This window comes from Paraburkholderia agricolaris, assembly GCF_009455635.1.
GTDB lineage: Bacteria > Pseudomonadota > Gammaproteobacteria > Burkholderiales > Burkholderiaceae > Paraburkholderia > Paraburkholderia agricolaris.
This window is the reverse complement of the sequence record NZ_QPER01000002.1, coordinates 1,543,623-1,600,368: the sequence shown is the minus strand read 5'-3', so window position 1 is coordinate 1,600,368 and position 56,746 is coordinate 1,543,623. Positions and strand designations below refer to the sequence as shown.

Here is a 56,746-nt window from a genome sequence, read left to right as displayed (position 1 = left end):
GAGCCCACCGCCCATTGCATAACCGTTGATCGCCGCGATCACCACCGGCCGCGCGTTCTGCAAGGTTTCGAACGCCGTGCCGAAGCGCGTCGCCGCTGTGCGTGCGATCTCGCGATTGCCGTCGGCGAACGTGTTCAGATCGGCGCCCGCGCTGAAGAACTTGGGGCCGTCGCCGGTTATCACGATGGCCCGCACGCGCGCTTCGCCGTTCAGACGCTCGACGGTCTGCTGCAACATCAGCAAGCCATCCGGCGTGAATGCGTTCGCGGGTGGCCGCTTGAGCGTCAGCAGCGCGACGGCGCCGTCGTGGGCGTAGTCGAGTTCGATCATGACGCGTCCCTGCTCTTACCGTCTTTGCCGTCTTTGCTGTCGTCGCGGTAGAGCTTGATCACCGCGGAAAAGTCCAGCCGTCCCGCGCCCTTCGTGCTCATCGTCTGATAAAGCTGTTGCGCCAACGCGCCGAGATACACCGGTTGACGCGCGAATTTCGCGGCGTCGGTGGCAAGCCCCAGGTCCTTGAGCATCAGATCGGTGCCGAAGCCGCCGGTATAACCGCGCGTGGACGGCGCGGTTTCGATCACGCCGGGCATCGGGTTATAGGTGTCCGAACTCCAGCAGCGGCCCGTCGAGGTATTGATGATGCCACCCAGCACCTTCGTGTCGATGCCGAGCGCCTCGCCCAGCGACATCGCCTCGGCCACGCCGGCCATGGTGATGCCGAGCACGAGGTTGTTGCAGATCTTCGCGACCTGGCCGGTGCCCGTGTCGCCGCAATGCACGATGTTCTTGCCCATCGCCGACAACACCGGCTTGACCTGCTCATACGCGCTCGCGCTGCCGCCCACCATGAAGGTCAGCGTGCCCGCTGCCGCGCCGCCGGTGCCGCCCGAAACGGGCGCATCGACGAAGGTGTTGCCGCGTTGCGCGGCCAGTTCGGCAAACGCCTTCACGCTGGCCGGGTCGATGGTGCTCGAATCGATGATCGGCACGCCTTTCGCGATACCGGCGAGCACGCCGTCATCCGCGCTCAGCACGCTACGCACGTGCGCGGCCGCGGGCAGCATCGTAATCACAGATTCGACGTCGGTCACCGCCGCTTTCGGCGAAGCTGCCGCGCTGGCGCCCGCTTCGACGAGCGCCTGCACCGCTTGCGCGTTGAGGTCGAATACCTTGACCGTGTGACCCGCCTTGAGCAGGTTGAGCGCCATCGGCGCGCCCATGTTGCCGAGTCCGATAAAGCCTATTTTCATGGTGTTATCTCCACTAGACTGAATGGCTCAGCGCAAACTGATGGTCGTGTTGACGCCGTCGTTGACGGTGTTGTCGTCGAACCAGCGCGCGGTGACGGTTTTGGTCTGCGTGTAGAACTGCACGACCTGTTTGCCGTACGGCCCGAGGTCGCCGAGTTTCGAGCCGCGCGAGCCGGTAAAGCTGAAGAACGGCACCGGCACCGGAATCGGAATGTTGATGCCGACCTGGCCGATATCGATCTCGCTCTGGAATTTGCGCGCCGCCGCGCCGCTTTGCGTGAAGAGACCCACGCCGTTGCCGAACGGATTGCGGTTAACGAGCGCGATCGCGTCGTCGAGCGTCGCGGCATTCAGCACCACCAGCACCGGACCGAAAATTTCCTGGCGGTAGATCTCCATGTCGGTGGTGACATCGGTGAAGACCGTCGGGCCGATAAAGTTGCCTTGATCATAGCCCGGCACCTTAACGTCGCGGCCGTCGAGCGCGAGCGTCGCGCCCTCTTTCACACCCTGTTCGATCAGGCCGAGAATGCGCTGCTTCGCGGTGCGCGACACCACCGGGCCGATGTCCGTATTCGGCTCGCTACCCGCGTTGACCTTCAGCGTCTTCGCCTTCGCGACGAGATCGGGCAGCCATTGCTGCGCCGCGCCGACCAGCACGACCACCGAAGTCGCCATGCAACGCTGTCCCGCCGCGCCAAACCCTGCGCCGGCCAGCGCGTTCAAGGTCTGCTCGCGATTTGCATCGGGCAGCACCACCGCGTGGTTCTTCGCGCCCATCATCGATTGCACGCGTTTGCCGTGTTCGCTGCCAAGGCGATAAACATGCGTGCCCACCGCTGTCGAACCGACGAAGGAAATCGCTTTCACCAGATCGTGCGTGCAGAGTGCGTCGACTACGTCCTTGCCGCCGTGCACCACATTCAGCACGCCCTTCGGCACGCCGGCTTCAAGCGCCAGTTCGACCAGTTGCATCGTCGACAACGGATCCTGCTCGGAAGGCTTCAGCACGAATGTATTGCCGCAGACGATCGCCATCGGGAACATCCACAACGGGATCATCGCGGGGAAATTGAACGGCGTGATGCCGGCGCATACGCCGATCGGCTGGCGCAACGTGTAGGTATCCACACCGCCTGCGACGTTCTCGGCGAATTCGCCCTGCTGCAAGGTGCCGATCGAGCAGGCGTGCTCGACCACTTCAAGCCCGCGGAAGATATCGCCTTCCGCGTCGGGAATCGTCTTGCCCTGCTCGGCGCTCAAAGTCTTCGCGATACGCGGCGAGTGCTCGCGAATCAGCGCCTGGAACTTCAGCATGATGCGCATGCGCGCGCCGACCGGCGTGTCCTTCCACGTCCTGAACGCGGTGTGCGCCGACTGGATCGCTTCGTTCACTTCATTCGCTGTGGCGAACGGCACGCGGGCGAGCACCTCTTGCGTGGCCGGATTGACGATATCGCGCCACTCGGTGGTTTTGGATTCGACGAACTCGCCGTTGATCAGCAGCTTGACGGTGGGGACCTGGTTCGAAGCAATTGTGTTCATGCTGGAACTCCTGTGCAGTGGCCGTATCGCTGGCCGTATCGGTGGCCCTGTAAGGGCCAAACTGTGACTGGGAACAAAAAATCAACGCAGATCCGGGAAATCCTCTTCCCAGTACTCGCCGGGCAGGCGCGCGGGCTCGCTTTCGCGCTCCATTTCGCGGCGTCGCAATTCGACGCGGCGGATCTTGCCGGAGATGGTTTTCGGTAACTCGCTGAATTGCAGACGGCGAATCCGCTTGTACGGCGCAAGCTTTTCGCGTGAGAACGCGAACACCGCGCGCGCGAGTTCGGGGCCGGCTTCATAGCCCTGACGCACGGTAACGAACGCTTTGGGCACGGACAGGCGCAGCGCGTCGGCACTCGGCACCACGGCGGCTTCGCCGATCGCTTCGTGCTCGATCAGCACGCTTTCGAGTTCGAACGGGCTGAGCCGGTAGTCGGACGATTTGAAGACGTCATCGGCGCGGCCGACGTACACGTAGTAACCGTCATCGCGGCGCAACGCGACGTCGGACGTATGGTAGAAACCGTTGCGCATGGCTTGCGCGGTGGCGTTGGCGTTGTTCGCATAACCGGTCATCAAACCGAGCGGACGTTCGGCGAGCGGCAGCGAGATTTCACCTTCAGTGACGGGCTGATCGTCGGCATCGAGGAGTTCGATCCGGTAGCCCGGCAGCGGCCGGCCCATCGATCCCGACACCACTGGCTGACCCGGCGGGTTGCCGATCTGGCAGGTGGTTTCGGTCTGGCCGAAACCGTCGCGAATCGTGATTCCCCACGCATGCCTGACGCGTTCGATGATCTCCGGATTCAACGGCTCGCCCGCGCCGACGATCTCGCGCAGCTTCACCGGATAGTCGGTGAGATGTTCCTGCACCAGCATGCGCCAGACCGTGGGCGGCGCGCACAGCGTGGTGACGTTGAAACGCACCAGCACGTCGAGCGTGTCTTTCGGCACGAAGCGCGGAAAGTTGTAGACGAACACACAGGCCTGCGCATTCCACGGTGCGTAGAAGCAACTCCACGCGTGCTTGGCCCAGCCCGGCGAACTGATGTTCCAGTGGATGTCGTTCGGCTGCAGACCGATCCAGTACATCGTCGACAGATGGCCGATCGGGTAACTCTGGTGCGTGTGCTCGACCAGCTTCGGTTTGGAGGTGGTGCCCGACGTGAAGTACAGCAGCAGCGGATCGGTGGAGCGCGTGACGCCTTCCGGCGTGAATTGCGGCGATGCATCATAGGCGGCGGCAACGTCGATCCAGCCGTCGCGCGGCGTACCGACCGAGATGCGGGTAAGCGGCACGTCGAGTGCATCGAACTTGGCAAGTTCCGCGCTATCGACCACCACGAACTGCGCGCCGCCGATCTGCACGCGATCGCGCACGTCGTCGGCGGAAAGCTGGGTGGTGGCCGGCAACACGATCGCGCCGAGCTTCATGGCTGCAAGCATCACGTCCCACAGTTCGACGCGATTCGGCAGCATCAGCAACAGGCGGTCGCCGCGCCCCACGCCGAGACCGCGCAGGAAGTTCGCCATGCGCGACGAGCGTTCCGACATTTGCGCGTAGGAGAGCCGCAAGCCGTTACTGGCCAGATCGTCGACGATCCATAGCGCCGGGTTGTCGTTGTCTCGCGCGATCACGTCGAAGTAGTCGAGCGCCCAGTTGAACTCGCCTGGCGCCGGCCACGCGAATTCGCGGTAAGCGCGGTCGTAGTCGGTTCGATGGCGCAATAACAGGTCACGCGCTTCGAGAAAACCCTTCGCTACAGTCATCGTCGTCTCCATTGTCGACCGGCGTCAGCGCTTTGGCGCCTCGTCCGATCCCATGCTGATGGCGCGCTATGCGCTCTGCTTTTAGCTTCTGCTTTTTGCCCTGCTTTCAGGCTATTTTGCGCTCAAACGCCGTTTGCTTCGCGTTTAAACCTGGCGCGCGATAACCATCCGCTGCACTTCGCTGGTTCCTTCGTAAATCTGCGTGATGCGGGCGTCGCGATAGTGGCGTTCCACGGCGTAGTCCTCGAGATAGCCATACCCGCCATGAATCTGGATCGCCTTCGAGCACACATCCTCGGCGATTTCCGACGCGAACAGCTTGGCCTGCGATGCCTCCGACAAACACGGCAAACCTTCCGTGCGCAGCCGCGCCGCATGGTGCACGAGCAGACGCGCGGCGTTCAGGCGCGTGGTCATGTCGGCGAGCATGTTGGCGATAGTCTGGTGGTCCTTCAGCGCCTTGCCGAACTGGACACGTTCGCTCGCGTAGCGGCGCGCGGCGTCGAACGCGGCACGCGCGATGCCGACCGCCTGCGCCGCGATACCGATACGGCCGCCCTCTAGATTCGACAACGCGATGCGCAGGCCTTCGCCCGGTTCACCGAGCAGATTGGCCTCGGGCACCGCGCAATCGTCGAGCGAGATGGGGCAGGTATCCGAAGCGCGAATCCCGAGCTTGTGTTCGGGCTTGCCGACGTTGAAGCCCGGCGTATCGGTCGGCACGATGAAGGCCGACAAGCCACGCTTGCCGCGCTCAGGATCGGTGACGGCAAACACGATCGCAACGTTGGCGCGCGACCCGTTGGTCACGAACTGCTTGTTACCGTTGAGCACCCATTTGCCGTCGCTGAGCACGGCGCGGGTGCGCAGATTGTTCGCCTCGGAGCCGGCTTGCGGCTCGGTCAGGCAGAACGCGCCGATGGTGCGTCCACTGGCCAGGTCCTTCAGATAGCGGTTCTTTTGCGCGTCGGTGCCGAAGTTCAGGATCGGCCCGCAGCCGACCGAGTTGTGCACGCTCATCAGCGTGGCGCAGGAGGCGCAGCCCGCGGCGATCTCTTCGATCGCGAGCGCATAGGCCACGTAGTCGGTATAGGAGCCGCCCCACTCGGACGGCACGATCATGCCGAGAAAACCCAGCTCGCCCATTTGTGCCACCACTTCCGCCGGCAGCAAGGCGTCCCGATCCCATTGGGCGGCGTGCGGCGCGAGGCGCTCAGTGGCGAAGTCGCGCGCGGCGTCGCGGATCATCCGCTGCTCTTCGGTGTAGAAGCTATCCATGGTTCGATCCTGTTATGTGCATCGAGTCGCGGCGGCGAGGCTGGCTCGCCGGGGTGTCTCCGGGCAATGCGTCCCGCGATCGATTCAGATCAAGTGTAGGCAAGCCGCTGGACAGGTTCGATGCTCAGCCCGATCATTCTGTTTGAGCGCATTTGCCATGCCGGTATCATGAAAGGCCGGATCAGGCCAACTTTTCAAGGGTTTAGCGGATCGTTCCAAGGAAAATGTTGAGCGCGTTTGCCAGACAGCCATGAGAAACATGAAGAACTTCAAGAACGATAGAGGCACGATTTCCGTCAGCCTGGTCGAAGAGGCCCTGGCGCTGGCGCGGGCACGCGGCTTCGACGCCCTGCCGCTCGCCGAAGCCGCCGGCATTGCGGCCACCATGCTGGCGTCGCCGAAAAGCCGGGTTTCGTCGGCGCAGTACGGCGCGTTGTGGGCCGGCATCGCCCGCGCGCTGGACGACGAATTCTTCGGCCAGGACTCGCACCGCATGAAAAGCGGCAGTTTCATCGCGATGACGCAGATGGCGCTAAGCGCGCGCAACGGCGCGCAAGCGCTCAAGCGGGCGGTCGGCTTCATGCAGCTCGTGCTGGACGATCTAGGCGCACGGATCGAGACGAACGCGCAGCGGGTGCGGCTGCGCTATGTCGAACGCGAAGGCGCGAAGCCACCCGCCATGTTCGCTTACGCGACCTACTTTATCCTCGTCTACGGTCTGTTGTGCTGGCTGGTCGGGCGGCGCATTCCGCTTATCGAAGCGCGTTTTCGCTGCGCCGAGCCGCCTGCCGCGCACGAGTACCGTCTGATGTTCTGCGACGACATGGCGTTCGATCAGGCCGAGTCGTACGTCGACCTCTCGACGGCGTTTCTCGAGCTGCCGGTGATCCAGACCAGCAAATCGGCGAAGCCCTTTCTGCGCGATGCGCCCGGCAGCTTCATCGTCAAGTACCGCAATCCCGGCTCGCTCACCGCGCGGGTGCGCAAAATGCTGCGCGCGCTGCCGATGGCCGGCTGGCCCGCCGCCGACCAGATGGCGCTGCGCCTGAATGTCGCCGAAGCGACGATGCGGCGCCATCTGAAGCAGGAAGGCTATACGTATCAGTCGATCAAGGACGACTTGCGGCGCGACATCGCAATCGGCGAGCTGCAGGACAGTGGGCGCACGATTGCCGACATCGCCACCGCCGTGGGTTTTGCCGAACCGAGCGCGTTTCATCGCGCGTTTCGCAAGTGGACCGGCATGCGGCCAGGCGACTACCGGCCGGCGCATGCGGATTTCACGCGCCGCACGGAATCGGACTAAGCTGTAAGGAGCAGGCCAGCCTTTTTGGGGTAGCGGCCCGCGCCGTCGATACCCATCGGCATGGCGCGGCAGCCGTCAGCGATGAGCACGTATCCACGTCTCCCGTTCCGGCAGTCTGGTCCGCGCGCCGCGCTTATCCGTGGTGGCGTCGCGGGCCGGTTGATGCGCGGCATGACCGCGTTTGGCGCCCTGTTGGCGCTCGGCTTCGCGTTGTGCGAAAACGCACCGCCGGCCTCGGCCGCCCAGGCCAGCATCGCGCCTGATAGCGTGGTCGTAATTCCGGTGAATGGCGCAATCAGTCCGGCCAGTGCCGACTTCATTGTGCGCAGCCTGCAGCGCGCCGCCGACGAGCGCGCGCAACTCGCCGTGCTGCAACTGGATACCCCCGGCGGGCTGGATACGTCGATGCGGCAGATCATCAAGGCGATTCTCGCCTCGCCCGTGCCGGTCGCCACCTTTATCGCCCCGAGTGGCGCGCGCGCCGCGAGCGCGGGCACCTATATCGTCTACGCCAGCCATATTGCCGCGATGGCGCCCGGCACCAACCTCGGCGCGGCGACGCCGATCGAAATGGGCATCGGCGGGGCGGAACCGCCGGCGGGCGGCGGTATGCCTGGTCTGCCCGGCGGCGGCGCAGGCGCCGGCGCACCAAAAAGCGGACCCGGCGCCGCTGCCTCAACCGGCCCGGCAAACTCCGCTAGCGCGGCCACGCCGGCCAGCGCCGCCCTGCCGCTCGACACCCAATCCACCGAGTTACGCAAGCAGGTCCACGACGCGGCCGCCTACATCCGCGGCCTCGCCCAGTTGCGCGGCCGCAACGCCGTTTGGGCCGAACGCGCCGTGCGTGAGGCCGTCAGCCTGTCGGCCGGCGAGGCGCTCGCGCAGCACGTGGTCGATCTGAATGCGCGCGACATTCCGGACCTGCTACGCCAGGTGAACGGCCGCACGATCGGCACGAGCCACGGCGACGTCAGGCTCAACACTGCCAACGCGCCGGTCGTCACGCTCGAAGCCGACTGGCGCAGCCAGTTCCTTGCGGTCATCACCGATCCGAATGTCGCGCTGGTGCTGCTGATGATCGGCATGTACGGCCTCTTCTTCGAGTTCGCCAATCCGGGCTTCGTGCTGCCGGGCGTGGTCGGCGCCATCAGTCTGCTGATGGGGCTGTTCGCGATGCAGATGCTGCCGATCAACTATGTTGGGCTCGGCCTGATCTTTCTCGGCATCGCCTTCCTGATCGGCGAGGCGTTTCTGCCGACCTTCGGCTCGCTCGGCTTCGGCGGGGTGATCGCGTTCGTGATCGGCGCGCTGATGCTGATCGACACCGATGTGCCCGGCTACGGCATTCCGCTGCCGCTGATCGCGGCGGTGGTCGTGTTCAGCGTCGCGTTTGTGTTCGGCGTGTCGAGGCTCGCGTTGCGGGCACGACGCCGGCCCGTGGTGACCGGCTCCGAAGGGCTGATCGGCAGTCTTGGCGTCGTGCTCGACGGTGGCCTGCTGCCTGGAGACACAAGCACAGAAGCAAGCGCGAATGCGGAGGCAAACGCCACCGCGGGCGGCACGCTGGCCGGCTGGGCGCAGGTGCAAGGTGAACGCTGGCGGGTGTCCAGCACGGCCCCGGTCGCGGCCGGTCAAGCGGTGCGCGTCACGGCACGGCGCGGACTGACGCTGACCGTGGTGCCCGCGGAAGCACAACAACAAGGAGAACACACATGATCGGTTTCACATTTGGCTTCAGCAGCATTCTGATTCTGCTGGTGGCGATACTGATTGCATCGTCGGTACGGATTTTTCGCGAGTACGAGCGCGGCGTGGTGTTCATGCTCGGGCGCTTCTGGAAGGTCAAAGGGCCGGGGCTCGTGCTGATCATCCCGATCGTGCAGCAGGCGGTGCGGATGGATTTGCGTACCGTCGTGTTCGACGTGCCGCCGCAAGACGTCATTACGCGCGACAACGTGTCGGTGAAGGTCAATGCGGTGGTGTATTTCCGCATCGTCGATCCTGAGAAGGCGGTAATTCAGGTCGCGCGTTATTTCGAGGCGACCAGCCAGTTGTCGCAGACCACGCTGCGCGCGGTGCTTGGCAAGCACGAGCTCGACGATCTGCTGGCGGCTCGCGAGCAATTGAACGCCGACATCCAGAAGGTACTCGATGCCCAGACCGATGCGTGGGGTATCAAGGTATCGATCGTCGAGATCAAACATGTGGACATCAACGAAACGATGATCCGCGCGATTGCCCGTCAGGCCGAAGCGGAGCGCGAACGGCGCGCCAAGGTGATTCATGCGGAAGGCGAACTGCAGGCCTCGCAGCATCTGCTGGAGGCGGCGCAGACGCTCTCACGGCAACCACAGGCCATGCAGTTGCGTTATCTGCAAACCCTCACGACGATTGCCGCCGACAAGAATTCAACGATCGTCTTTCCACTGCCGATCGATCTGCTGAGCGCGGTGCTGGACCGCTTCAGCAAGCCTTCGCCCCCCTGAGACGAGGGGCACGCGGCTTCAATCCGGGCCGCTTTGGAGCGCCGGATGAAACGGTGCATTACGTTCAACCGGCTTAATCGAAATGCTTACGAAAATTAAAATACGGGGGTCGTTTTAACCGCTCCATAGGAGCCAATCATGAAAATCGTTTCTTTAGTTGGACTCGGCGCGCTGCTGGCCGCCGTTGGCATGAGCACCGCGTTTGCGCAAACTTCACGGCCTTACGACCCGTCGGCGCCGCTCACGCGTGCTCAGGTGAAAGCCGATCTGGCCGATTGGCGCGCCGCCGGCTACGATCCGCTCGACTGGATCGACTATCCGGACAACGCGCAGCGCGCCGGCCGCATTGTCGCCGCGCGTCGCGCGCAGCGGCAAGGCGCAAGCATGGCCCAGTAATCGGTCTCGCCCCAGCCTTCAAACGGCAAGCCGGCCGCCCGCGACCGCAACGGTTGCAGGCGATGCCGGCGCGGTGTGCCTTACGCCTTACCTCTGCGCAGATGACGGATCTGGCGCAGATGGCGTATCTGTAAGGCATGCCTCTGCCGTCGCCCTCCTCGCAAAACCCTCCCTCCCCGCCGTAACGCCGCAAGGCTGTTTGCCACCCCGCGCCGCGCCACTCCGCGCACCGGCAAGGTATCATCACGCCCCTTCGGCGAAACCTGCCGTCATGCAATCTGGGCGGCACCGCCAATCATGATTACAATCCGCCGGTAGGCCTGGCTGCGTGGCGCATCGGAGATCAGAGCCGTGTCGGGCGGTGCAGTCGCCATGCGCGGGACCTGCTCATCTGCTGCGCATAGCCCGTATCAACCACAAGAAACGCTTTTTGAACAACGAGAGACCCGCCACATGGACTCCATAAAACGATACTTTGGCTTCGACGCCGCCGGCACGGACCTGCGCACTGAAGTGCTTGCAGGGCTGACGACCTTCCTGACGATGGCCTACATCATCTTCGTCAACCCGGCGATTCTCGGCGACGCCGGCATGCCGAAGGACGCCGTTTTCGTCGCGACCTGCATCGTCGCCGCGCTGGCCTCGCTGATCATGGGCCTCTACGCGAACTACCCCATCGCGCTCGCACCCGGCATGGGCCTGAATGCGTACTTCGCGTACACCGTCGTGAAAGGCATGGGTTTCACCTGGCAAGCCGCGCTCGGCGCGGTGTTCATCTCCGGCTGCCTGTTCCTGATCGTCACGCTGTTTCGCGTGCGTGAAGTGATCGTCAACGGCATTCCACATTCGATACGGATTGCCATCACCGGCGGTATCGGCCTGTTTCTCGCGATCATTTCGCTGAAAACGGCTGGCGTGGTGGTCGGCAATCCGGCCACCCTCGTCACGCTCGGCGATCTGCACAACCCGCATGTGATCCTCGCGGTGATCGGCTTCTTCGCGATCGTCACACTCGACTTTCTGCGGGTGCGCGGTGCGATCCTGATCGGCATTGTCGGCGTGACGGTGCTGAGCTTTTTCTTCGGTGGCAACCAGTTCCACGGCATCGTCTCCGCGCCGCCGTCCATTTCGCCGACACTGTTCCAGCTCGACATTCGCGGCGCGCTCTCTACTGGCGTGCTGAACGTGATCCTGGTGTTCTTCCTGGTCGAACTGTTCGATGCAACCGGCACCCTGATGGGCGTGGCCAATCGCGCCGGACTGCTGGTCGAAGGCAAGATGTTCCGGCTGAACCGCGCCCTGCTTGCCGACAGCACGGCGATTCTGGCCGGCTCGATGCTGGGCACGTCGTCGACCACGGCGTATATCGAAAGCGCGTCGGGCGTACAGGCCGGCGGCCGCACCGGTGTGACGGCGATCACCGTCGCCGTGCTGTTCCTCGCGGCGCTGTTTTTCGCGCCGCTCGCGGCCGTGGTGCCCGGCTACGCGACGGCGCCCGCACTGCTATACGTGTCGTGCCTGATGTTGCGCGAAATGCTCGACCTGCCGTGGGACGACGCCACCGAAGTCGTGCCGGCCGCGCTCACCGCGCTGCTGATGCCGTTCACCTATTCGATCGCCAATGGCGTCGCGTTCGGTTTCATCTCGTATGCCGGCCTGAAACTGCTGACCGGGCAGGCACGCAAAGTGAAGCTGGTGGTGTGGATCATCGCGGCGATTTTCCTGTTCCGCTATTTCTACCTCGGCAGCGAATAAGCGCGCCGGCTTCTCGCGCGCAAGCCGGGAACCCGCTCGAGATAAAAAAACAAGACATGGCATGGCAGTGCGCAATGCGATGCCGTGCCATGCCATGCCTTTCCATGCCGCTCCCGGCTGAAAGCACGGCGGTAGCGCCACGGTGTTTGGCCACGGTTCGGTCTGGATCAACAATCGTTTTCCTGAAGGCGCCCGTTCGGCTCTGGCACCCTTTATCATCCGATGATTGATAAAAACCAACGAATCTGGTCACAGGAGTTCCCTGCATGTCCTACCACCGCGCCTCGGACCGTTATACGACGCCCGCGATCTTCTTTCATTGGGCGATTTTTCTGCTGGTCGCGCTCGCCTATCTGGCAATCGAAATTCGTGGGCCAAAAGGGTCGGACAGCCGGGCTTTCTGGAGCAGCGTGCACTTCTGGGCCGGCACCCTGGTGCTGGGGTTAGCGGTTCTGCGCCTGCTGTGGCGGCTTTGGGCCGGCGCACCCGCGGAACTCACCGGCAACCGGCTGCTCGCGTTTCTGGCGCGCGCCGCGCATCTCGCCCTATATGCTTTTATCTTCGCGCAGCCGCTGCTCGGCATCCTGATGATCAATGCCGGTGGGCATCCGGTCACGCTCGCCTGGATCAACGTCAACTACACGCTGATCGGCGCGGATCCGGTTGCGCGGCCATTGCTCAAGACCGCGCATGTGTGGCTCGGCAACGCGTTTTATTGGGTGATCGGATTACACGCGCTGGCGGCGATTGCACACCATGTCGTGTTCAAGGACCAGACGCTGCGGCGAATGGTTTAAGCCGGCGCCGGGTCCTTGGCGCAAGCGCTCAGTTGCGCCAGTTCGCTTCATAGAAGCGCACGTAACCGCTTCTCAGCACCAGACATTGCGCCCGCGTTTCCGATAGCAGACGTCTCGTCGCTGCTTCGATCCGGGCCCGGTGCGCGTCGAATGCGCCGACCATGTCTTCCAGACGCGGCGAGGCGGCGCCAAAGTGGTCTTCCAGCGCCTCGGCTGTGATCATGCATTCCACCCTTTGCCCATCGACCATTGCCGGAAACGCCAAGGTAAGTTCGCGACCTGAATATTCAGGGGTTTCGTTCGGGAATAGGATCTGCATGGGGTTCACCTGAAAGGTTGGGTGCTGCGCATGAATCGATCGGTACTGCGCACGCTGGTTGAGTCTGGTCGCACTTGCAGCGCTTTTCCCCCTGGTCGGATGCCGGTAGTGCGGGTCCGTCACCTCACGGTTGCGAGCGCGCCGTACTTCGCGCCTCGCGGAGGTGATTGGATTCACTGTAGACGAGTTCGGGCGCTGCGCAAGTTTTCCTTTTTGTTTGCTTGATTTTGGTGCCTGACGTGCTGTTTTGAGGCACCGCCCCCTATCGTGTGAACTGGTTTTTCCTGCTGCGAGGGCTTTCGCTCCGCTCCCGTTTCGTCCTGTAATATCGATGTTCAGCCGCAAGCACGCATCCACCCCGTATGCTGCACTGCGCAACGCAATGGCGGGCAACGCACCTGCCGGGTCCGATAACCGGAGACATGCTTTGACTCATCGTCCTGCCACGCCACCCGCCGTCGGTCGTCCAGATGTCATCGCGCAGGCTCACGCCCGCTCGCTCGAAGTCGGCTTGCGGGCGTCGGAAACGCCGGACTTTCAGCCGCTGCGCCGCGTCGCGCTGCGTGAGCTTGTCGATCGCAATCAGTCGCTCTATACGCACGCGCTCCCCGTCATGGAGACCCTGCACGCGCAGATCGTCGACACGCAAAGCATGGTGCTGCTTACCGACAATCACGGCGTGATTCTCCACAGTCTCGGCGACAGCGACTTCGTTGAAAAAGCCAATCGCGTCGCGCTGTGCCCGGGCGTGTCATGGGCCGAAGCGGATCGCGGCACAAACGCGATCGGCACCGCGCTCGTCGACGGGCAGCCAACCGTCGTGCATGCCGGCGAGCATTTCCTGCACGCGAACCGGATCCTGACCTGTTCGTGCGCGCCGATCGCGGATCCGTTCGGGCGCACCATCGGCGCGCTCGATGTCAGCGGCGACACGCGCGGCTTCCACAAGCACACGCTTGCGCTCGTGCGGATGTCGGCGCAGATGATCGAAAATCACCTGTTCTCCAATCAGTTCGCCGACGCCATTCGTGTCCACTTTCACGCACGCGCCGAATTCATCGGTACGCTGTACGAAGGACTTGCCGCCTTTGCGCCGGACGGCACGTTCCTGTCCGCGAATCGCAGCGCGCTGTTTCAATTCGGCCAGCCACTCGCCGGCCTGCAAAGACAGCGCTTCGATGCGCTGTTCGGTACCGCCTTCGCCCAGCTGCTGCAACAGATCGCCCGGGCGCCCGGCGAAAGCGTCGAGTTGACCTTGCCAAGCGGTGTGCGGGTGGTCGCACGCGGTGAATTTGCCGCGCCACGTTATGTGGCTTCGGCGGAAGCCCTGCCTGACGCGGCGCGTGCAACCGCTTCCAACGGCGCACGTGCTGCGGGACGACCTTACGAAGCTACGCCACCCGCACCGCCCGCCACACTCGAAACGCTCGATACCGGTGACACCCAAGTCTCCACCATCCTGCGACGAGTCGCCAAGCTGCGCGGCCGCGATATTCCGATTCTCGTGCTCGGCAAAACCGGCACCGGCAAGGAATGGCTCGCCCGCGCGATCCATCACGATTCGCCCCGACGCTGCGCACCCTTCGTTGCGTTGAATTGCGCATCCTTGCCCGATACGTTGATCGAAGCGGAACTGTTCGGCTATGAGGACGGCGCGTTCACTGGCGCAAAGAAACGCGGCAGCGTCGGCAAGATCGTGCAGGCCGACGGCGGCACGCTTTTTCTCGACGAAATCGGCGATATGCCGCTCGCCCAGCAAGTGCGCCTGATGCGCGTCCTGCAGGAGCGCAACGTCGTGCCGCTCGGTGGCACGCGGGCGATTCCGGTCGATCTGCGCATCGTCTGCGCGACTCACCGCAATCTGCGCGAAATGATTGAAGCCGGCACTTTCCGCGAAGACCTGTATTACCGGATCAACGGCCTCGTCGTCACCCTGCCGGCGCTGAGCGAGCGCAGCGATCTGGCAGTGCTCGTCGAGCGCATGCTGGCCTTGCAACCGGATGGCGAGCGTTTGCCGCGGCGCGTATCCGATGAGGTTCTGGAGCGGTTTGCGCAATGCCGCTGGCCCGGCAATCTGCGGCAACTGGCTAACGTGCTGCGCACCGCAAGCATCATGGCCGAAGGCGCGGAGCAGATCGAACTGGAAGATTTGCCGGAGGATTTTCTGCAGGATTGCAGGGATTTGGCAGCCGACGTCCGCGGTCAGCCGTTGGTGTCACGCTCAGGCCACTCCGGCAATGCTAACGGGGGTGATGGGCGTGAACGACAGGCCGCACCCATGAATGCGTCGCCCGCCCGGATGGAAGACTGGCAGGCCACCTTGATCGCGCAAACGCTCGAGCGGCTGGACGGCAATGTGTCGGCTGCCGCGCGCGAGTTGGGACTGGCGCGAAATACGGTGTATCGGTATCTGCGGCGCGGAAACACGACGCATTGACCCGGCGACGCTGAGGCATGGACGCCCGGCAGCGTACTGCAAGCGCGTAGCGTGTAAAGTGTGGCGCAATCTGTCACCCGCTCACACGATGTCCGACTCCACCCGCCCGCCTCTCGTTCGCGTCGAGCCGCTCGGCCAAAGCTTCGAAGCGCCCGATTCGCTCACGATCCTCGAAGCCGCCGGCTTTGCGAATCTCCGCCTGCCGCGCTCGTGCCGTAATGGCACGTGCCGCACCTGCATTTGCAAAATGACGGCAGGACGCGTGCGCTACACGATCGAGTGGCCCGGCCTCAGCCGGGAAGAAAAAGCAGAAGGCTACGTCCTGCCGTGCGTGGCGATTGCGGAAACCGACGTGGTGCTCGAAGTGCCGGATGCGGTCGAGTTACAGGCGCGCGGCGAATAAGCTCGCAGCCGGCCTCAACGGCCGTTGCCCATCGCGCGGGCGATTTTCTTGTCGGTGTTGTACTGGCTCAACGCATACACCGACCAGATCGCGGCCGGAATCCAGCCGATCAACGTGATCTGCAAGATCAGGCAGATGATGCCGGCAAACGGCCGGCCAATCGTGAAGAACTGAAACCACGGCAGAATGATGGCAAGCAATAAACGCATTCAGATTTCCTGTTTGTAATGACCTGGCGGCACACGCTGCTTCGGCAGAGATCGCACGTGCGATCGCCTGAGCGAGCCCGTCTAGTTGATCGGCGCGAAACGCGGCACCTTGGCGCCGTCGATTTCGACCAGCTCGAAAAATACCGAAGCCGGACGCGTCCAGATCGTACCATTGCTGGCTTTGTACACGATCATCGTGACCGTTGGGTCGGACTCCAGCGTGGCCTCGCAAATCAGTTCGTAAATACCGCCTTTGTAGTGTCGATAACGCACCATTCAACTGCTCCTGTTCCGGTCGACGGAATGTATGTAGACGACCCGGCGTTCTCCGAAACAGAGCACGCGGTCTTGTTGCGGCCGTTATTCTAAACCCGTGCCGAGGCGTGAAAAATCGCTGATTGATACTGATGCGTCAAGCGATCGACAGTCGCGATGCGCGCTCAAAGAAACCAGCGGTATTCCCGCGCGTTCACGTCGTTCATAAAATCCAGGTGATCCTGTCGTTTGTTCTCGCAGTAGACCATGACGAACTCTTCGCCCATTCCCGCGCGCACCACCGGATGATCCTGCATCGCGGCGACCGCCGTGAGCATGTCCTTCGGGAAGTCGATCCCGCTCGCGCGGTCTTCATTGAGCGGCGCGATGGGCTCGCGCCCGGCGTCCAGTCCGTGCTCCATGCTGGTGAGTATCGCGGCCAGCACAAGGTACGGGTTCGCATCGGCGCCCGCCACACGATGTTCGATGCGCAGGTTGCGATCGTCCGATTCGGGAATGCGAATACAGGCGTCGCGGTCTTCAAAACCCCAACTGCCCCGGCTCGCGGCATTCGCCTTCCAGCCATAGCGGCGAAACGCGTTGTGATTGGCGGCAAAGACCGGCATGCAATGCGGCAACAGCGCGAGGCACCCGGCCACAGCGTGGCGTAACGGGCGCTGGCCGTCCGCCGCCAGCAGGTTGTTGCCGGCCTCATCGTAGAGACTCACGTGCACGTGCATGCCGCTGCCTGGCGCCTGCAAATAAGGCTTGCTCATGAAACTGGCGCGGTAGCCGTGTTTCATCGCCACGCCGCGCGTGCTGCGGCAGAACAGGGCGGCCCAGTCCGCGGCGCGCAGGCCATCGTCGTTGTGGGCAAAGTTGATCTCGAACTGCCCCGGTCCCAGTTCAGCCGTGATTACAGTAGCGTCCACGCCCTGCTCGCGTGTGACTTCGACCATTTCATCGAGCACCCCGGAAAAGCGCGACAGCCGCTCGATATGCATGTTCGGCTGGTCGTCCCTGTCGTCACAGAAGGGATCGCGCGGGAACTGCGGCAGACCGTCGGCGAGCCGGGCGTCGAACAGGTAAAACTCCAGTTCGAAGGCCACGACCGGGCGAATGCCACGCCGCTCGAAGCGTTTCAGCACGCGCGCAAGAACCTCGCGCGGTTCGAACACGATGGGCGCGTGAGTGCCGTCCGAGCTGATCAACATCTGCCCCAACAACTGACTTTCCCATCGCACGGGTTTGAGGGTGCCGGCAATCAGGCGGCGCACCGCATCCGGGTCGCCGTCGTTGAAGCAATAGTCGCCAATCGGGTACAGGCCGCCCTGCACACCCAGCAGAATGCAGTTCTGCGGCAATTTCAGCAGACTGCCTCCCGCGACCTTCTCGAGCATCTCCACGGGGTACCGCTTGCCGTAAAAGTGCCCGGGGATATCCAGGCAAATGAGGTCGACGTAGCGCACCTCGGGATAGGCCGCGCGGAAGGCTCTCACTTCGCTAAGCAGATCAGCGCTGGGGGACGTCATGGTGTTGTCCTTCTCACGCGCAAGCGCGAGGGTTGAGATTCAGTGCAAAGTTGCGATGGATCGGCGCGGGCAAGTCAGTGCCGTGATGGGGCGTTAAGTTCGCCGTGGTCGCTTATCACGTTCATTGACGATGCCAGTAATTAGCAATCCAGATTTTTGTTCCGCGTCAGGTCCGATGCTTCATCCAGAGGTCCGCCGGAATACTAGGTGAACACCCAAAGCACCCGTGTCGGTTGATCGGAGAGGTTGGCGTAGCGGAACCGGGCGTGCGCCGGCACCTGGAAGCCGTCGTTAGGACCCAGGGTCACGGGCTGCGCCTCGTCGTCCAGCCAGATGGTCAACTCGCCCTCGAGGACGAAGCCACCTTGCTCGTCGCTGTCGTTCAAAGGTTTATCGCCGCTGCTGGCGCCGGGCGCCAGGTGGCTTTCCAGCATCGAAAAGGCCGCCGACATGTTCGGCGACACCAGCACGTCGGTCACGCCCTCGGCGTAATAGAGGGTGCGGCGTTCATCGGGCCGGGTCACCCAAGGCAGCGCTCGCGGCTTGCTCAGGTTATAGAAATACGTGGTAGGTACGCCAAGCGCTTCACCGATGGCGGTCAAATCGCCAACGGTCGGACGCGAGAGACCACGCTCGATTTGCGAGAGGAAACCCACTGAGCGGCCGATCTTTTCCGCCAATGCGCCCAACGTCACTTTCTTATGCTTGCGCAGGTCGCGAATGAGTATCGCGAGACCTTCGATTTCTTCCTGCTTGTTCATCTTCCATCCCCTCTCTCAGGCTCTCTCAGATTCTGTCGCGCAGACGGTACCAGGTCTTACCCATGACCTCCAGCGGCGCCGCCAGCAACGCGCCGCCGGGAAACGGCGGATTGTCGATGGACCGATACAGATCCAGCAGATTGTCGTCGCCGAGGATCGCGTCGGCAACGGCCCGTGCCGCGGCGAGCGTGGGAAGCACGCCGTGCCCCGAATAGCCTTGCAACCAGTAGCGCTCGCCTTGCCGGCCGATATCGGGTGTGCGTTTCATGCTGATATCGATATGTCCGCCCCAGGCAAACTCCAGCTCCACCCCACGCAATTGCGGGAACGCCCGTTCGAGGTAAGGCCGGGTGGCCGCGGCAATATCCTTGGGAATGCCGCCCGCGTACGTGCAGCCGCCACCGAATAGCAGACGGTTGTCAGGACTGAGGCGAAAGTAATCGGGAACGAACTGGTTGTCGATCACGCAACTGTTGCGCGGCAGCAGCGAACGGGCCAGATCCGCTTGCAACGGCGCCGTGGCCACCTGGTAGGTACCGACCGGCAACATGCGCCTCGCCAGTTGCCGGTCGAGGCGGTCGATATACGCGTTGCAGGCGAGTACCAGTATGTCGGCACGCACCGCGCCCTTGTCGGTGCGCGCCACATAGCCGCCGAGCCCGCCCGGCGTCTCGCCGTAATCCAGCACGCGGCTCTGTTCGAAGATACGTCCACCGGCCTGTTCGATCGCCGCCGCCAGACCCTGGGCCAGCTTTAGCGGATTCAGGTGGCCCGCCTCGGGATCGTAGAGCGCCGCCTGGTAGCGCCCGCTCGCAATCCACGCCGGCATCTCCTCACGAGGAATGAAGCGCATCCGGTCGTAGCCCCACTTCTCCTCGGCCTCCCGCTGCGCCTGCTGCAGCAGCGCAACGCGGCGCGGCAGCACCGCCGCCCACAGACTGCCGGCGCGATAGTCCGCATCGAAGCCATGCCGCTGCGGCAACTCCCGTATTTCTGCGGCGGCCCAGCACATGCTGTCCCATAGCCGACGGGTACGTTTCAGCCCCAGCGCCGCTTCCAGCGGCGGCATATCGCAGGACCAGCCGAGCAGCGCCTGACCGCCATTGCGCCCGGAAGCCGCCCACGCCACCCGGCTTGCCTCCAGCAAGGTCACACGCTTGCCCGCCAGAGCGAGGCGTAGCGCCGTATGCAAGCCGCTGAAACCTGCGCCGACGATAAGTACGTCGCAGTCCAGGCGCTCTTCCAGAGCCGGGCGCAGCGGAATCGGGCCAGGATAAGTGCGCGCGTAGTAGCTCGCGACGTGCTCGGCGGACTGGTGGAACATCTGCGCTGCTCCGTGAAAAAATAACCAAATAATTTCATGAAAAAATAGCATCTATTTTTCACGAAGGCAAGCGGAGGGTGCAACCACCGTATTGCGCCGGACCATCCGGGAGCACGATGAAGCGCGTCACACGGCGTCGATTTCAGGCGTCGATTGGAAGCAGCGTGAGGTGCGAGGGTGCATACGCGACGTCACGTTGATATCCTGCATCCGGTGCAGGGTCCCTTCGTGATGGATCTGCCCGACGAGATTCCGGCCGGCAACCGCTTATTTCAACGGTGGGCGTTTCAGCCAGATGGTCCACGGATAAACAGTGAGGACAAAAATGACTCTCGCGATCGCAAGCGCCATCTCGGACGCAGACGCGCCCAACTATCTCGTCAAAGTCGATGCAGGCACACACAGCCTGCTCGGTGATGAAGGGCCGCGAGAAGGCGGCCAGGATAGCGGCCCGGCGCCCTTCGAATTCGTGCTCTCGGGTCTCGCGGCATGCACGGCCGCCACGCTGCGGATGTACATGCAGAGAAAGGCCTGGCCGGGCGGCCGGATCAAGGTCGACACGGAATTGCACGTCGAGCGCGACGGCGGCCAATTCATTCGGCGCACCGTTTCGGTAGAGGGCCCTCTCGACGATAGCCAGCGCAACCGCCTCGCCGAGATCTGCGAGAAAACGCCGGTCACCCTGTTCATCAAACGGGGCACCCGGATCGACACGACCGTGCAGTGACCGTCAGCCGCCCTCTTTCATCTGCTTCAGAATCTTATAGACGGTGGCGCGTCCCATCGTCAGCACGGCGGCCACATAGTTCGCGGAACTGCGGCCGCGAAACGCGCCCTGCGCGTGCAGCGCCTCGACGATTTCCCGCTTGTGTTCGCGCGTGAGCGCATTGATGCCGATTTGCCGCTCGCGCAGCCAGGTGTGCAGGAACGTGTTGATGCGGTCCTGCCAGTCGTCGCGAAACAGTTCCTCCGCGGGCGCGGCTGTCAGATTGCCGCCTTTGATGAACAGATCGAGCGTGGAGCGCACATCTTCGAACACCGCGATGTTGAAGTTGACGCACAGCATGCCGGCCGGCTTGCCGTCGTCGTCGAACAGGATATTGCTGACGCAGCGCATACGCCGGCCGTCCCAATTCAGCTTCTCGTACGGCCCGATCGTCCGGCCCCGTGCCGCATAGTGGACTTCATCGAGTACCGACGGGCCGCCGATTTCGAGCTTCGACAGGTTGTTCACGAGATACGCGATAGTCTGATCGCGCAGGTCGTGAATCACGACTTCGGCACACGGGTAGAACAGCGCCGCGATACCGTCCGCGATGGATGCGTAGCGCTCCAGCAGCAGATCTTTCACAGGAGAGACGGTTGTCTTGCGCATTGATAAATCGCAGTGTTCGAGGGATGCGGCGCCGCTTGTGCTCCGAAGAGCCAGGCAAGGCGCCGGGGTTATGGCCGTCAGGCGAGGCAAGCACAACGCTGCCCGGCAGCGAGGCGCAATAACATGCAATAACGCGCCATTGTAACGACCCCACTCGACGACCGCGACCGCCACGGCATGAGGACGGCGCCGCGCAGTTTTATTGCGGGGCCGCATCGCGCGCAGCGCTTTGCGTGGCGCTCAACCAGACGACGTACACAGGTTTCAGTTGTTGCATCCGCACCGAACGATTTTTGTCCGCGTGGCCAGCGCTTTTTTTTCGTGCGATAAAAGAATCCACTCTTTCACGGAGCAACAGATGGCCACGCTCGAAGCGTTTCGTGCCGTGCTCGATGACGAAGGCACGCCGGAAATCATTCGCAATCACATCATCGATTCCCTGCAATACACGCTGCGCAATCACGGGCAGATTTTTACGTCGAAGGAAGTCGAATGGCTGGCCGGCTGGGACGACGCACGCATTCCGCTCGCCGCTTCACGCGAGTTGCAGAAGCGCGTCGCCGAAACCACCCGCTGAGGCCCGCCTGCACCATCACGGCGCCGCCTCGGGCGCGGCGCACCGGTCAGCGGCCGGCGCGCCGTTCGCAGCAGCCTTTTCTTGTCCAACGCCCCGCCGGTTGGGCGGTTTGCCCGCGCACGGAACTTTTTGCTATCCAATTAGCCCCATTTAGTGCATCATATTGGAATAGCTGTATTCCGCATCCGTAACACCGGCCGTATCAAGCACAGTTTCAATTGGCGTCTCCGCACCACCCCCGACTGTTCGACCGCCGCCTGTCGGCGATCCCGTCACTCCGGCAATGCGCCGCCTGCATTCGCCGTCGCGAGTTGTGCAGCTGAGTGGTTCAGCTTTTACGCGCCCGATGTCTGCGCGACATCAGCGTGTTTCTTCTCCATCGAATCCGCGATTTTGCGCGGCCGCGCTCATGCCCTTGCCATCGGGCCTGTGCCAACCCTTTTTTCCATGGCGGCGCGCCCCAAGGTGCAGCGCTGCCGGGCCTGTTGTGCCACGCGTAACACGCGTGACACGGGGGCCACGTAATACAGGACACGTGCTTCATGAATTCAGCTGTCAAGACGTACAAGGGTTACGAAATTCACCCGCTCGTCTATCCGCGCCGCCCGGCGGACGGTCAAACGAGCCGCAATCCGGACGCAGGCTACGACGCGTCGGTGCGCATCTGCCGCGTAGGCGCCAATCCGGCGGCCGACGGGCGTGTGTTCCGTCTGCAGTATCTGTTTCCGTTCGACGGCACGGGCAAGGCGCGCATTGCGTGCATGGCCCACGCCGAGCAATTGATCGACGGCCGTGTAGACGGCCAGTCCGTCGCCGATCTTTGAGCGGTACTATCAGCGAATCTGCTGGTGCCGCAGCAGCTGGCCTGAAAGCCAACTGTCAACCGTATCAGATGTTGCGCCAGGCTTAACTGCGTGGCCAACACCCACTTATCCCATCGACCAGGAGTTATGCATGGCGAAAGAAGAACTGCTTGAACTTGACGGTATCGTCGACGAAGTACTTCCGGATAGTCGTTACCGCGTGACGCTCGACAACGGCGTCGTGGTTGGCGCTTACGCATCCGGACGCATGCGCAAGAATCACATCCGTATTCTCGCGGGCGACCGCGTGACGCTGGAACTGTCGGTTTACGATCTGACCAAAGGCCGGATCAATTTCCGTCACAAAGACGAGCGCGCCACCGGTGGCGGCGGCGCACGCAATACGCAATTCCGTCGCCGTTAAGGCTGGCGGCACGCTGACCGTTCAACGACCTGCTTCGTGGTCGGTCAAGGCGTGGTGAACTGTTGTTGTCTGGTTGTTCGCGAAGCCTTTCGCGCGCCTTCTCCGGCTTGAATCATTGACTCGAGCCCGAGCGGCGCGCCTCGGCGCCGCACGCGTTACGCCCTCTTTACCTGCGCTTTCCAGCGCTGCCGTGCGCTTCCCTGCGCTTTCTGTGCTTTCCTACGCCCCGAACACCGCAACGAGATCCTCTCCGGCGGCGCTCCTGCGCACCTGCTCGACCACCCGCTCTTCCAGTTCCGACAGATGCTCGCGCATCGCCGCGAGTGCCGCATGCAGGTCTCCCGCATCGAGCGCTTCGATAATCTGCATATGCTCGTCCGCCGAGCAGGTCGAACCCTTCGACGGATCGAACAACGCCTTGTATAGCTCGGTCTTCGCGACGAGTTGCCCGACGAGACCAAGCAATTCCGTACCGCCCGCGAGTTCGGTCAGCAACACATGAAACTGGCCCGCGAGCCGCACGGATTCCTCGACCGCGCCCGCTCGTGACGCCTTCTCCTCGCCACGCACATGCGCGCGCAGGCGGCGCTTGTGAGCCGCACTCAAACTCCCGGATAAAGCCGCAACTATGCCGGCCTCGACGATCTGCCGGGCGCGATACACCTGCCGAATATCTTCTTCCGACGGCGACGGCACAAACGCGCCGCGATTCGCCTCGAGCACCAGCTTGCCCTCGAAACCCAGCCGCGCGAGCACCTTGCGCAACGCGCCACGCGTGCAACCAAACGCGGCAGCGAGATCGCGCTCGACCAGTTGCGCACCCGGCCGCAAACGGCCTTGCAATAGCGCCGCCGTAATCGACGCGTAAATGCGCTCTTCGATCGTGACCGGATCGTCTTCGATCACGGTGTGAGGAGGCGTTTCTGCAGCGGCAGACGAGGCACTTCGGGAACGTGGGGCCATGAATTCAGTAACGGAAATGGAGCGATGTCGCCGGGCATTGTAGCGATGGCGCACGACCAGCGCCATGTGTTCACGGCGCGGCTACACGGTAGCCTATACCGGGAATCACAAAAAATGGTTAACCATTTAATGATACTATTGTTGACCAAAAAAGTTTCGGATGAATTTTTCGCTCCCTTCGACACGCTGTTCCAGCCATGCCGCCAAGGTCGCGCAGCTTTTTTGCGCCTACCGGCAGCGTCCACCTCTCGCCTCCAGGTCCATTGTGAATTCGCACTCCAGCGCCACTTCAGCCCGTACCGACGCCACCCCTGCATCCCACGCGCTGACGTGGCGTGATGCCTTGTGGCTGGGCGTGATCGTGGTGATCGGCATCAACTTGCGACCCTTGCTGACGTCGATCAGCCCATTGATGACGACGATCCGCGCGGCAACCGGCCTGAGCTTCTACGGCGCGTCATTGCTGACGAGCCTGCCGGTTGTCGCGATGGGCATCGGCGCATTCGGTGCCGGTGCGCTGACCCGTACGATCGGCGAGACGCGCGGCGTCGCGCTCGGTTTGCTGGCGATCGGCCTGGCTTGCGGCGCGCGCTGGGCAACGGCAGCAAGCGGCGCCGGCCTGTTGTTGACGGCTGCGCTGGCGGGCGTCGGTGTCGCGGCGATTCAGGCTCTGCTGCCTGCGGTCATGAAGCAGCGCTTCCATACGCGGGTGCCGTTGGCAATGGGTGTCTTCTCGGCATCGATCATGGGTGGCGGCGGACTGGGGGCGCGCCTGAGTCCATGGGTGAGCAACGCAACGGGATCGTGGCATGCGGGGCTCGCGGTATGGGCTATTCCTGCGCTGATCGCAGTGATCTGCTGGTTGGGTCTGAATCTTCGGTCTTCGGCCGGCGTTGCAGCACAGCCCGCTGTCACGCGCCCCGTGGCGCCTCTTTTGTGGCGCAAACGGCGCGCGTGGACACTTGGCCTTTACTTTGGCATCGTCAACGGTGGGTACACGACGCTCGTCGCGTGGTTGCCCGCGTTTTATCAGCAGCGTGGCGTGAGTGTCACGGATAGCGGCTCGTTGCTTGCCAGCATGACGATGTTTCAGGCAGCAGCAGCTTTATTGCTTCCGCTGGCCGCAGCGCCATTCCGGGACCGGCGGCCGTGGCTGGTTCTGGGCTTGTCCGCCCAGTTCGTCGGCTTGCTCGGGTTGATCCTATGGCCCGATGCGGCGCCGTTGGTCTGGGTCGGCGTTGCCGGCGCCGGACTTGGCGGGACGTTCTCGTTGACACTCGTGACCGCCATGGATCATTCGGCCGATCATCGCGTCGCGGGAAAACTGGTCGCGTTCACTCAGGGTGTCGGGTTTATCGTCGCCGCCGTCGCGCCCGTTTTTGCCGGGATCGTTCGCGGCTGGAGCGGCGGGTTTGGGGCTGCATGGATCATGCTCGCAGTTAGCATAGCCGCCATGATTGCAGTCAGCTGTCTGTTCTCACCCCGCAGTTACGCGCGGTGGTATTGATCGGCGCACGCGTTCCCTTTCTCTACTTTGCCCGGCCGGGCGTCATCGCAGAACTGGCCGCCGGCATGAAGAGTGCGGGCTGCGCTGCAGGTGTGGTGTGGCGTGGTGTGATGTGGCGCCCCGCTTCGGTGCACACCCCGCGGACGCACCGCGCAAGTGCAGCCTCCTTTCCCGGCACCGCTGATAAGCCCGTGATTGCGTTAGCTTCGCCGTGATTGGCTGGCACTGGCATACAGGTTGCTTTATCGATGGTCAGCCGTCGATAAACCCTACCCCATGCTGCGTGTTCTTCTCGTTACCGATACCGACAAGCCGATAGGCGATCTGCGCGACGCACTCGCACGACTTGGCTACGAGATGCTGGCCGGCACGGCGACGCCGCAAGCGCTGCACCGCGTGGTGCAGAGCGAACGGCCGGATGTCATCATCATCGATACGGAATCGCCGTCACGCGATACGCTCGAACAGCTCGCGGTGATGAATGCCACCGCGCCCCGTCCGGTGCTGATGTTCAGCCACGACGCGAACCAGCAACTGATTCGCGACGCGGTCGGTGCGGGCGTCACGGCCTATCTCGTCGAAGGGCTCGCCACGGAACGGCTCGCGCCGATTCTCGAAGTGGCGCTCGCACGCTTTGCGCAGGAGTCGCAGCTACGCGAACGGCTCGCGCAAGTCGAAAGCGAACTCACCGAACGCAAGCTGATCGATCGCGCCAAACGCCTGCTGATGGATCAACAGAAGATCACCGAACACGCTGCGTACGCCAACCTGCGCAAACGCGCAATGAACCAGGGCGTCAAACTCGCCGAAGTCGCGCGTGCTGTTATCGCGTCGGCGGAATCGCTCAAATGAAGCGCCGCTCATGAACTCTGCCGCCTCCGCCTCCCCCTCGTCCGTGCCTGCACCGCTCGAGAAAACTCATCTTCGGCTCGGCTTCGTCGCACTGTCCGATGCGGCGCCGCTCGTCGCCGCCAAGCTGCTCGAATTCGGCCACGCCCATGGCCTGACGCTGGAGTTGTGCCGCCAGCCGTCATGGGCCGCCGTGCGCGACAAGCTGCTGTCCGGCGATCTCGATGCGGCGCACGTGCTCTACGGCCTCGTCTACGGCGTGCAACTTGGCCTCGGCGGTCCGCAAACGGATATGGCCGTGCTGACGGTGCTCAATCGCAACGGCCAGGCGATCACGCTGTCAACGCGCCTCGCCGATGCGTTGGCCGAACACGGCAGCTTGCCCAAAGCGTTGGCGACGCTCGGCCGCAAGCCGGTGTTCGCGCAGACCTTCCCCACCGGCACGCACGCAATGTGGCTGCCCTACTGGCTCGCGTCGCAAGGCGTGCATCCATTGCGCGATACCGAGAGCGTGGTGATTCCACCGCCGCAAATGGTCGCCGCGCTTTCCGAAGAGAAGCTCGACGGCCTCTGCGTCGGCGAACCGTGGAACGCAATGGCGGAAGCGAACGGTGTCGGCAGAACAGTCGCTTATACGAGCGAGGTGTGGCCCGATCATCCCGAGAAAGTGCTGGCATGCCGGCACGATTTTGTCGGCGCGAATCCGAATACCGCGCGCGCCCTCGTCCAGACGATGCTCGAAGCATGCCGCTGGCTCGACGGCGCCGGACATCGCGAGGAGATTGCACACTGGCTTGCGCGGCCCGAGTTCATCGGCATCGACGAAGCGTTGATCGCAGCGCGCTTCGGCAACGAAATCGCTGCCTCGGCGCCGCGCGGCCTGCCGGTACGGTTCTTCGACAACGGCGCGGTGAACTACCCGCGCGCCGCCGAGGGCGCCTGGTTTCTCACGCAGTTCGAACGCTGGGGCATGATCGACGCACGCGCGGATTACGCGGAAATCGCGGCGCGGATCAATCAGACGCAGTTGTATCGCGAAGCAGCCGCACGCGTTGGCGTAGCCGTGCCTGGCGATGAACATTCTCAACGGCTCATCGACGGCAAGATGTGGGGTAGCGAGACGGTAGCTACGGCCTACGCGAGGAGCTTCGCTATCCGCGCATAGCGAGCATTGCGGTGATTACAGCGTGGTCATCACGCGAGCACGGCCTTTAACGTCGGAAACCGCACGCTGACCACAAGACCACCGCCGGGCGCCTCACTCAACGCGATCGATGCGCCGTGCACGCGCGCAATTTCCCGCACGATCGACAAGCCCAGCCCGCTACCCTCGACCGCTTGCGTCGCCTCACTGCGATAGAAGCGCTCAAACACCGCATCGCGCTCGCCGACGTCAATCCCCGGTCCGTTGTCGATCACCTGCAGCAGTGCCTGTCCGGCTTCGCATGCAACGCGCACGGTAATCACCGCCCCATCGCCGGAATAACGAATTGCGTTATCGATCAGATTGCCGACCAGTTCCGCCAGCAGATCGCTCTGCCCCATCACCTCGATACGCACGTCCTGTTCGAAGCCTAGATCGATGCCACGCGAGCGTGCCACCGGCGACCAGTCGAGCGTCACACTGCGCGCTACCTTGTGCAGCGGCACAGCGGCATGTTTGACGGTATATCCGCTGTCCGCATCGAGCCGCGAGAGCGACAGCAATTGCTGCACGATGCGCACCGCCTGCTGCACCGCGCGATTCAGCCGCCGCAAATGCACGCCTTGCCGGCGGTTGCCTATCGAGGTTTCTTCACCACCGTCGATATCGCGCAGCGCCAGCTCCGACTCGGCCTGAATGATCGCAAGCGGCGTCTTCAACTGATGCGCGGCGTCGTTGAAAAATCGCCTGCGTGACAACTGCATTAGCTGCGTACGGCCAATGTACTGATTGATCGAATCGACCAGCGGCGCGACTTCGCTAGGCAAGCCCACCGTATCGAGCGGCGTCGGATCGTTCTCGGCACGCGCGGCGACTTTGGCCGACAGGCGGTTCAGCGGCCGCAAGCCGCGCGCAACCCCCAGCCATACAATGCCTAGCGCGAGCACCACCAGCAGGAATTCCTGTTGCAACGAGCCGATCAGAATCTCGCGCGCCAGCGCCTGGCGCTGTTCGATCGTTTCGCCGACCCGCACCAGCACCACGCGCGTTTGCGCGCTCGGCACGTCGTGGACCGGCAGCCGCAGCATCGCAATGCGCAGCGGGCGACCACGAAACATGTCGTCGTAAAACTGCACGCTGTAGAGATCGCCAGACGCCTTCGTGCCTGCCGGCAAGTCCGGATAACCGGTCACCACCCGGCCACCCTCCTCGCGAATCTGATAGTAGATATTGCCGCCGCCGTTGGATTCGAACATCTCCAGCGCCAGATACGGCAAATCGACTTCGATCTGGGCGTCGCGCAAACGGATGCCGTCGCGGATCGAGCGCAGCGAAAACTCCAGCGTGCGATCGAAGGCCGCGTGCGCCGCGTTCATTGCGCGTTGATACGTGAGCCATGCATCGAAAGCGAGTAGCAAAAGCAGGGGCAGCAACAACCAGAGCGCGACGCGAACGCGCAGATTCGGCCGCGTCATGCGTCTTTCGCTTCCAGCAGATAGCCGAGCCCGCGCAACGTCACAATGCCGACCGAACTGCGTTCGAGCTTCTTGCGCAAACGGTGCACATAGATCTCGATGGCCTCGGCATTCACCGATTCATCGAGCCCGAAGATTTTCTCCGAGAGTGTGTCCTTGTTGATCGCGCGGCCGTTGCGCAGGATCAGCACCTCGAGTACCGAACGTTCACGCGGAGTCAACGCGAGCGGCTCGCCGTCGAGCGTGAAGCCACGATCGACACTGTCGTAAAGCAGCGTGCCGCACTGCGCGTGCAGCGGTTCCTGCCCATGACTGCGGCGCAACAGGGCCCGCGCACGCGCCTCAAGTTCAGTGAGCGCGAAGGGCTTGGCGAGGTAGTCGTCGGCGCCGAGATCGAGGCCGCGCACGCGCTCTTCCACCGAACCATGCGCGGTCAGCATCAAGACGGGCACCGCGTTGCGCCGCGCGCGCAGACGGCGTAACACTTCGAGGCCGTCGAGCTTGGGCAGACCGATATCGAGAATCACCAGTGCGTAGTCTTGCGTGCGCAAAACATGGTCGGCGGATTCGCCGTCGTGCATGCAATCGACGGTGAGTTTCGCGCTGGTCAACGCGTCGGTCAGCGAGCGGGAAAGGATCGGATTGTCTTCAACCAGCAGCACACGCATAAACAGAATCCCAGGGAAATCCATGAGGCGGATTCGACCATTGTGACGCATTTCTTTCGAAAACTGAAAGCATTCAGAAAGCACGCTTCTCTTACCATTCGCCTACACAAAACAAACACAATGTTTTCTGGAGGAAGACGTGCAAATCTCTTTGAAGTATCTCGCCGTAGCGGTTGCATTCGCCGCAAACTCAGCTTGGGCGGCCTTTCCGGCCGGCTATCCCAGCGACTATCAGGCCACCGTCGACGCGGCAAAGAAGGAAGGCAAGCTGATCGTGTATTCGGTCACGGACACTGCCCTCGTGCGCCCGCTCATCAAGGATTTTGAAAGCTTGCACGGCATCAAGGTCGAATACAACGACATGAACAGTACCGAGCTGTACAACCGCTACATCAGCGAGAACGCCGCCAGCAGCACCAGCGCCGACGTGTTGTGGAGCTCGGCAATGGACCTGCAGGTGAAGCTCGTCAACGACGGTCTGATGGCCAGCTACGAATCGCCCGAAGCGAAGCAGCTTCCGCAATGGGCGCAGTATCAGAAGCAGGCATACGGCACCACCTACGAGCCGCTCGCGATCGTCTACAACAAGCGCCTGCTGCCGGCCGGCGAAGTGCCGCAAACGCGCGCCGATCTGATCAAGCTGCTGCAAAACAAGCCCGATCAGTTCAAGGGCAAGGTCACGACATACGACATCGAAAAATCCGGTGTCGGCTTCAACTATCTGACGCAGGACGCGCGCGTCAATCCGCAAGTCACGTGGGACCTCGTGAAAGCCATGGGCGCAACCGGCCCGAAGCTGCAATCGAGTACCGGCGCGATGATGGAACGCATCTCGTCGGGTGAAAACCTGATCGGCTACAACATTCTCGGTTCGTACGCGCTCACCAAAGCAAAGAAAGACCCGTCGATCGGCTACGTCTATCCGAAGGACTACACGCTGGTGGTGAGCCGCCTCGTGACGATTTCGAAGAAGGCGCAAAGCCCTAATGCCGCGAAGCTGTGGGTCGACTATCTGCTGTCGCAACGCGGTCAAACCTTGCTCGCAAACCAGGCCAGCCTGTTCTCGATTCGCGCGGACGTAGACGGTGAAACGTCGATGGCCGGTCTGACGAAGCAGCTTGGCGACTCGCTCAAGCCGATCCCGATCGGCGCCGGCCTGCTGGTGTATCTCGACCAGTCCAAGCGGCTTGAATTCCTCAAGCAATGGCAACAGTCGATCAAGCGTTAAGCCTCGACTGACCTGACGGCGCGCGCGCCGAAACGCGCGGGCGCCCTACCTTTCCTGACTACCTGTCGATATGCGGCTTTTACGCTGCAGGGGGACACTCATGCTTTCCACTAGCGCAACCGGACACCGCGATGCCTCACCACGCGCGGCCGACGGCGGCACGATAGGCGCGCTGCCGCGCGGCGGTCTGCAGCCATTTGCGGGCTTGCTGCGCTGGCTCGTCGTCGCGGTGCTGACCGTCGCGGTGGCGCTGCCGCTCGGCTTCATTCTGCTGCAAAGCGTGCTGAACGCACCGTTCTTCGACGCGAAACGCACATTCGGTCTGACCGGTTTCGAATTCATTTTCAACGACCCCGACTTCTGGTCCGCGCTGAAGAACTCTTTCATCATCGCGGGCGGGATGCTGTTCATCTCGATCCCACTCGGCGGCATTCTGGCGTTCCTGATGGTGCGCACCGACTTGCCTGGACGCCGCTGGCTCGAACCGCTGCTGCTCACCCCCGTGTTCGTTTCGCCGATGGTGCTTGCATTCGGCTACGTGGTCGCGGCCGGCCCGGTCGGTTTCTATTCGGTCTGGTGGAAGGCATTGTTCGGCGCCGCCGAAGCGCCCTGGAGCGTGTATTCGGTTCTCGCAATCACGATCATCGTCGGACTCACCCATGTGCCCCACGTGTACCTGTATTCGTCGGCGGCGCTGCGCAATCTCGGCTCGGATGTCGAAGAAGCCGCGCGCGTCGCCGGAGCGCGGCCCTTCCGCGTCGCACTCGACGTCAGCCTGCCGATGACGCTGCCCGCGCTGCTGTTCGCGGGCGTGCTGGTGTTCTTCCTCGGCTTCGAAGTGTTCGGCCTGCCGCTCGTGCTCGGCGACCCCGAAGGTCACCTCGTGCTGGCGACGTATCTGTACAAGCTCACGAACAAGCTCGGCGTGCCTTCGTATCATCTGATGGCCGCGGTCGCCGTATGCATCGTCGCAATCACTTTTCCGCTGGTGCTGCTGCAACGACGCTTGCTGAAGAGCGCGAACCGCTTTGTCACGGTCAAGGGTAAAGCGGGACGTCAGACCTTGTTGCCGCTCGGCGCATGGCGTTGGGTTGCATTGGCAATCGTCGCGCTGTGGCTGCTGCTCACGGTGTTCGTCCCGCTCTCCGGCATCACGCTGCGCGCGTTCGTCACCAACTGGGGCGAAGGTGTGAATCTCGCCGACGTGCTGACGCTCGCGAACTTCACCGAACTGTTCGAACAGGACAACCTGGTTCGCGCGATTCTCAATACGCTCGGCATCGGCGTGATCGGCGGCGCGCTGGCCGTGGGTTTCTATTCGCTGGTCGCCTTTGCGGGCCATCGCCGTAACGACTGGGCCACGCGCCTGCTCGATTACCTCGTGCTGCTGCCGCGTGCGGTGCCCGGCTTGCTCGCCGGTCTCGCCTTCCTGTGGATCTTCCTCTTCGTGCCCGGTCTGAAGGAATTGAAGAACTCCATGTGGAGCATCTGGATTGCCTACACGGTCGTGTGGCTCGCGTACGGCATGCGCCTGATTCAAAGCGCACTGCTGCAAGTCGGACCCGAACTCGAAGAAGCAGGCCGCAGCGTCGGCGGAACCCGCGCGCGCGTCAGTCTCGATGTGACGCTGCCACTCGTGCGCTTCGGCCTGCTCGCGGCATGGCTGCTGATTTTCATGATTTTCGAGCGCGAATACTCGACCGCCGTCTATCTGCTCTCGCCCGGCACTGAAGTGATCGGCGCACTGCTGGTGTCGCTGTGGGCGACCGGCGCGGTCGATCAGGTCGCGGCGCTTTCTGTCATCAACATCGCGATGGTCGGCGTCGGACTCGGCGTCGCCCTGCGCTTCGGAGTGAAATTGCATGGATAAGCTCTCGGTCGACAACCTGTTTCTCAGCTATGGCGACAACCCGATCCTGAAGGGTGTGTCGTTCGACCTGAACCCCGGCGAAGTGGTGTGCCTGCTCGGCGCGTCGGGCAGCGGCAAGACCACCCTGCTGCGTGCGGTCGCGGGACTCGAGCAGCCCTCCTCGGGCCGTATCGAACTGGACGGCAAGGTGTTCTTCGACGGTACCGCTCAAGTCGATCTGCCGGTCGAACAACGCTCGCTCGGCCTCGTGTTTCAGTCGTATGCGCTATGGCCGCATCGCACCGTGGCGGACAACGTCGGCTATGGATTGAAGTTGCGGCGCGTATCGGCCGCTGAGCAGAAAAAACGCGTGCAGTCCGCGCTCGACCAGCTCGGCCTCGGCCATCTCGCCGCGCGTTATCCGTATCAGCTTTCCGGCGGCCAGCAGCAGCGTGTGGCGATTGCGCGTGCGCTGGTCTACAACCCGCCCGTCATTCTGCTCGACGAACCGCTGTCGAATCTCGACGCCAAGCTGCGTGAAGAAGCGCGCGCCTGGTTGCGCGAACTGATCGTTTCGCTGGGTTTGTCCGCGTTGTGCGTCACGCACGACCAGACGGAGGCGATGGCGATGTCCGATCGCATCCTGCTGCTGCGCAACGGGCGCATCGAACAGGAAGGCACGCCAGCCGAACTGTATGGTGCGCCCCGCTCGCTCTATACCGCCGAGTTCATGGGCAGCAATAACCGCATCGACGCGCGCGTGGCCGCGGTCGACGGCGAACGCGTGACGCTGGCCGGTGACGGCTGGCAATTGCAGGCGCAGGCGCGCGAAGCGCTCAGCGCCGGGCAAAACGCGCAGGCCGTGATTCGCCTCGAGCGTGTGCAGGTCGCCGATGGTCCGGGCGCGAACCGCCTCGAGGCCGATCTGATTACCTCGATGTATCTCGGCGACCGCTGGGAATACCTGTTCCATTGCGGCGATCTGCGCCTGCGTGCCTTCGGCCACGTACCGCGCGCGGCCGGCCGTCACTGGATTGAATTTCCCGCCAACGACTGCTGGGCGTTCGCGCAGGCGAGCTAACACGTGTCGATGGACCTGGCAGCACCGCATCCCCAACCGAAGTAAAAAAACCAAGCACAGGAGACTGTTGATGAAGTGGAGTATGAAGAAGGCAACCCTTGGCGTGACCTGCGCCGGCCTCGCCGGATTTGCAGCAACGGCACATGCGCAATCGAGCGTGACCTTGTACGGCATCGTCGACGCAGGCGTCGAGTATGTGAATCACGCGAGCAAGGACGGTGGCGCCGCGCGTCTCGTGTCCGGCGGCAAGAACACTTCGCGCTGGGGCCTGCGTGGCGTCGAGGATCTGGGCGGCGGCCTGAAGGCGGTCTTTCAGTTGGAAAGCGGTATCAACATTGCGAACGGTCAGTTCGACGACGGCCCCGGCGCGATCTTCGACCGCCGCGCCACGATCGGCCTGAAAAACCGCTTCGGGCAAATCACGCTCGGCCGCAATTTCACGACCACCTATGACTACATGCTGCAGTTCGACCCGATGGGTTACGCACCGAACTACTCGTGGGCGACCTCATCCACGGCGACGGGTGGCCGCAAGGACGGTTTGTTCTCGCGTTCGGCCAATTCCGTGCGCTATGACGGCACATTCTCCGGCTTCAAATTCGGCGCCATGTACGGCTTCGGTAACGTGCCGGGCAGCATGAAGTCGAGCTCGAAGTATGACTTCGGCCTGGGCTACGAGAATGGTCCATTCGCCGTGGTCGCCACGTTCGACCGGCAGAACGGCGCCAACGACAGCGTGACGCCCGCGGACACCACCAACTACATCCAGGGCATTCACGCGGGCTTGAGTTATGACTTCGGCGCGGTGAAGGCGATGGCCGGCTATCGCAACTATCGGCGCACCTTCCACACCGCCGCGCCGACGTTGCGCAGCGATATGTACTGGCTTGGCGGTCAATACGACGTGACGCCGTTCTTCTCGCTGTTTGCCGCGGTCTATCATCAGGACATCAAGGATGCGAGCGACGCCGATCCGACGCTGATCTCACTGCGCGGGCAGTACGCGTTGTCAAAGCGAACCGTGCTGTATATGGCGGGCGGTTATGCAATGGCCAAGCATGGCAACGCGGTCAGCCTGTCGCGCGATCTAACCGGCGCGGCGGATACGCAAACGGGTGTGACGGCGGGGATTCAGCATCGGTTCTGATGCATTGGTGCGGCTAAAGCAGAGCGAGGCGCGCCGAGGATCAATCCTTCGGCGCGCCTCGCTCGTCTGGTTTTAGATAGCTCTATACCATTCGATCGCCTAGAATAAATCGAACACACTGAACAGGCGCCCGCGTCGTTATTAAATTCGCGCCCATGCCCGCAGGAGACACGCCATGTCACAGACAAGCCGCGATACCCCTGAGACGCCGCGCCACGGTCTGCTATGGTTTGTTGCATTGTGGCTGCTCGGCGTCGGCGGCACGGCACTACTCGTGCTGCCGTTTCATCTCCTGGTCGCGGCAGCAATCCATCACGCGCATTGACACTTTTCCCGGCGCTGACGCGTCCGTACCGGCCGCAACTCAAGACCGTCCAAGCGTGGGCGGCAACTGCCCAAGCTGCCGGAATACCGATAACCAGTCCTCCAGGTGCCACGTCTTCGCGATCAGACTTCCGCGCATCTGATGGAAAGAGTGAATCGCGAAACTGATGTGTCTGGAACTGGCAGCAATGCCAAGTAGCTCCCCGGTTTGCGTGCCGCTGATCTCCGCACGAACGCCTACCCGGTCCCCATGAATCAGCACGTCGAGAATCGCGATTTTTATATCCGGCAACGCTGTGGCAATGCTCGCGAATATGGGCACCATCTGGTCGGGTCCTGGCGCCACGCCGACGGGCTCGGGAATATATTCCCAATCCGGGGTCACCACCTTTCGTAACAAGGGGACGCTTTTCTGCTCGAAGGCGCGATAAAGCCCTTCAATCGCTTCACGGGTGATAGCTTCGTCGGTCGATACGGTCATGTCCGGTTACTCCTGAAGATTGCATGGTGCCCGCGATCAGGGTAGCGGTTTGCGGAAAATGGTGCCGCCATAACCGAGCACGATATTGTCGACTTCAAACGGTGACGCTTCCTGCGCTTCGAGGATAAACGCCACATGGCCGGAGGTCAGTTTGCCGGTTATCGCGGCGACCAGGTCGTCATCGAACGCGTCCTTGATTGCGTGCTCAGCCAATCCGCCGCTCGCCCCGATCGTGAAGCCAAGGATCGACCCGACCGGCCCCCCGAGCATTCCGATCAGACCGCCAGTTAGCGCACCGATCACTGTGCCCCAAAACGGCCGGGTCTGCTTGTCGAGCAAAATCAGCTTACCTGTAGCATCCTTTTGAACCAGTACGCCACTCTCGATTTTGAAACCAAGGTCTTTTTCCTCAAAATTCCTGAAATCCCGGCCCGCTCTTTCGGCAACGTCCACGCTGTCGAAAACTGCAACAATCAATTGCTGTGCCATTTGATAACTCCTCGTATCACTGACGGTGTCTATCAAAGATAGTGATTTTCGCAGCGCGTGCCATCGGTTTATTTCCGATGTATGGCATCGGTCGAAGTGAGCATCGACGTCCGCGCGCACTCTACCGAGAATGTCCGGCGTGCAGTTGTTTAGCATCGTCACAATCAGCCGTACCCGCGTGGAGACCTCGCGCTGTGTCTGACTCAGGAGATTCAATTCCAATGGCGGCAGGTCGACACCCGGCAGAATGCGAACCAGCCGCCCGTCCGCGAGCGCTTCGACACACGCCGGTTCTTCCAGCACACCGATGCCCGCACCCGAGAGGATCATTTCATACATCGGCCGCCAATGACTCGTCTTGATCGCGGTGCGGATCGGCACGCTCTCCACCACCGTCGCGACGTGCCTGAGCGGCAACTGGTCCGTGCCGAACATGCCCTGCACCCGGATGAACGGATGCTTCACCAGTTCAGACGGCTCGGCAATCGGACCGTGCCGGCCCAGATAACCCGGTGCGGCAACCAGCACGCGCCCAACCTGACCCAACTGACGGGCAATGAAGGCCCCTTCGCCCAGTTGCCCAAGACGAAATGAAATGTCCACGCCCTCCGTCACCAGATCGACGATCCTGTCGTTCAGAACCAGTTCCAGCTCCAGTTGCGGATAGGTTTCACGCACCCGCGTCAACACCTCCGGCACGATCGTTTCGCCGAAGCAGTGCGGCGCCGCGATACGAATCGTGCCCTTGAGCTCCTCGCCGTCGTTCGACACCTCGGCGACCGCCTGCTCCACGGCATGCAGGATCCGCTTGCTGCGCTCGTAGAACGTGAGCCCTTCAGGCGTGCAATTGAAAGCGCGCGCGCTACGCAGCAGAAGCCGGCAGCCCAGATACTTCTCGAGCCGCTCGATGCGCTCGCTTGCGGCCGGCTGACCGATATTGAGGTCTCGCGCCGCGCCGGAAATACTCCCGCGTTCAACCATCCTTACGTAGATGCGCATGGCTTCGAGCAGATTCACCGTACTCAACCTCCATTCGCAATGCGAATTAATTGGCGTCGCCTTCTGGGCCAGAATAGCGAAGCCTGTTCGGATGGTAACGGTATGACAGGAGAATAAAAGACCGTCAGACCCAATATGAAGTATCGAAACAGACGCAGAGATTGACGACAGAATAATGTCGAAGCATATCGGCGCCCAATCACGCCTCACACCGCATTGGCACAACGCCGGCTGGCTCAGCCCGCGAAACGCTATCGAGCCGCCATTCCGCCCTCGCAAGGCGCGTACGAACTCGTTGAAGACCTTCATGCACTTTCCATAAAGTGCCTCGGCGGTATAACATCCCCGGGTGTATAGCAAACAGAAAGCATTCGCTCCATTCCTGGAATCCGTGACGGTTTATCAATAATCAATCCGATGCCTAAAGACGACATCCCAGAACCGCAAGCCGTATGTAATAACATTACCCGTAGCGCGATCTTCATCGTCGCGACCCTCAAGGATGGTCAGGACCCCGCTGAACAGGTGCGTGCGTGGTGCGGCGACGTTGCCGCCCTGGTGCGCTCGGTGGGCAAGCGCGTCCCGTCCGGCAACCTGTCGTGCGTGGTCGGCTTCGGCTCCGACGTGTGGGACACGCTGTTCGGCGCGCCGCGCCCGGCGGCGCTGCATCCGTTTCGCGAATTCGGCTCGGGCGAACGCCGCGCCGTGAGCACGCCCGGGGATATCCTGCTGCACATCCGCGCCGATCAGATGGACCTCTGCTTCGAACTCGCCACGCAACTGGCGGGACGGCTTGGCGATGCGGTCACGGTGATCGAAGAAGTGCACGGGTTTCGCAACTTCGATCTGCGCAGCATGGTGGGTTTCGTCGACGGTACCGAGAATCCGGAAGGTCGCGAGGCCGTGGACTTCACGCTTATCGGCGACGAGGATCGGGAATTCGAGGCCGGCAGCTACGTCATCGTGCAGAAGTACCTGCACGACATGACCGGCTGGAACGCGCTTTCGGTCGAGACCCAGGAGCGCATTATCGGCCGCACGAAACTGTCCGATATCGAACTCGACGAAGCGGTCAAACCCACCTGTTCGCACAGCTCGCTCACCACGATCACCGAGAACGGCGAGGAAGTGAAGATCCTGCGCGACAACATGCCATTCGGGCGCCCCGGCATGGGCGAGTTCGGCACCTACTTTATCGGCTATGCGCGTTCGCCCGAACCGATCGAGCAGATGATGGAAAACATGTTCGTCGGGCGGCCGCCGGGCAACTACGACCGGCTGCTCGACTACAGCCGCGCGGTCACGGGCAACCTCTTCTTCGTGCCGTCGGCCAGCTTGCTCGAGGCGCTCGCGGATCGCGATCCGCAAACTGCCGCCGTTGTCGCGCAAGCGCCCGACTCCTCTTCATCCACCGGGCCGCGTCATGACGGCTCGCTGAATATTGGCTCTCTCAAGGGAATCTCTCAACATGAATAATCTGCATCGCGAGCTTGCCCCCATCTCTCATGCCGCCTGGTCGCAGATCGAAGACGAAGTGGCTCGCACCTTCAAGCGCAGTGTTGCCGGCCGTCGCGTGGTTGACGTCAAGGGTCCTGGCGGAACCGAACTATCCGGCGTCGGCACCGGGCACCAGATCGCGATCACCGCGCCGCAGCAGGGCGTTGTGGCGAAGCTGTCCGAGGTCAAGAGCCTTGTCGAGTTGACCGTGCCGTTCGAACTGCAGCGCGAAGCGATCGACAGCGTCTTGCGTGGCGCAAAAGATGCTGACTGGCAGCCCGCGAAGGAAGCCGCAAAAGAACTCGCCTACGCCGAAGATCGCGCGATTTTCGACGGCTATAAGGCCGCGGGTATCGGCGGCCTGCGCGAAGGCTCGTCGAACCCGGCGCTCGCGCTGCCGGCCGACGTTGCCGCTTATCCGAACACGATTAGCAACGCGCTCGAAGAACTGCGGCTTGCCGGTGTCGACGGTCCCTATTCCGTGCTGCTTGGCGCCGACGCCTACACGGCACTCGCCGAGGCGCGCGATCAGGGTTATCCGGTCATCGAACACATCAAGCGGATTGTGAGCGGCGACGTCATCTGGGCGCCCGCGCTGGCAGGCGGCAGCGTAATCTCCACGCGCGGCGGCGATTTCGAATTGCACCTTGGCGAAGAGCTGTCGATCGGTTATTCGAGCCATACCGACACGGTAGTGCGCCTCTATCTGCGCGAGACGCTGACCTTCCTCGCGCTGACGAGTGAAGCATCGGTGTCGCTGACCCAGGCCGAATAAGGCAGGTCAAATAAGGCAGCCGGAACAGGCGCCTGCACAGGCCCGGATTTACTTCATTTTCCGGGCCTTTTCGAAAGCCTCGTCGATCTTGCCGACCATGTAGAACGCCTGCTCCGGCAGGCTGTCGCATTCGCCGTCGACGATCATCTTGAAGCCACGGATCGTTTCCTTCAGCGATACATATTTGCCCGGCGTCCCCGTGAATACTTCGGCGACATGGAACGGCTGCGACAGGAAACGCTGGATCTTCCGCGCACGCGCCACGGCGAGCTTGTCTTCCGGCGCCAGTTCGTCCATACCCAGAATCGCGATAATGTCGCGCAGTTCCTTGTAGCGTTGCAGCGTTTGCTGCACGCCACGCGTGATCGAGTAGTGCTCTTCACCGATCACGTTCGGGTCGATCTGACGCGAGGTCGAATCGAGCGGGTCCACGGCCGGATAGATACCCAGCGAAGCGATGTCACGCGACAACACGACGGTTGCGTCCAGGTGGCCGAAGGTCGTAGCCGGCGACGGGTCGGTCAAGTCATCCGCAGGGACGTACACGGCCTGCACCGACGTGATCGAACCGGTCCTGGTCGACGTAATACGCTCTTGCAGCTTACCCATTTCTTCAGCCAGCGTAGGCTGATAGCCCACTGCCGACGGCATACGGCCGAGCAGTGCCGACACTTCGGTACCGGCCAGCGTGAAACGGTAGATGTTGTCGACGAAGAACAGCACGTCCAGACCTTCGTCACGAAAGTATTCAGCGATCGTCAGACCGGTCAGCGCGACCCGCAGGCGGTTGCCCGGTGGCTCGTTCATCTGGCCGTACACGAGCGTCACCTTGTCGAGAACGTTCGAGTCCTTCATCTCGTGATAGAAGTCGTTCCCCTCACGGGTACGCTCGCCAACACCGGCGAACACAGAGTAACCACCGTGTTCTTTAGCGATGTTGTTGATCAGTTCCATCATGTTCACGGTCTTGCCCACACCGGCGCCACCGAACAGGCCAACCTTACCGCCCTTCGCGAACGGGCAGATCAGGTCGATAACCTTGATCCCGGTTTCGAGCAGTTCGGTCGACGGCGACAACTCCTCGAATGCCGGCGCCTTCTGGTGAATCGAACGCGTGTGCTCGCTATCGATCGGCCCTGCTTCATCGATCGGACGCCCCAGTACATCCATGATGCGGCCGAGGGTCGCCTTCCCGACTGGCACGGAAATCGGGTGACCGGTGTTTTTCACCATCAGGCCCCGGCGCAAGCCGTCCGACGAACCCAGACAGATGGTGCGGACCACGCCGTCGCCCAACTGCTGCTGGACTTCGAGCGTGAGGCCCGAGCCTTCCAGCACCAGCGCGTCGTAGATCTTTGGAATGTGCCCGGGCGGAAACTCCACGTCGATAACAGCGCCGATGCATTGCACGATCTTGCCTTCAACCATCGTCAAACCTCATCGCGTTTTGCGGAATCGAGCAAACAGGCAGCGAATGCCGGAAGCTAAATGAGCGAGCTGCGCGAACGAACTGCGTTGTCTATGAAAGATAGTCATTCCCCTCAAACTTGCCACTTGTTCTTCCCAATTCCTGCTATCGGTTAAGGAATCGCCTATCCAGCCCGCTCGCTGGCCAAGCTGGAAACAGCCTGAGCCGATATTTAGAATCGGCACGCGGCGGATGTTTCCGCCTGGCAAGTTGCTCGATAATCCAGGCGGAGTGACTTCGCCGGGAAAACAGAAGCTGACCCGCTCGTCGAGGGCTCAGGCCCGCAACGACGGTTTCAGAATCGCGGACACCTCATCGTCGGGAAGTACTTCAAAGCGATTTGTCACTGCGCCGCAATCGACGTGCACTCTTTCCAGAATTTCCGACGTGCACTTTCTCAACATCGTCACCATCGTCCGCACCCGTGGCGGCACCGGACGTTGCGCCTGCGTCAGTACATTCAGATCGAATGGCAGCACTTCGAATTCCGGCAGGATGCGGACCAGCCGCCCGTCCGCGAGCGCCTCGACACACGCCGGTTCTTCCAGCACACCGATGCCCGCACCCGAGAGGATCATTTCATACATCGGCCGCCAATGACTCGTCTTGATCGCGGTGCGGATCGGCACGCTCTCCACCACCGTCGCGACGTGCCTGAGCGGCAACTGGTCCGTGCCGAACATGCCCTGCACCCGGATGAACGGATGCTTCACCAGTTCAGACGGCTCGGCAATCGGACCGTGCCGGCCCAGATAACCCGGTGCGGCAACCAGCACGCGCCCAACCTGACCCAACTGACGGGCAATGAAGGCCCCTTCGCCCAGTTGCCCAAGACGAAATGAAATGTCCACGCCCTCCGTCACCAGATCGACGATCCTGTCGTTCAGAACCAGTTCCAGCTCCAGTTGCGGATAGGTTTCACGCACCCGCGTCAACACCTCCGGCACGATCGTTTCGCCGAAGCAGTGCGGCGCCGCGATACGAATCGTGCCCTTGAGCTCCTCGCCGTCGTTCGACACCTCGGCGACCGCCTGCTCCACGGCATGCAGAATCCGCTTGCTGCGCTCGTAGAACGTGAGCCCTTCAGGCGTGCAATTGAAAGCGCGCGCGCTACGCAGCAGAAGCCGGCAGCCCAGATACTTCTCGAGCCGCTCGATGCGCTCGCTCGCGGCCGGCTGACCGATATTGAGGTCTCGCGCCGCGCCGGAAATACTCTCCCGTTCAACCACTCTGACGTAAATCCGCATGGCTTCTAGCAGATTCATGGTGCCGATTCTCCCTGTGTACCGATTTCGTATCATCCGAATCCGTTCTTACGCATCGCAAGGCCCTGGCGTGGGGACCTGGCAATGCGTATTCGATGGAGTACAGAGTAAGGTCGGGCCGTCGCTCGCAGAGTGCACAAATCGGACCGGCTCGGGCCAGTACAGTTCTGCTACGATCTCGGCACCAGCCGTGCGACACAGCCACGGGAGCGCGCATCAGCCGGCGCGGAGACCGGGACACATGCGGCGGCAAAACGCTAAGGGAATCGTCCGATGAATCTCTACGAGAAGCTTGCAGACGATATCGAGAAACTGATCCGACAAGGCGTGTACGGGCATGGCGAACGTCTGCCGTCGGTACGGCAGACCAGCCAGCAGCATCGGCTGAGCGTGACGACCGTCATCCGCGCCTATCTGCTGCTCGAAAGCCGTGGCTTGCTAACGGCGAGGCCCCAGTCGGGCTATTTCGTCAACTTCCGGGGCGACGGCGGCGAGCGGAAAGCGCTCGAGCTCCGGCCATCGAAACCGATCCCGATTTCGTCGCCGGTCGACGTGAGCCGCCTCGTGCTGTCCACCTTGCGCTCGATCGGTGTCGACGACGCCGTGCCGCTCGGTTCGCCCTATCCCGATGCCAGTCTGTTTCCATTCGAGAAGCTCAACCGCTACGCTTACGACGCGGGACGGGGCAAGACCCGCTGGGGCGTGACGGATGCGCTGCCGCCCGGCAACGCGGCACTCATGCGCCAGATCGCGCGTCGTTACCTCGAGAACGGCATGGCGGTCGATCCGAACGAGATCGTCATCACGGTCGGCGCGACTGAAGCAATCAACCTGTGCCTCCAGGCGGTCGCGAAACCCGGCGACGTGATTGCCGTCGAGTCACCGACCTTCTACGCGATGCTCCACGCGATCGAACGGATGGGCATGAAAGCGATTGAAGTGTCGACGCATCCGGAACACGGCATCGATATCGAGGCGCTGGCCGCGATTGTGGAATCGCAGACCATCGCGGCCTGCATGGTCATGCCGAACTTCCAGAATCCGCTGGGCTTTCTGATGCCCGACGAACGCAAGCGCGAACTCGTGCAACGCCTGACGAAGTGGGACATTCCGGTCATCGAGAACGGTGTCTACAACGAATTGCACTATGACAGCACGCACCCGAGTACGTTGAAATCCTTCGACACGAAGGGACTGGTGCTGCACTGCGGCTCGTTCTCGAAGACCCTGACGGCAGCGTACCGGATTGGTTGGGCGCTGCCGGGCCGGTATCGCGATCAGGTCGAGAAACTCAAGTTTCTGAACACCCTGACTTCTCCGTCGATTCCGCAAATGGCGATTGCGGAATTCCTCGAACGCGACGGCTACGAGCATCACCTGCGACGAGTCCGGAGAGCGTATGCGCAGCAGGCCAATCTGATGAAGGCCACAGTCGCGCGTTTCTTCCCTGAAGGTACGCGCATGTCCAACCCGGCCGGCGGATATGTGCTGTGGATCGAACTGCCGCCCAAGGTCGACGCCATGCGGCTCTATAAGCTCGCGCTCGATGAAGGCATCACCATCGGCCCGGGCTACATGTTCTCGGTCTCGGAGACGACCTATCGGAACTTCATCCGCCTCAATTACAGCAGCGCCTGGTCGAGCGAGATCGAACAGGCGGTGATTACCGTCGGCAAGCTGGTTGCGATGTGCGCCGGTTAGCGTCCTGTCGGCGGGCTGCTAACCGCCCGTGACGGGCGGAAAGAAAGCGATCTCGCTGTCCTCGCGCACGACAAACGTATCGGCAACCATCTCGTGGTTGACGGCGGTACGCAGCGGCCGGCCCGCGCGCAGCGCTTCGGCCATGCGCTCGTCTCGCGACGCGAGCCTGACCCGCAGGCCATCGACGGCAAGCTCGGGCGCGTCGATGTGCACGATCTCCTCGGAAATGCCGAGTTGTTCACGCACGCTGGCGAAATACCGGATGGTGAGTTTCATTCGTCTGTTCCTGTGGCTGGCCCGGTATGGGCGAACGGCACGTCACCCCCACCGCAACATCGACTGTTCATCGCGGCTCCTGGCCTCGACCCATCTGACCGAACCGTCGCGGTGAATTTCCTTCTTCCACAGCGGCGCGTGGGCCTTCAGGAAGTCCATCAGGAATTCACACGCGTCGAAGGCGGCCCCGCGATGCGGCGCGGCGACTACGACGAGTACCACCGCGTCGCCGAGCGCGACACGGCCGACCCGATGCACGATCTTCACGGCTTCGAGACGCCATCGCGCGATCGCCTCCTCGACGATGCTGCTGAACGACTGCTCGGTCATTCCCGGGTAGTGCTCGAGTTCGAGCGCGACCACGTCGCCGACATCGCCGCATTGGCGCACCACGCCGAGAAAATTCACGACGGCGCCCACGTTGGGATTGCGCATGACCGGCATGATTTCCGACTGGATATCGATCGGCTGGCGCTGGACACGCACGTCGAACTCCGTCGCGACAGCGTCCGCCAGAAGCACTGGATCGCTGGCAAACTCGCCGACGTGGCTGGCATCGGACTGTGGGCGATCACTGGACGACGGTGTTGTCATGGCGGCTCTCCAGTCTGTGTCTGCTTCGCAATGGCTGGCCCGGCGTCAACCGCCGACCAGCGACATGCGAACGGTGGGATAGGCTTTTCCCGATGCAGGTTTGCGTGGCGTCGAGCGAAGCTCGGAGTAGCGGTCGTCACGCTGGACCCATTGGCTGCGGACAGCCGCGGCCAGTTGCTCGACGGAGGCGGCCTCGTTGAGCCAGGGCCTAAGGTCCGTGCCACGGGTGGCGAACAGGCAGGTGTAAAGCTGGCCGTCGGCCGATACGCGGGCACGCGAACACGATCCGCAGAACGGTTGCGATACGCTCGCGATGAAACCGACTTCGCCTGAACCGTCGGCATGGCGATAGTTGACGGCAGTGCCCGTGTGCTCATGAACGACGACCGGCGTCAGCGGGAACGCCGATTCAACGATACTGCGCGTCTCGCGCGCCGTGATCACTTTCGTGTTCGACCATCCGTCCGCGCCACCAACATCCATATATTCGATGAAACGCACGGCCACGCCGGTGCCCTTGAACATTCGCACGAGCGGCAGGATCTGACTGTCGTTGACGCCCCGCTCGATCACTGTGTTGACCTTGAGCGGTGCGAGGCCCACTGCGCGCGCTGCCTCGATTCCGTCCAGGATTCGCGACACGGGCATGTCGACGTCGCTCATCCGGCGAAATATCGCATCGTCCACGGCGTCGAGGCTCACGGTCACGCGGCCGAGGCCGGCGTCGCGCAGCGAGCGGGCCTTCGCGGCGAGCAGCGAACCGTTGGTCGTCAGCGCGAGTTCCATCGGTTTGCCGCTTCCGGTGGTCAGTTTCGCGAGCTGTTCGATCAGGGATTCGAGCCCACGCCGCAGGAGCGGCTCGCCACCGGTGATGCGTATCTTCTCCACCCCGAGCAGCGCGAACGCTTTTGCGAGCTTAAGGATCTGTTCGAACGACAGTCGTTCCGCAGACGGCAGGAACCGGTAGTCGGCGCCGAAGGTCTCCCGCGGCATGCAGTAGGTGCAGCGGAAATTGCATTGATCGATTACGGACAGGCGTAAATCCCGCAGCGGACGATTGAGCGTGTCGAGCGTGGCCGTGGCGACGCCGCCTGTGGCTACGCCACGGCGGGAAGCGATGTCAGCGAGTACGGGCGGGTCGATGAGGTTCACGATCTATCCAAAGGGAGCCACAGAAGGCGGCAACGAAGCGAAGGAGCAGCGGCAGCCGACTGTTCTGACTGGCAGCGCCGCCGGCCCACGCCTGACCTTCTGGCAGGATAGTGCGTCGGCCCTGTGCAGGGGACGCACAGTCAGTGTCGAATTCCAGGAGTACAGTTTGGCCGCGGTGTCAGGTGTCACGGCAACGCAGGCTTGCAGACTGCCGGGCGACCCGACCGGAGGCATCGGGAAAAGCGCCCTAAGTCAGTTGGTACGAGCGCAGCGGCTGGATCTCGGCGGGTAGTTCGCAGCAGCATAGTTCGAGAACCGAGCGTTCGATATTGCGGGTTATCGCATCAAGCGCCAGCGCATTCGGCGCAACCGAAAAGGGCTCGGCGACTTCGCTGGCGATCGCTTCCAGTGCAATCAGCGTATAAGAAATGAAAACGCAGAGCAGCGGTGTGAAGAACTCCGTGGAATCCACAAGACCGAACGGCAGCAACACGCAATAGGCGTAGACGGTACGGTGCAGCAGCACGCTGTAGGCGAACGGAATCGGCGTGGACGCAATCCGTTCACAACCACCCACCGTCTTTCCCAACTCGTCGATCTGCGCGTCCAGCATCCAGAGCTTCGTGTCCGAGATCAATCCCCGGACCTGCAGATCGGCGAAATCGCGACGAACGTCGTTGAGCAGCGCAGTCGGTTTGTAGCAGGTGTGCTGCAGTGCCTCGGTTCGCGTGCGTCCGAGCAGGCGAACAAGGTCCGGCGTCGGATCGGTCCCACGCAATTGATGCTTCAACGCGTAAGCGGTCGCAATCAGGGTATGCGCCATTTGCACGTTGTGATCGCCGCGCGGGACGTAGCACAGCATCTGCGAAGTCAGCGAGCGCGCTGAGATCAGCGTGCTGCCCCAGAGATGGCGCGCCTCGTTGAAGCGCTCATAGCTTGCGTTATTGCGGAACGCAAGAAAGATCGCCAGCGCCAGGCCAAATAACGTGAACGGCGCCGTATTGAGCGGGATCTTCTCGCCGAAAATGCGCCCGTGCGTCAGTACGGCAAGACTGCTGACAGCCCCCATGAAAACCAGTTGAGGAATAATCGACTGCAATACGGAACCGTTCCAGATAAACAGCAGCCGGAACCAGTTTTGCCCTGGCCTCACAATCATAACGTGCTCTTGTAATAGTCTGACTGCGCCGTCACCCTCAGTGGTAACCGGCGTCCCCTTCGCGCACCTTGCCCCGGAATACGCGATACTGCATGACGTTGTAGACGAGGATGACCGGCAACACGATCACCGTGCCGACCAGGGCGAACAGCTGGCTCGAATGGCTCGACGAGGCCTCCCAGATGGTCAGCGAAGGCGGCACGATGTTGGGCCAGATGCTGATGAGCAAGCCGCTATAGCCGAGAAAGCACAGCCCGAGGGTGAGCAGAAACGGGGTGGCTTCGAGCTTCAGACGCACCGAACGGAACACGCCCCACACACAGGCAATCACAAGAATCGGCACCGGCAGGAACCAGCCGAGATTGCCGCTGCCGAACCAGCGATGCTCAACCGCCGGCAATCCGATCACGGTCCAGAGACTCACAATCATCATCGCGCCAAGCAGGACGCTCACGAGCGGCCGCATCAGTTCGCGCATCTTGCGCTGCAATTCGCCGTCCGTCTTCAGGATGAGCCAGCCGCAGCCGAGCGTCGCGTACGTAGTGAGTACGCCGATTCCGCAGAACAGGCTGAACGGCGAAAGCCAGTCGAACGGGTCGCCGGCGAAGCGGCCGTCGACGATCTTGATGCCCTGCAGCAGTGAGCCCAGCACGATGCCCTGGCAGAGCCCCGCGAGTGCGGAGCCGCCAATGAAAGCGAGGTCCCACGCGTGCTGGGTCCTGACGGCCTTAGCCCGCAATTCGAAGGCCGCTCCGCGAAAGATCAGACCCACCACCATCAGGATCAGCGGCAGATAGTTCGCCGGCAGCAGCGTCGAATAAACCACCGGAAACGCCCCGTATAGCCCGGCGCCGCCCAGCACAAGAAATGTCTCGTTCCCGTCCCAGACCGGTGCGATGGTATTGAGCATCACCTGCCGGTCGCCCTTCTCCTCGAAAAACGGAAACAGCAGGCCAATGCCGAGATCGAAGCCGTCCAGCATCACGTAGATGAAAACACCGAGTCCGATGATCGCGGCCCACACAACAGGAAGATCGATCTGCATGGCGTCACTCCCCTTCCAGTGCGTCGAGCGGGCGATTACGCAGCACCGGATGCCGGCGCGACTTGCTGCGCTCGACATGCTCTTCCGGTCCGCGCTTCATCATCTTCATCATGTAGTAGAACCCCATGCCGAACACCAGGAAATACACCAGCACAAAGATCAGCAAGGAAACGCCTGCCTGCTGGGAACCGATCGGCGACACGGAGTCCGCGGTACGCAGCACACCGTAGACGGTCCAGGGCTGGCGGCCGACCTCCGTCGTGATCCAACCCGCCAGCAGCGCCACAATGCCGGAAGGTCCCATGCACAGAACGAAACGCTGAAACCAGCGCGTCTCATAGAGGCGGCCGCGCACTCTGAGCAGCAGGCCAAGCAGCGCGGTCAACAGCATCAGCATGCCGAGACCCGCCATGACCCGGAAGGTCCAGAACACGATCGGCGAATACGGACGATCTTCGGGAGGAAACTCCTTGAGGCCGCGAATTTCTCCATTCCAGCTATGCGTCAGAATGAGGCTGCCCAGATGCGGGATCTGGATCGCGTATCGCGTCACCTCGGCATTCATGTCGGGCAGGCCGACCAGATTGAGCGCCGTGCCGCCTTTCTCGGTTTCCCACAGCCCTTCGATCGCGGCGATCTTGGCCGGCTGATACTCGCGCGTATTGAGGCCGTGCGCATCGCCAACCACAATCTGTATCGGCGTCAGGAACAGCAGAATCCACAATGCCATCGAAAAGCTGCGTGTGACCGGTTTGTCGCGCCGGCCCTGCAACAGATGCCATGCGCCGCACGCGGCCACGATAAAGCCCGCGACAATGAAAGCGGCGATCGTCATATGCGCGAGGCGATACGGAAACGACGGGTTGAAAATCACTTTGAACCAGTCGACCGGCACGATCCGGCCATTCTCGATCGCGAAGCCCTGCGGCGTTTGCATAAAGCTATTCGACGCGAGAATCCAGAAGGTGGAAATGAGCGTGCCCACCGCCACCATGAGCGTGGCGAAGAAGTGCGAGCGGGGACTGACGCGTTGCCAGCCGAACAGCATGACGCCGAGAAAACCGGCCTCGAGAAAGAACGCCGTCAGCACTTCATAGGTCAGCAGCGGCCCCGTGATGTTGCCGGCAACGCTGGAAAATCCACTCCAGTTGGTGCCGAATTCGTAGGCCATCACCACACCCGAGACCACCCCCATGCCAAAGCCGACCGCAAAGATCTTCGACCAGAACAGGAACATGTCCTTGTAGGCAGTGTCACCGGTCAGCAACCAGCGCCACTCCAGCACGGCGAGAAAACTCGCCATGCCGATGCTGATCGCCGGAAAAATAATATGAAACGAAACCGTGAACGCAAACTGCAGCCTGGCGAGGTGAAACGCGTCGAAGATGTCCATGTCAAGCTTCTGCCGAACGCACAACATGAACGGGAACAGACTTGTATGAAGGCGTGCCGCTCTCCTTGTCGATGAAGTCGAGCGGCACCAGCACGTTCGCTTCCGGATAGTAGGCCGCCACCGAACCCGGTGCGATGTTGTACGCGATCGCCGTGATCCCGTTCAGGCGGAGCTGTCTGTTTGCCGAAATGGTTTCAATGTCGACCAGATCGCCATGTTCGAGCCCCCGCGCCGCAAGGTCGTCCTCGTTCATGAACAGCACGTCACGCCGGCCGAATACGCCCCGGTAACGATCGTCGAGCGCGTAGATGGTTGTGTTGTACTGGTCGTGGCTGCGGATCGTGATGAGGCGCAGCACATTTTCTGCGCCGAGAACGTCCGCATCTTCTCTCACACCGCCGTACACCGAGAACATCGCCTTGCCGGATGGCGTGGGCCACACGCGTTCGGTTGGAGGAAGCGGCATACGGAATCCTCCCGGCACTCTGATCCGCGCATTGAATGCCTCGAACCCCGCCACGGTCCGCTCGATCAGGTCCCGGATACGGTCGTAGTCCGCAACCAGGTTCGACCACGCCACCTTGCTGTCCGGCAACGTTGCGCTGGCGATCCCGGCGATGATCGCCGGCTCGGAGAGCAGCTGTTCGGACGCGGGCTTCAGCTTGCCCGACGAGGCGTGAACCATCGACATGGAATCCTCGACCGTAATCGACTGCCGGCCGGTCGCCTGGATATCGAGCTCCGTACGGCCCACCACCGGCAGCACGTACGTCTCCTTCGCCACCAGCAGGTGCGAACGATTGAGCTTGGTGCCGAGGTGAACGCTCAGATCGAGTTTGCCCATGGCCGGAAAGGACTGCCCGGAATCGGGTAGCGCCACCGCGAAGTTTCCGCCCAGGCAAATCAGGGCCTTGGCCGTGCCGTCGATCATCGCCTGCATCGCCTGGACCGCATCGTGACCGTGCGCGGCGGGTGGCGTGAAACCGAATACGTCTTCGATCTGTTTGAGGAAGGTTCCGGACGGCTTTTCCGTGATACCCACCGTGCGGTTTCCCTGCACGTTGGAGTGTCCGCGCAAAGGACAGATGCCTGCACCGGGTTTGCCGATGTTGCCGCGCAACAGCAACAGGTCGGCGATCAGACGGACATTGGCGGTGCCTTTGTTATGCTGGGTAATCCCCATTCCATACGTGACAATCGTCGCGTTGGATTTTGCATAGGCAAGCGCCACTTCATCGAGATCTTCACGGGTGAGTCCGCTCGCCTTTTCGATATCGTCCCATGACGTCGCTTCCAGATCGGCGGCAAACGCTTCGAAGCCCTGGGTATGCGTCGCGATGAATTCATGGTCAAGGACCGTCTTGCCCTGCTCCGCGTCCATCTGCAGCAACGCTTTCATGATGCCCTTGAGGGCGGCCGCGTCGCCGCCTGCGTCGAGCTGGAAATAGGTCGAGGCGATTCGGGTCGACCCGAACGTCGCCATCTCGACCACGCTCTGCGGATCGGCGAAACGCTCCAACGCACGTTCGCGCAGCGGATTGAACACGATGATCGGCACATTGCGCCGCGAGCATTCGTGGAGCGTGCCCATCATGCGGGGGTGATTCGTTCCGGGATTGTGGCCGATGGAGAGAATGAGCTCAGTCGTGTCGAAATCGTCCAGCGACACCGTGCCCTTGCCGATCCCGATCGACTGGGGCAAGCCGACGCTGGTCGGCTCGTGGCACATGTTCGAGCAGTCGGGAAAATTGTTGGTGCCATACTCCCGGGCGAACAATTGAAAGAGGTACGCGGCCTCGTTCGATGCCCTGCCCGATGTATAGAATTCGGCCTCATTGGGCGAAGACAAGCCTTGCAGCACCTCGCCGATGCGGGCAAATGCGTCCTCCCATTCAACCGGCCGGAATTTGTCCGTGGCGCGGTCGTATACGAGCGGATGGGTCAGGCGGCCGAGATCCTCCAGTTCGAAATCCGTTCGTTGCAGCAGCGACGACACCGTGTTGTCCGAGAAAAACTCCGGCGTCACCCGCTTGGTCGTTGCTTCCCACGTCACCGCTTTGGCGCCGTTTTCGCAAAACTGGAAGGTAGACTTGTGCTCCTTGTCGGGCCACGCGCAACCCGGACAATCGAAGCCGTCAGGCTGATTGGTCCGCATCAACGTAATCGGCGCCTCGATGTTTTCCATTTGTGTGCGGACGGCCTGGGCAGTCGCTCGAAGCGCCCCCCAACCTCCAGCGGGCCCGTCATACGGCCGGATTCCTGGAACTTCGCGTCGCGTGGTCATATGAGACTCCATGAACTGCCGCAGGAGATCTGCGGGCAGCTTTACTTGGGGTTACGCCGCGTCACGGCGTAAGGCTTGAATGGAATTCAGTCTAGTTGCGTTGAGACGCCGCGAAAGATACAGATCGAGCCGCGACGGACATGCACAGTTCAGGCACATGAACACCGCCGCCGGCTTCGATCAGGCCGGCAGGCAACCCGGCACACCGCCGACAATGACGCGGCGGTGCCTCCCAGCCGGACCTGCACCTCACTCCTTCGAATCGGCGCTCGCAGTGGGTTCGGGGCTGCTGGCCTCTTTCGACGTCTTTTTCTTCGCCCGCCCGTTGGCCGCCTTGCCACCCGCCGCCTTCGATTCAGCAGGGGCAGCAGGCGCTTCGCTCTTGTTGAACTTCACTTCGTCGCTGTCCTTGTCGTAACTGACGTCGACGGTGTCGCCCGACTTCAGAGCGCCGCCGAGAATCTGCCTGGCGAGCCGCGTTTCCAGTTCCTGGCGAATCTGGCGCTTCAACTCCCGCGCGCCGAACTCCGGCCGATAGCCGGCATCGGCAAGGTGATCGACAACCGATTCGTCTATCTTGAGAGTAATGTCCTGCGCGGCGGCGGTGCGCACCACGCGTTCGAGCTGGATCTGCACGATCGAACGGATGTTGTCGCGCGAGAGCCCGTGGAAGACGATGATCTCGTCGATCCGGTTCAGGAACTCGGGGCGGAAATGACCTTTGAGTACGCCCATCAATTCCTCGCGAATCGCTTTCTCGGTCAGACGATCCGCTTCGGGCTTCTCGAGGTTGCCCATGATGATCGACGCGCCGAGGTTGCTGGTCGCAATGATGATCGTGTTGCTGAAGTCCACCACGCGACCCTTGCCGTCGGTCAGCCGCCCTTCGTCGAACACCTGCAGCAGCACGTTGTTCACGTCCGGGTGCGCCTTCTCGATCTCGTCGAGCAGAATCACGCTATACGGACGCCGCCGCACGCGCTCGGTCAGTTGCCCGCCCTCGTCGTAACCGACATAACCCGGAGGCGCGCCGATCAGCCGTGCAACCGCGTGACGCTCCATGTATTCGGACATGTCGATACGAATCACCGCCTGCTCGTCGCCGAATACCGTTTCCGCCAGCGCCTTCGCCAGTTCGGTCTTGCCGACACCGGTGGGTCCGAGGAACAGGAAGGTCGCGATAGGCCGGTTCTGCTGGCCGAGTCCCGCACGCGACAGGCGCACGGCGTCGCTTACGGCAAGCACCGCGTCCTCCTGGCCGACCACGCGCTCGCGCAGCTTCTTCTCCATGTCCAGCAACTTCTGGCGCTCTTCCTGCGTGAGCTCCGTGACCGGAATGCCGGTGAGGCGCGATACCACTTCGGCAATCGAGGCAACCGTCACCTCGAGCGTTTCCGACCCGGTCTTGCGCTGCCACGCCTCCATCTGTTCGTCGAGTTTCGCCTGCTTCTCGCCGATTCGTGCCTCGAAATCTTTCGCTTCATCGAAGCGCTTACGGGAGGACGCATAGTCCTGCTCACGCTTCAGTTGGGAAATCTCGGCTTCGAGTTCCTGAATCGCCGCCGGCCGCGAGGTCGCGCCGATGCGCACGCGTGCCGCCGCCTGGTCAATCAGGTCGATGGCCTTGTCCGGCAAAAAGCGCGACGTGATATAGCGATCGGAAAGTTCAGCTGCGGCAACAAAAGCATCGTCAGCAAAGGTTACCTGGTGATGTGCTTCAAGTTTGTCGCGAAGGCCGCGCAAGATGACTATGGTTTGCTCCACCGTCGGTTCCGGCACCAGCACCGGCTGAAAGCGCCGCTCGAGCGCGGCATCCTTTTCGATGTACTTCTGATACTCATTGAGTGTCGTGGCGCCGATCAGACTCAGCTCGCCACGTGCCAGCGCGGGCTTGAGCACATTCGCGATGTCGAGGCCGCCTTCTCCACCGCCTTGCCCCGCGCCCACGATCGTGTGCAGTTCGTCGATGAACAGAATCAGTTCGTCCCGCTTCGCCGTGACTTCATCGATCAGCTGCTTCGCACGTTCCTCGAATTCGCCACGGTATTTCGCGCCCGCTACCATCGAGTTGATGTTGACCTCGACGAGGCGTTTGCCGCGCAGGACTTCAGGCACGTCGCCGTTGATGATGCGCTGCGCCAGCCCTTCCACGATGGCCGTCTTGCCGACGCCCGGCTCGCCGATCAGCACGGGATTGTTCTTCTTGCGCCGCGCCAGCACTTCGATCGTGCTCTCGATTTCCTGCGCACGGCCAAGAACCGGGTCCAGTTGACCCTGACGCGCCATGGCTGTGAGGTCGCGCCCGAACTTGTCGAGCGTGGGCGTGCCGGTTGGCGTATCGACGCGGCCGTCCTCCGCGCCCTTACCCACGACCTTCACGACCTTCTGCCGCAAGGCCTCCGGAGTCACGCCATATTTCTTCAACAGCGTGCCCGCGATACTGTCGGGCACGGCCGCCAGGCCGATAAGCAGATGCTCCGGGCCGACATACGAGTGCCCCAGATCGCGCGATGCCTGGAACGCATACTGGAACGCTTTTTTCAAACGCGGCGACACGGTCATCTTGTCGGCCGGTGCGTCGGGGTCCGCCGTTCCCGTTTGCGCGTGCTGATCGATATAGCCCTTGATGTCTTGCAGCGAGAGCTTGAGCTCCTTCAGAAGCGCGGTGCCCACGTCGGTATCCGCCAGCACGTACAGCAGGTGCTCGGTATCGAGTTCGTTGCGGCGAAGCTCGTGCGCTTTCTCGGCGGCACCCTGCAACAATTCGAGCGTCTGTTCACTGAAAGCATCGGTTGCATCGACCGACTCGCGCGGCACCTCGGCGGCAAATCCGGCGTCTTCGTCGTCTTGTTCGGCGCCATTGCCCAGGCCGCCGAAGAAGCGCGACAGACCGCCGCCCCCGAGCAGTGAATCGAACGGGTTGAGCATGCTTTGGTGCCGCATCAATTGACGGTAATCGTAGTCGCAGATCGACATAGTCTTCCGTTCGCCGTTTTGCACAACGGTCACACGGGCAACAGCGGGACGGGCGTTACAGATTTCGCAGAGGGCTGGCATCGTAGACTCACCTTTTCGGTTAAAACATCCGGCTATTTCAAAGGTTATAGAACGCGTCGATGTGAATTGCGAACACGCCGGAGCCGCCGTCCACGGTCCGTTTGTTTTGTTCAATAAGCGAGGAACCGTGATAGCGATGGCCCATCGGACACGGCATGTCCTGAGATTCTTTATCCCGTCCGTTTTCGACGAGCACTGTCTGAAAAGTACGGATCGGTCATGCCACATTCATAAACATGATTAGCATGACGAAACTCAAAATCCGTATCTGGATTCTATGAGCGGCTCATGCAGAAGGGAATATTGGCTTTTCCGATGATAGGCATTGGGTGGCATCCGCCCCAGCGCATTTCACCCGGATGATCCGCGATTCACGGACGTGCTGCGGCACGCAGCGGCATGGTGCGCTGCGCGCCGGGCTCTACTGAACTTTATGAATCGCTACTGAGCGTGGGGCCGGCACTACCGCGCGCCGGCGGAAGTCATTGTTGGGCCTCGCGGCGGCTTTGCTCTTCAACGGTCAGGATCGCCTCCGGAGCGACTTCGAGCCGTGCCTTTGGTATCGGCTCACCACTTTCATCGGAGAGACCATAGGTACCCTCGTCGATCTTCTGCAGCGCGCGTTCAATATCGCCGATGCGCTGGTCGTTCACGTCGTGCAGCGCCTGGTTGACTTCGTTCTGCGCCATGCCTTGAGCTACGTCCTCCGACTCTTCTGCCTCGTCGCCGTGCTGCTCCTGGTCAGTTCGTTCGGCAGCGGTCGTCTTCTCCTCTCCGCCCAACAGTTCGCGGCGCATTGCCTCGAGGCGTTGACGCTGCTGCGCGATGAACTCGTCACTCAGATTGACCTGCAGCTGCGGCATGGTTTTCTCCCTGACCCCATGCGACTTCGCACAAGACCGGTCGTTGCCTGCATCCACCGAAAGACTGTCATGCGACAGTGCGCTGTCATCCAGCCTAAGGCTAGGATAGTACTAATTTTCAAGGATCGAATTGCTATCTCGACGCAGGCATGGAATCTCCCGTCGGACAGACTCACCCACCCAGCTCCTGAAACGCGTGCCCATTGGCCTCCAGCCCCTTCAGGATGTCCGGCGCGAGCTCGCTCTCCCACACATGGCCGTCGAATTGCCATTGGCTCGTGTCGACCAGGTCGGGCAGCCCCGCGCCCTTGCGCACATAGAGCCCGAGTGTCGGTTTCTTCAGGTTGAGGTAGAAATCGAATTCCTGCATTGCAACACCTCATGCGAGAGTCGGCGGACTCAACTATCGTCGACGTTGTCCGCGTAATGGTCGATAACGACCTTGCACTCGTCCACCACGACCTGAAGGAACGCGGGATCGTTTCTCTCAACCCAGCGCTCCACATGAATAAAACGTTCTGTTCCCAGATCGGCAATGCGTTCTGGGTCCGCGGTCGTGACATCGACCGTGACGACGCCCCGGTTGGCTTGCAGCGGTGCGCTCGTTGCGGAAATTAGAAACCGCCGATATGAGAATTCATTTTGCGCCATACAACCTCCTGCCACTGGATGATATGAGGGCCTGCCATTCCTTCGTACCGGAAGTCTATGAACAACTCATGACCCTGTGAACATGGCTTTCTCCGATGCTAGCTATTGGTCGACGCGGTCTGCTGGTTTGCCGCTCAGTTGCGATATCCGTGTGTTGGAAGGCCGGAATTGCGGCATGATGACGCCACGGCGTCTGTAAGAAGCATGCATGCCGGATTGCTGACAGCTAACGATCACGAACGCGGCAAAGGAGAAAACGATGCCAACAGGCTCTGTTTCGTACGGCGAGTTTGAGATTACCGTGCACCCTGAGCGTAACAAGCTCGGCGCGTGGATCGCAAGTGTCAGTGTGAGCCG

The 56,746-nt window shown here is 62.1% G+C and carries 53 protein-coding genes and 1 pseudogene (2 of these 54 only partly in view); 24 read left to right on the top strand and 30 right to left on the bottom strand.

Annotation, left to right across the window (positions count from 1 at the left end; genetic code table 11):
* The 5 genes from GH665_RS28595 to GH665_RS28575 all read right to left on the bottom strand — a co-directional run.
* Window positions 1-330, bottom strand: partial view of an enoyl-CoA hydratase gene (locus GH665_RS28595; RefSeq protein WP_153140572.1) — the start only. It extends 507 nt beyond the left edge of the window; only the first 330 of its 837 coding nucleotides appear in the window; its start codon is at window positions 328-330; its stop codon lies beyond the left edge, outside the window.
* Complete coding sequence (mmsB, locus tag GH665_RS28590; protein ID WP_153140571.1) at window positions 327-1,250, bottom strand: 3-hydroxyisobutyrate dehydrogenase; 924 nt, start codon at window positions 1,248-1,250, stop codon at window positions 327-329. The genes GH665_RS28595 and mmsB overlap by 4 nt, the downstream gene beginning before the upstream one ends.
* A gap of 27 nt (window positions 1,251-1,277) precedes the next feature.
* Entirely contained in the window at window positions 1,278-2,795 is a 1,518-nt protein-coding gene (locus GH665_RS28585) for a CoA-acylating methylmalonate-semialdehyde dehydrogenase (RefSeq protein ID WP_153140570.1), read from the bottom strand.
* 81 nt (window positions 2,796-2,876) lie between these two features.
* Window positions 2,877-4,568 carry an AMP-binding protein gene (locus tag GH665_RS28580; protein WP_153140569.1) on the bottom strand — a complete coding sequence of 564 codons (1,692 nt, stop codon included), beginning with the start codon at window positions 4,566-4,568 and terminating at the stop codon, window positions 2,877-2,879.
* A gap of 144 nt (window positions 4,569-4,712) precedes the next feature.
* Window positions 4,713-5,846: an acyl-CoA dehydrogenase family protein gene (locus tag GH665_RS28575; protein WP_153140568.1), complete on the bottom strand. Its 1,134-nt coding sequence runs from the start codon at window positions 5,844-5,846 to the stop codon at window positions 4,713-4,715.
* A 259-nt stretch (window positions 5,847-6,105) separates the two neighbouring features.
* Between GH665_RS28575 and GH665_RS28570 the strand changes: the two genes are divergently transcribed.
* From GH665_RS28570 to GH665_RS28545, 6 genes are all read left to right on the top strand, one after another.
* The gene (locus GH665_RS28570; RefSeq protein ID WP_153140567.1) at window positions 6,106-7,152 is read left to right on the top strand and encodes an AraC family transcriptional regulator; all 1,047 of its coding nucleotides are present in this window, start codon (window positions 6,106-6,108) and stop codon (window positions 7,150-7,152) included.
* Window positions 7,153-7,233: 81 nt separating this feature from the next.
* Complete coding sequence (locus GH665_RS28565) at window positions 7,234-8,868, top strand: NfeD family protein (RefSeq protein ID WP_153140566.1); 1,635 nt, start codon at window positions 7,234-7,236, stop codon at window positions 8,866-8,868.
* A complete protein-coding gene (locus GH665_RS28560) occupies window positions 8,865-9,638 on the top strand; it encodes a slipin family protein (protein ID WP_153140565.1) in 774 nt (257 codons plus the stop codon). Before GH665_RS28565 ends, GH665_RS28560 begins: the two co-directional genes overlap by 4 nt.
* 138 nt (window positions 9,639-9,776) lie before the next feature.
* Window positions 9,777-10,034, top strand: a complete 258-nt coding sequence (locus GH665_RS28555; RefSeq protein WP_153140564.1) for a DUF4148 domain-containing protein — start codon at window positions 9,777-9,779, stop codon at window positions 10,032-10,034.
* Window positions 10,035-10,487: 453 nt separating this feature from the next.
* Window positions 10,488-11,789 (top strand): NCS2 family permease, encoded by a 1,302-nt coding sequence (locus GH665_RS28550; protein WP_028194696.1) that lies wholly within the window; start codon window positions 10,488-10,490, stop codon window positions 11,787-11,789.
* A 266-nt stretch (window positions 11,790-12,055) separates the two neighbouring features.
* A complete protein-coding gene (locus GH665_RS28545; protein WP_153140563.1) occupies window positions 12,056-12,586 on the top strand; it encodes a cytochrome b in 531 nt (176 codons plus the stop codon).
* A 28-nt stretch (window positions 12,587-12,614) separates the two neighbouring features.
* Here the strand turns inward: GH665_RS28545 and GH665_RS28540 are convergent, their stop codons facing one another.
* Window positions 12,615-12,905, bottom strand: coding sequence for a DUF1488 family protein (locus tag GH665_RS28540; protein WP_028194698.1), 291 nt, complete (start codon window positions 12,903-12,905; stop codon window positions 12,615-12,617).
* A gap of 427 nt (window positions 12,906-13,332) precedes the next feature.
* Between GH665_RS28540 and GH665_RS28535 the strand changes: the two genes are divergently transcribed.
* Both GH665_RS28535 and GH665_RS28530 read left to right on the top strand, forming a co-directional pair.
* A complete protein-coding gene (locus GH665_RS28535; RefSeq protein ID WP_174771762.1) occupies window positions 13,333-15,342 on the top strand; it encodes a sigma-54-dependent Fis family transcriptional regulator in 2,010 nt (669 codons plus the stop codon).
* A gap of 88 nt (window positions 15,343-15,430) precedes the next feature.
* The gene (locus tag GH665_RS28530; protein WP_028194700.1) at window positions 15,431-15,745 is read left to right on the top strand and encodes a 2Fe-2S iron-sulfur cluster-binding protein; all 315 of its coding nucleotides are present in this window, start codon (window positions 15,431-15,433) and stop codon (window positions 15,743-15,745) included.
* A gap of 14 nt (window positions 15,746-15,759) precedes the next feature.
* Here GH665_RS28530 and GH665_RS28525 read toward each other — a convergent pair whose 3' ends face one another.
* The 5 genes from GH665_RS28525 to GH665_RS28505 all read right to left on the bottom strand — a co-directional run bounded on the left by GH665_RS28525 (window position 15,760) and on the right by GH665_RS28505 (window position 19,826).
* Window positions 15,760-15,954: a YqaE/Pmp3 family membrane protein gene (locus tag GH665_RS28525; protein WP_028194701.1), complete on the bottom strand. Its 195-nt coding sequence runs from the start codon at window positions 15,952-15,954 to the stop codon at window positions 15,760-15,762.
* Window positions 15,955-16,035: 81 nt separating this feature from the next.
* Complete coding sequence (locus GH665_RS28520; RefSeq protein WP_028194702.1) at window positions 16,036-16,230, bottom strand: DUF1653 domain-containing protein; 195 nt, start codon at window positions 16,228-16,230, stop codon at window positions 16,036-16,038.
* A gap of 164 nt (window positions 16,231-16,394) precedes the next feature.
* Entirely contained in the window at window positions 16,395-17,741 is a 1,347-nt protein-coding gene (locus tag GH665_RS28515; RefSeq protein WP_153140562.1) for a glutamine synthetase family protein, read from the bottom strand.
* Between the two features lie 203 nt (window positions 17,742-17,944).
* Entirely contained in the window at window positions 17,945-18,502 is a 558-nt protein-coding gene (locus GH665_RS28510; RefSeq protein WP_153140561.1) for a helix-turn-helix domain-containing protein, read from the bottom strand.
* Window positions 18,503-18,527: 25 nt separating this feature from the next.
* Window positions 18,528-19,826 carry an NAD(P)/FAD-dependent oxidoreductase gene (locus tag GH665_RS28505; protein WP_153140560.1) on the bottom strand — a complete coding sequence of 433 codons (1,299 nt, stop codon included), beginning with the start codon at window positions 19,824-19,826 and terminating at the stop codon, window positions 18,528-18,530.
* Between the two features lie 325 nt (window positions 19,827-20,151).
* Between GH665_RS28505 and GH665_RS28500 the strand changes: the two genes are divergently transcribed.
* Complete coding sequence (locus GH665_RS28500; RefSeq protein ID WP_153140559.1) at window positions 20,152-20,553, top strand: OsmC family protein; 402 nt, start codon at window positions 20,152-20,154, stop codon at window positions 20,551-20,553.
* 3 nt (window positions 20,554-20,556) lie between these two features.
* Here the strand turns inward: GH665_RS28500 and GH665_RS28495 are convergent, their stop codons facing one another.
* Window positions 20,557-21,201 carry a helix-turn-helix transcriptional regulator gene (locus GH665_RS28495; protein WP_153140558.1) on the bottom strand — a complete coding sequence of 215 codons (645 nt, stop codon included), beginning with the start codon at window positions 21,199-21,201 and terminating at the stop codon, window positions 20,557-20,559.
* Between the two features lie 358 nt (window positions 21,202-21,559).
* On the opposite strand from GH665_RS28495, the gene GH665_RS28490 reads away from it, so the two are divergent.
* From GH665_RS28490 to infA, 3 genes are all read left to right on the top strand, one after another.
* On the top strand, window positions 21,560-21,778 hold the full coding sequence (locus GH665_RS28490; RefSeq protein WP_028194708.1) for a hypothetical protein: 219 nt from the start codon (window positions 21,560-21,562) through the stop codon (window positions 21,776-21,778).
* Window positions 21,779-22,320: 542 nt separating this feature from the next.
* Window positions 22,321-22,602, top strand: a complete 282-nt coding sequence (locus tag GH665_RS28485) for a hypothetical protein (protein ID WP_007177609.1) — start codon at window positions 22,321-22,323, stop codon at window positions 22,600-22,602.
* Window positions 22,603-22,732: 130 nt separating this feature from the next.
* Window positions 22,733-23,005, top strand: a complete 273-nt coding sequence (gene infA / locus GH665_RS28480) for a translation initiation factor IF-1 (RefSeq protein ID WP_012427521.1) — start codon at window positions 22,733-22,735, stop codon at window positions 23,003-23,005.
* A gap of 219 nt (window positions 23,006-23,224) precedes the next feature.
* Here the strand turns inward: infA and GH665_RS28475 are convergent, their stop codons facing one another.
* Window positions 23,225-23,968 (bottom strand): GntR family transcriptional regulator, encoded by a 744-nt coding sequence (locus tag GH665_RS28475; RefSeq protein WP_246216396.1) that lies wholly within the window; start codon window positions 23,966-23,968, stop codon window positions 23,225-23,227.
* A 265-nt stretch (window positions 23,969-24,233) separates the two neighbouring features.
* Here GH665_RS28475 and GH665_RS28470 point away from each other — a divergent pair, with 265 nt between their 5' ends.
* The 3 genes from GH665_RS28470 (at window position 24,234) to GH665_RS28460 (ending at window position 27,489) form a co-directional block, all read left to right on the top strand.
* Window positions 24,234-25,475, top strand: coding sequence for a cyanate transporter (locus tag GH665_RS28470; RefSeq protein WP_246216395.1), 1,242 nt, complete (start codon window positions 24,234-24,236; stop codon window positions 25,473-25,475).
* A 276-nt stretch (window positions 25,476-25,751) separates the two neighbouring features.
* Entirely contained in the window at window positions 25,752-26,327 is a 576-nt protein-coding gene (locus GH665_RS28465; RefSeq protein WP_028194712.1) for an ANTAR domain-containing response regulator, read from the top strand.
* A gap of 10 nt (window positions 26,328-26,337) precedes the next feature.
* Window positions 26,338-27,489 (top strand): CmpA/NrtA family ABC transporter substrate-binding protein, encoded by a 1,152-nt coding sequence (locus tag GH665_RS28460; RefSeq protein WP_153140555.1) that lies wholly within the window; start codon window positions 26,338-26,340, stop codon window positions 27,487-27,489.
* A 29-nt stretch (window positions 27,490-27,518) separates the two neighbouring features.
* Here GH665_RS28460 and GH665_RS28455 read toward each other — a convergent pair whose 3' ends face one another.
* Together GH665_RS28455 and GH665_RS28450 are read right to left on the bottom strand one after the other, a co-directional pair.
* Window positions 27,519-28,943, bottom strand: coding sequence for a sensor histidine kinase (locus GH665_RS28455; RefSeq protein ID WP_153140554.1), 1,425 nt, complete (start codon window positions 28,941-28,943; stop codon window positions 27,519-27,521).
* Window positions 28,940-29,611, bottom strand: a complete 672-nt coding sequence (locus GH665_RS28450; RefSeq protein WP_153142340.1) for a response regulator — start codon at window positions 29,609-29,611, stop codon at window positions 28,940-28,942. Before GH665_RS28450 ends, GH665_RS28455 begins: the two co-directional genes overlap by 4 nt.
* A 139-nt stretch (window positions 29,612-29,750) precedes the next feature.
* On the opposite strand from GH665_RS28450, the gene GH665_RS28445 reads away from it, so the two are divergent.
* The 5 genes from GH665_RS28445 to GH665_RS38835 all read left to right on the top strand — a co-directional run bounded on the left by GH665_RS28445 (window position 29,751) and on the right by GH665_RS38835 (window position 35,241).
* Window positions 29,751-30,839 (top strand): ABC transporter substrate-binding protein, encoded by a 1,089-nt coding sequence (locus GH665_RS28445; RefSeq protein ID WP_153140553.1) that lies wholly within the window; start codon window positions 29,751-29,753, stop codon window positions 30,837-30,839.
* A 100-nt stretch (window positions 30,840-30,939) separates the two neighbouring features.
* Window positions 30,940-32,709: an ABC transporter permease gene (locus tag GH665_RS28440; protein WP_153140552.1), complete on the top strand. Its 1,770-nt coding sequence runs from the start codon at window positions 30,940-30,942 to the stop codon at window positions 32,707-32,709.
* On the top strand, window positions 32,702-33,769 hold the full coding sequence (locus tag GH665_RS28435) for an ABC transporter ATP-binding protein (protein ID WP_153140551.1): 1,068 nt from the start codon (window positions 32,702-32,704) through the stop codon (window positions 33,767-33,769). The genes GH665_RS28440 and GH665_RS28435 overlap by 8 nt, the downstream gene beginning before the upstream one ends.
* 70 nt (window positions 33,770-33,839) lie before the next feature.
* Window positions 33,840-34,916 carry a porin gene (locus tag GH665_RS28430; protein ID WP_153140550.1) on the top strand — a complete coding sequence of 359 codons (1,077 nt, stop codon included), beginning with the start codon at window positions 33,840-33,842 and terminating at the stop codon, window positions 34,914-34,916.
* A 175-nt stretch (window positions 34,917-35,091) separates the two neighbouring features.
* Window positions 35,092-35,241: a hypothetical protein gene (locus GH665_RS38835; RefSeq protein ID WP_167531021.1), complete on the top strand. Its 150-nt coding sequence runs from the start codon at window positions 35,092-35,094 to the stop codon at window positions 35,239-35,241.
* A 39-nt stretch (window positions 35,242-35,280) separates the two neighbouring features.
* Here GH665_RS38835 and GH665_RS28425 read toward each other — a convergent pair whose 3' ends face one another.
* Window positions 35,281-35,721: an ester cyclase gene (locus tag GH665_RS28425; protein ID WP_153140549.1), complete on the bottom strand. Its 441-nt coding sequence runs from the start codon at window positions 35,719-35,721 to the stop codon at window positions 35,281-35,283.
* Window positions 35,722-36,318: 597 nt separating this feature from the next.
* A pseudogene (locus GH665_RS39250) lies at window positions 36,319-37,227 on the bottom strand (LysR family transcriptional regulator); the annotation flags it as partial.
* Window positions 37,228-37,626: 399 nt separating this feature from the next.
* Between GH665_RS39250 and GH665_RS28415 the strand changes: the two are divergent.
* Together GH665_RS28415 and GH665_RS28410 are read left to right on the top strand one after the other, a co-directional pair.
* The gene (locus GH665_RS28415; RefSeq protein ID WP_153140548.1) at window positions 37,627-38,685 is read left to right on the top strand and encodes a Dyp-type peroxidase; all 1,059 of its coding nucleotides are present in this window, start codon (window positions 37,627-37,629) and stop codon (window positions 38,683-38,685) included.
* The gene (locus GH665_RS28410) at window positions 38,678-39,481 is read left to right on the top strand and encodes a family 1 encapsulin nanocompartment shell protein (protein WP_153140547.1); all 804 of its coding nucleotides are present in this window, start codon (window positions 38,678-38,680) and stop codon (window positions 39,479-39,481) included. Before GH665_RS28415 ends, GH665_RS28410 begins: the two co-directional genes overlap by 8 nt.
* Window positions 39,482-39,529: 48 nt before the next feature.
* Here GH665_RS28410 and atpD read toward each other — a convergent pair whose 3' ends face one another.
* Window positions 39,530-40,909: a F0F1 ATP synthase subunit beta gene (gene atpD, locus GH665_RS28405; protein ID WP_153140546.1), complete on the bottom strand. Its 1,380-nt coding sequence runs from the start codon at window positions 40,907-40,909 to the stop codon at window positions 39,530-39,532.
* A gap of 315 nt (window positions 40,910-41,224) precedes the next feature.
* Complete coding sequence (locus tag GH665_RS28400) at window positions 41,225-42,214, bottom strand: LysR family transcriptional regulator (RefSeq protein ID WP_153140545.1); 990 nt, start codon at window positions 42,212-42,214, stop codon at window positions 41,225-41,227.
* 273 nt (window positions 42,215-42,487) lie between these two features.
* Here GH665_RS28400 and GH665_RS28395 point away from each other — a divergent pair, with 273 nt between their 5' ends.
* A complete protein-coding gene (locus GH665_RS28395; RefSeq protein WP_153140544.1) occupies window positions 42,488-43,915 on the top strand; it encodes an aminotransferase-like domain-containing protein in 1,428 nt (475 codons plus the stop codon).
* An 18-nt stretch (window positions 43,916-43,933) separates the two neighbouring features.
* Here GH665_RS28395 and GH665_RS28390 read toward each other — a convergent pair whose 3' ends face one another.
* The 11 genes from GH665_RS28390 to GH665_RS28340 all read right to left on the bottom strand — a co-directional run bounded on the left by GH665_RS28390 (window position 43,934) and on the right by GH665_RS28340 (window position 56,389).
* Window positions 43,934-44,191, bottom strand: a complete 258-nt coding sequence (locus GH665_RS28390; protein ID WP_153140543.1) for a MoaD/ThiS family protein — start codon at window positions 44,189-44,191, stop codon at window positions 43,934-43,936.
* Between the two features lie 42 nt (window positions 44,192-44,233).
* Window positions 44,234-44,785, bottom strand: a complete 552-nt coding sequence (locus tag GH665_RS28385; protein WP_153140542.1) for a molybdenum cofactor biosynthesis protein MoaE — start codon at window positions 44,783-44,785, stop codon at window positions 44,234-44,236.
* 45 nt (window positions 44,786-44,830) lie between these two features.
* Window positions 44,831-45,937, bottom strand: a complete 1,107-nt coding sequence (moaA, locus tag GH665_RS28380; protein ID WP_153140541.1) for a GTP 3',8-cyclase MoaA — start codon at window positions 45,935-45,937, stop codon at window positions 44,831-44,833.
* Window positions 45,938-46,184: 247 nt separating this feature from the next.
* Window positions 46,185-47,096: a bestrophin family protein gene (locus GH665_RS28375; RefSeq protein WP_153140540.1), complete on the bottom strand. Its 912-nt coding sequence runs from the start codon at window positions 47,094-47,096 to the stop codon at window positions 46,185-46,187.
* A 37-nt stretch (window positions 47,097-47,133) separates the two neighbouring features.
* Window positions 47,134-48,141, bottom strand: coding sequence for a cytochrome d ubiquinol oxidase subunit II (gene cydB, locus GH665_RS28370; protein ID WP_153140539.1), 1,008 nt, complete (start codon window positions 48,139-48,141; stop codon window positions 47,134-47,136).
* 4 nt (window positions 48,142-48,145) lie between these two features.
* Window positions 48,146-49,534, bottom strand: a complete 1,389-nt coding sequence (locus tag GH665_RS28365) for a cytochrome ubiquinol oxidase subunit I (RefSeq protein ID WP_153140538.1) — start codon at window positions 49,532-49,534, stop codon at window positions 48,146-48,148.
* Window position 49,535: 1 nt separating this feature from the next.
* On the bottom strand, window positions 49,536-51,818 hold the full coding sequence (locus GH665_RS28360; RefSeq protein ID WP_153140537.1) for an FdhF/YdeP family oxidoreductase: 2,283 nt from the start codon (window positions 51,816-51,818) through the stop codon (window positions 49,536-49,538).
* A 249-nt stretch (window positions 51,819-52,067) separates the two neighbouring features.
* Window positions 52,068-54,875: an ATP-dependent Clp protease ATP-binding subunit gene (locus GH665_RS28355; RefSeq protein WP_153140536.1), complete on the bottom strand. Its 2,808-nt coding sequence runs from the start codon at window positions 54,873-54,875 to the stop codon at window positions 52,068-52,070.
* A 482-nt stretch (window positions 54,876-55,357) separates the two neighbouring features.
* Window positions 55,358-55,738, bottom strand: a complete 381-nt coding sequence (locus tag GH665_RS28350) for a TraR/DksA family transcriptional regulator (RefSeq protein ID WP_153140535.1) — start codon at window positions 55,736-55,738, stop codon at window positions 55,358-55,360.
* 172 nt (window positions 55,739-55,910) lie between these two features.
* Window positions 55,911-56,108, bottom strand: a complete 198-nt coding sequence (locus tag GH665_RS28345; protein WP_028194730.1) for a hypothetical protein — start codon at window positions 56,106-56,108, stop codon at window positions 55,911-55,913.
* Window positions 56,109-56,137: 29 nt separating this feature from the next.
* The gene (locus GH665_RS28340; protein ID WP_028645901.1) at window positions 56,138-56,389 is read right to left on the bottom strand and encodes a hypothetical protein; all 252 of its coding nucleotides are present in this window, start codon (window positions 56,387-56,389) and stop codon (window positions 56,138-56,140) included.
* Between the two features lie 259 nt (window positions 56,390-56,648).
* Between GH665_RS28340 and GH665_RS28335 the strand changes: the two genes are divergently transcribed.
* On the top strand, window positions 56,649-56,746 hold the 5' portion of the coding sequence (locus tag GH665_RS28335; protein WP_153140534.1) for a DUF6566 family protein. 226 nt of this gene lie beyond the right edge of the window; 98 of the gene's 324 nt are visible here — the first part of the coding sequence; it begins with the start codon at window positions 56,649-56,651; the stop codon falls past the right edge of the window.

Excerpts from the sequence above, each read along its gene's own strand:
- GH665_RS28490 (WP_028194708.1), top strand. The coding sequence starts at position 21,560 with ATGGCCACGCTCGAAGCGTTTCGTGCCGTGCTCGATGACGAAGGCACG.
- GH665_RS28515 (WP_153140562.1), bottom strand. The coding sequence starts at position 17,741 with ATGACGTCCCCCAGCGCTGATCTGCTTAGCGAAGTGAGAGCCTTCCGC.
- GH665_RS28565 (WP_153140566.1), top strand. The coding sequence starts at position 7,234 with ATGAGCACGTATCCACGTCTCCCGTTCCGGCAGTCTGGTCCGCGCGCC.
- GH665_RS28375 (WP_153140540.1), bottom strand. The coding sequence starts at position 47,096 with ATGATTGTGAGGCCAGGGCAAAACTGGTTCCGGCTGCTGTTTATCTGG.
- GH665_RS28495 (WP_153140558.1), bottom strand. The coding sequence starts at position 21,201 with ATGCGCAAGACAACCGTCTCTCCTGTGAAAGATCTGCTGCTGGAGCGC.
- GH665_RS28455 (WP_153140554.1), bottom strand. The coding sequence starts at position 28,943 with ATGACGCGGCCGAATCTGCGCGTTCGCGTCGCGCTCTGGTTGTTGCTG.
- GH665_RS28520 (WP_028194702.1), bottom strand. The coding sequence starts at position 16,230 with ATGGTGCGTTATCGACACTACAAAGGCGGTATTTACGAACTGATTTGC.
- GH665_RS28550 (WP_028194696.1), top strand. The coding sequence starts at position 10,488 with ATGGACTCCATAAAACGATACTTTGGCTTCGACGCCGCCGGCACGGAC.
- GH665_RS28570 (WP_153140567.1), top strand. The coding sequence starts at position 6,106 with ATGAAGAACTTCAAGAACGATAGAGGCACGATTTCCGTCAGCCTGGTC.
- GH665_RS28465 (WP_028194712.1), top strand. The coding sequence starts at position 25,752 with ATGCTGCGTGTTCTTCTCGTTACCGATACCGACAAGCCGATAGGCGAT.
- GH665_RS28400 (WP_153140545.1), bottom strand. The coding sequence starts at position 42,214 with ATGAATCTGCTAGAAGCCATGCGGATTTACGTCAGAGTGGTTGAACGG.
- GH665_RS28485 (WP_007177609.1), top strand. The coding sequence starts at position 22,321 with ATGAATTCAGCTGTCAAGACGTACAAGGGTTACGAAATTCACCCGCTC.
- GH665_RS28540 (WP_028194698.1), bottom strand. The coding sequence starts at position 12,905 with ATGCAGATCCTATTCCCGAACGAAACCCCTGAATATTCAGGTCGCGAA.
- GH665_RS28525 (WP_028194701.1), bottom strand. The coding sequence starts at position 15,954 with ATGCGTTTATTGCTTGCCATCATTCTGCCGTGGTTTCAGTTCTTCACG.
- GH665_RS28435 (WP_153140551.1), top strand. The coding sequence starts at position 32,702 with ATGGATAAGCTCTCGGTCGACAACCTGTTTCTCAGCTATGGCGACAAC.
- GH665_RS28510 (WP_153140561.1), bottom strand. The coding sequence starts at position 18,502 with ATGAACAAGCAGGAAGAAATCGAAGGTCTCGCGATACTCATTCGCGAC.
- GH665_RS28560 (WP_153140565.1), top strand. The coding sequence starts at position 8,865 with ATGATCGGTTTCACATTTGGCTTCAGCAGCATTCTGATTCTGCTGGTG.
- GH665_RS28500 (WP_153140559.1), top strand. The coding sequence starts at position 20,152 with ATGACTCTCGCGATCGCAAGCGCCATCTCGGACGCAGACGCGCCCAAC.
- infA (WP_012427521.1), top strand. The coding sequence starts at position 22,733 with ATGGCGAAAGAAGAACTGCTTGAACTTGACGGTATCGTCGACGAAGTA.
- GH665_RS28450 (WP_153142340.1), bottom strand. The coding sequence starts at position 29,611 with ATGCGTGTGCTGCTGGTTGAAGACAATCCGATCCTTTCCCGCTCGCTG.
- GH665_RS28575 (WP_153140568.1), bottom strand. The coding sequence starts at position 5,846 with ATGGATAGCTTCTACACCGAAGAGCAGCGGATGATCCGCGACGCCGCG.
- cydB (WP_153140539.1), bottom strand. The coding sequence starts at position 48,141 with ATGCAGATCGATCTTCCTGTTGTGTGGGCCGCGATCATCGGACTCGGT.
- GH665_RS38835 (WP_167531021.1), top strand. The coding sequence starts at position 35,092 with ATGTCACAGACAAGCCGCGATACCCCTGAGACGCCGCGCCACGGTCTG.
- GH665_RS28410 (WP_153140547.1), top strand. The coding sequence starts at position 38,678 with ATGAATAATCTGCATCGCGAGCTTGCCCCCATCTCTCATGCCGCCTGG.
- GH665_RS28530 (WP_028194700.1), top strand. The coding sequence starts at position 15,431 with ATGTCCGACTCCACCCGCCCGCCTCTCGTTCGCGTCGAGCCGCTCGGC.
- GH665_RS28475 (WP_246216396.1), bottom strand. The coding sequence starts at position 23,968 with ATGGCCCCACGTTCCCGAAGTGCCTCGTCTGCCGCTGCAGAAACGCCT.
- GH665_RS28350 (WP_153140535.1), bottom strand. The coding sequence starts at position 55,738 with ATGCCGCAGCTGCAGGTCAATCTGAGTGACGAGTTCATCGCGCAGCAG.
- GH665_RS28340 (WP_028645901.1), bottom strand. The coding sequence starts at position 56,389 with ATGGCGCAAAATGAATTCTCATATCGGCGGTTTCTAATTTCCGCAACG.
- GH665_RS28545 (WP_153140563.1), top strand. The coding sequence starts at position 12,056 with ATGTCCTACCACCGCGCCTCGGACCGTTATACGACGCCCGCGATCTTC.
- GH665_RS28425 (WP_153140549.1), bottom strand. The coding sequence starts at position 35,721 with ATGACCGTATCGACCGACGAAGCTATCACCCGTGAAGCGATTGAAGGG.
- GH665_RS28395 (WP_153140544.1), top strand. The coding sequence starts at position 42,488 with ATGAATCTCTACGAGAAGCTTGCAGACGATATCGAGAAACTGATCCGA.
- mmsB (WP_153140571.1), bottom strand. The coding sequence starts at position 1,250 with ATGAAAATAGGCTTTATCGGACTCGGCAACATGGGCGCGCCGATGGCG.
- GH665_RS28355 (WP_153140536.1), bottom strand. The coding sequence starts at position 54,875 with ATGCCAGCCCTCTGCGAAATCTGTAACGCCCGTCCCGCTGTTGCCCGT.
- GH665_RS28505 (WP_153140560.1), bottom strand. The coding sequence starts at position 19,826 with ATGTTCCACCAGTCCGCCGAGCACGTCGCGAGCTACTACGCGCGCACT.
- GH665_RS28360 (WP_153140537.1), bottom strand. The coding sequence starts at position 51,818 with ATGACCACGCGACGCGAAGTTCCAGGAATCCGGCCGTATGACGGGCCC.
- GH665_RS28580 (WP_153140569.1), bottom strand. The coding sequence starts at position 4,568 with ATGACTGTAGCGAAGGGTTTTCTCGAAGCGCGTGACCTGTTATTGCGC.
- GH665_RS28440 (WP_153140552.1), top strand. The coding sequence starts at position 30,940 with ATGCTTTCCACTAGCGCAACCGGACACCGCGATGCCTCACCACGCGCG.
- GH665_RS28390 (WP_153140543.1), bottom strand. The coding sequence starts at position 44,191 with ATGAAACTCACCATCCGGTATTTCGCCAGCGTGCGTGAACAACTCGGC.
- GH665_RS28365 (WP_153140538.1), bottom strand. The coding sequence starts at position 49,534 with ATGGACATCTTCGACGCGTTTCACCTCGCCAGGCTGCAGTTTGCGTTC.
- GH665_RS28430 (WP_153140550.1), top strand. The coding sequence starts at position 33,840 with ATGAAGTGGAGTATGAAGAAGGCAACCCTTGGCGTGACCTGCGCCGGC.
- GH665_RS28415 (WP_153140548.1), top strand. The coding sequence starts at position 37,627 with ATGCCTAAAGACGACATCCCAGAACCGCAAGCCGTATGTAATAACATT.
- GH665_RS28385 (WP_153140542.1), bottom strand. The coding sequence starts at position 44,785 with ATGACAACACCGTCGTCCAGTGATCGCCCACAGTCCGATGCCAGCCAC.
- GH665_RS28460 (WP_153140555.1), top strand. The coding sequence starts at position 26,338 with ATGAACTCTGCCGCCTCCGCCTCCCCCTCGTCCGTGCCTGCACCGCTC.
- GH665_RS28345 (WP_028194730.1), bottom strand. The coding sequence starts at position 56,108 with ATGCAGGAATTCGATTTCTACCTCAACCTGAAGAAACCGACACTCGGG.
- GH665_RS28585 (WP_153140570.1), bottom strand. The coding sequence starts at position 2,795 with ATGAACACAATTGCTTCGAACCAGGTCCCCACCGTCAAGCTGCTGATC.
- atpD (WP_153140546.1), bottom strand. The coding sequence starts at position 40,909 with ATGGTTGAAGGCAAGATCGTGCAATGCATCGGCGCTGTTATCGACGTG.
- GH665_RS28555 (WP_153140564.1), top strand. The coding sequence starts at position 9,777 with ATGAAAATCGTTTCTTTAGTTGGACTCGGCGCGCTGCTGGCCGCCGTT.